The organism is Paludisphaera sp. (genome assembly GCF_037189885.1).
GTDB lineage: Bacteria > Planctomycetota > Planctomycetia > Isosphaerales > Isosphaeraceae > Paludisphaera.
Window position 1 is genome coordinate 1 of the sequence record NZ_JBBCIR010000040.1, and the last position, 57,671, is coordinate 57,671.

At 70.7% G+C, this 57,671-nt stretch carries 48 protein-coding genes and 1 tRNA gene (1 of these 49 running past the window's edge); 25 read left to right on the forward strand and 24 right to left on the reverse strand.

Annotation, left to right across the window (positions count from 1 at the left end):
• Positions 1-401 precede the first annotated feature (401 nt).
• From WG209_RS13295 to WG209_RS13330, 8 genes are all read right to left on the reverse strand, one after another.
• Entirely contained in the window at positions 402-1,877 is a 1,476-nt protein-coding gene (locus WG209_RS13295; RefSeq protein WP_337175537.1) for a DUF1501 domain-containing protein, read from the reverse strand.
• 73 nt (positions 1,878-1,950) lie between these two features.
• Entirely contained in the window at positions 1,951-2,619 is a 669-nt protein-coding gene (locus WG209_RS13300) for a Uma2 family endonuclease (RefSeq protein ID WP_337175538.1), read from the reverse strand.
• A gap of 42 nt (positions 2,620-2,661) precedes the next feature.
• The gene (locus WG209_RS13305; protein ID WP_337175539.1) at positions 2,662-4,899 is read right to left on the reverse strand and encodes a DUF1553 domain-containing protein; all 2,238 of its coding nucleotides are present in this window, start codon (positions 4,897-4,899) and stop codon (positions 2,662-2,664) included.
• Between the two features lie 125 nt (positions 4,900-5,024).
• Positions 5,025-5,486: a universal stress protein gene (locus WG209_RS13310; protein ID WP_337175540.1), complete on the reverse strand. Its 462-nt coding sequence runs from the start codon at positions 5,484-5,486 to the stop codon at positions 5,025-5,027.
• Positions 5,487-5,532: 46 nt separating this feature from the next.
• Positions 5,533-6,402, reverse strand: a complete 870-nt coding sequence (gene ilvE / locus WG209_RS13315) for a branched-chain-amino-acid transaminase (RefSeq protein WP_337175541.1) — start codon at positions 6,400-6,402, stop codon at positions 5,533-5,535.
• A 65-nt stretch (positions 6,403-6,467) separates the two neighbouring features.
• A complete protein-coding gene (locus WG209_RS13320) occupies positions 6,468-7,178 on the reverse strand; it encodes an ABC transporter ATP-binding protein (RefSeq protein WP_337175542.1) in 711 nt (236 codons plus the stop codon).
• A gap of 61 nt (positions 7,179-7,239) precedes the next feature.
• Positions 7,240-8,664, reverse strand: a complete 1,425-nt coding sequence (locus tag WG209_RS13325) for an FtsX-like permease family protein (RefSeq protein ID WP_337175543.1) — start codon at positions 8,662-8,664, stop codon at positions 7,240-7,242.
• 451 nt (positions 8,665-9,115) lie between these two features.
• Positions 9,116-10,027 carry an NAD(P)-dependent oxidoreductase gene (locus tag WG209_RS13330; RefSeq protein WP_337175544.1) on the reverse strand — a complete coding sequence of 304 codons (912 nt, stop codon included), beginning with the start codon at positions 10,025-10,027 and terminating at the stop codon, positions 9,116-9,118.
• Positions 10,028-10,215: 188 nt separating this feature from the next.
• On the opposite strand from WG209_RS13330, the gene WG209_RS13335 reads away from it, so the two are divergent.
• The 4 genes from WG209_RS13335 to WG209_RS13350 all read left to right on the forward strand — a co-directional run bounded on the left by WG209_RS13335 (position 10,216) and on the right by WG209_RS13350 (position 14,395).
• Positions 10,216-11,754 (forward strand): glycine hydroxymethyltransferase, encoded by a 1,539-nt coding sequence (locus tag WG209_RS13335; protein ID WP_337175545.1) that lies wholly within the window; start codon positions 10,216-10,218, stop codon positions 11,752-11,754.
• Between the two features lie 4 nt (positions 11,755-11,758).
• Positions 11,759-12,121, forward strand: coding sequence for a rhodanese-like domain-containing protein (locus WG209_RS13340; RefSeq protein ID WP_337175546.1), 363 nt, complete (start codon positions 11,759-11,761; stop codon positions 12,119-12,121).
• 59 nt (positions 12,122-12,180) lie between these two features.
• Positions 12,181-13,197 (forward strand): glycoside hydrolase family 43 protein, encoded by a 1,017-nt coding sequence (locus tag WG209_RS13345; RefSeq protein ID WP_337175547.1) that lies wholly within the window; start codon positions 12,181-12,183, stop codon positions 13,195-13,197.
• A 385-nt stretch (positions 13,198-13,582) separates the two neighbouring features.
• On the forward strand, positions 13,583-14,395 hold the full coding sequence (locus WG209_RS13350; protein WP_337175548.1) for a hypothetical protein: 813 nt from the start codon (positions 13,583-13,585) through the stop codon (positions 14,393-14,395).
• Here WG209_RS13350 and WG209_RS13355 read toward each other — a convergent pair.
• A complete protein-coding gene (locus WG209_RS13355; protein WP_337175549.1) occupies positions 14,296-14,697 on the reverse strand; it encodes a DNA polymerase ligase N-terminal domain-containing protein in 402 nt (133 codons plus the stop codon). The genes WG209_RS13350 and WG209_RS13355 overlap by 100 nt on opposite strands.
• 154 nt (positions 14,698-14,851) lie before the next feature.
• Between WG209_RS13355 and glnA the strand changes: the two genes are divergently transcribed.
• A complete protein-coding gene (glnA, locus tag WG209_RS13360) occupies positions 14,852-16,264 on the forward strand; it encodes a type I glutamate--ammonia ligase (protein ID WP_337175550.1) in 1,413 nt (470 codons plus the stop codon).
• Here the strand turns inward: glnA and WG209_RS13365 are convergent.
• From WG209_RS13365 to WG209_RS13380, 4 genes are read right to left on the reverse strand one after another with little or no spacing between them, the layout of a single operon-like run.
• On the reverse strand, positions 16,252-16,758 hold the full coding sequence (locus tag WG209_RS13365) for a hypothetical protein (RefSeq protein ID WP_337175551.1): 507 nt from the start codon (positions 16,756-16,758) through the stop codon (positions 16,252-16,254). The genes glnA and WG209_RS13365 overlap by 13 nt on opposite strands.
• Entirely contained in the window at positions 16,758-17,018 is a 261-nt protein-coding gene (locus WG209_RS13370) for a UPF0175 family protein (protein ID WP_337175552.1), read from the reverse strand. The genes WG209_RS13365 and WG209_RS13370 overlap by 1 nt, the downstream gene beginning before the upstream one ends.
• Positions 17,019-17,056: 38 nt before the next feature.
• Entirely contained in the window at positions 17,057-17,662 is a 606-nt protein-coding gene (gene lspA / locus WG209_RS13375) for a signal peptidase II (RefSeq protein WP_337175553.1), read from the reverse strand.
• Complete coding sequence (locus WG209_RS13380; protein ID WP_337175554.1) at positions 17,659-18,039, reverse strand: TraR/DksA family transcriptional regulator; 381 nt, start codon at positions 18,037-18,039, stop codon at positions 17,659-17,661. Before WG209_RS13380 ends, lspA begins: the two co-directional genes overlap by 4 nt.
• 292 nt (positions 18,040-18,331) lie before the next feature.
• On the opposite strand from WG209_RS13380, the gene WG209_RS13385 reads away from it, so the two are divergent.
• The 6 genes from WG209_RS13385 to WG209_RS13410 all read left to right on the forward strand — a co-directional run bounded on the left by WG209_RS13385 (position 18,332) and on the right by WG209_RS13410 (position 24,555).
• Positions 18,332-19,354, forward strand: a complete 1,023-nt coding sequence (locus WG209_RS13385) for an NAD-dependent epimerase/dehydratase family protein (protein ID WP_337175555.1) — start codon at positions 18,332-18,334, stop codon at positions 19,352-19,354.
• 60 nt (positions 19,355-19,414) lie between these two features.
• The gene (locus tag WG209_RS13390; RefSeq protein WP_337175556.1) at positions 19,415-19,945 is read left to right on the forward strand and encodes a type 1 glutamine amidotransferase domain-containing protein; all 531 of its coding nucleotides are present in this window, start codon (positions 19,415-19,417) and stop codon (positions 19,943-19,945) included.
• Positions 19,946-20,090: 145 nt separating this feature from the next.
• Positions 20,091-21,362: a precorrin-6y C5,15-methyltransferase (decarboxylating) subunit CbiE gene (cbiE, locus tag WG209_RS13395; RefSeq protein WP_337175557.1), complete on the forward strand. Its 1,272-nt coding sequence runs from the start codon at positions 20,091-20,093 to the stop codon at positions 21,360-21,362.
• A 63-nt stretch (positions 21,363-21,425) separates the two neighbouring features.
• Positions 21,426-22,172, forward strand: coding sequence for a PIG-L family deacetylase (locus WG209_RS13400; RefSeq protein ID WP_337175558.1), 747 nt, complete (start codon positions 21,426-21,428; stop codon positions 22,170-22,172).
• A 58-nt stretch (positions 22,173-22,230) separates the two neighbouring features.
• Positions 22,231-23,166: a protein phosphatase 2C domain-containing protein gene (locus WG209_RS13405; protein WP_337175559.1), complete on the forward strand. Its 936-nt coding sequence runs from the start codon at positions 22,231-22,233 to the stop codon at positions 23,164-23,166.
• A 54-nt stretch (positions 23,167-23,220) separates the two neighbouring features.
• Positions 23,221-24,555: a serine/threonine-protein kinase gene (locus WG209_RS13410; RefSeq protein ID WP_337175560.1), complete on the forward strand. Its 1,335-nt coding sequence runs from the start codon at positions 23,221-23,223 to the stop codon at positions 24,553-24,555.
• Positions 24,556-24,591: 36 nt separating this feature from the next.
• On the opposite strand, the gene WG209_RS13415 is transcribed toward WG209_RS13410, so the two are convergent.
• The 5 genes from WG209_RS13415 to WG209_RS13435 form a co-directional block, all read right to left on the reverse strand.
• Positions 24,592-25,716 (reverse strand): Gfo/Idh/MocA family oxidoreductase, encoded by a 1,125-nt coding sequence (locus WG209_RS13415; RefSeq protein WP_337175561.1) that lies wholly within the window; start codon positions 25,714-25,716, stop codon positions 24,592-24,594.
• A gap of 361 nt (positions 25,717-26,077) precedes the next feature.
• On the reverse strand, positions 26,078-27,091 hold the full coding sequence (locus WG209_RS13420) for a hypothetical protein (protein WP_337175562.1): 1,014 nt from the start codon (positions 27,089-27,091) through the stop codon (positions 26,078-26,080).
• Between the two features lie 4 nt (positions 27,092-27,095).
• Positions 27,096-28,679 carry an amino acid adenylation domain-containing protein gene (locus WG209_RS13425; protein ID WP_337175563.1) on the reverse strand — a complete coding sequence of 528 codons (1,584 nt, stop codon included), beginning with the start codon at positions 28,677-28,679 and terminating at the stop codon, positions 27,096-27,098.
• A gap of 64 nt (positions 28,680-28,743) precedes the next feature.
• On the reverse strand, positions 28,744-29,976 hold the full coding sequence (locus WG209_RS13430) for a hypothetical protein (RefSeq protein WP_337175564.1): 1,233 nt from the start codon (positions 29,974-29,976) through the stop codon (positions 28,744-28,746).
• Between the two features lie 21 nt (positions 29,977-29,997).
• Entirely contained in the window at positions 29,998-31,416 is a 1,419-nt protein-coding gene (locus WG209_RS13435; protein ID WP_337175565.1) for a hypothetical protein, read from the reverse strand.
• Between the two features lie 704 nt (positions 31,417-32,120).
• On the opposite strand from WG209_RS13435, the gene WG209_RS13440 reads away from it, so the two are divergent.
• A complete protein-coding gene (locus WG209_RS13440) occupies positions 32,121-32,639 on the forward strand; it encodes a hypothetical protein (RefSeq protein ID WP_337175566.1) in 519 nt (172 codons plus the stop codon).
• Here the strand turns inward: WG209_RS13440 and WG209_RS13445 are convergent.
• Positions 32,623-33,081 (reverse strand): PEP-CTERM sorting domain-containing protein, encoded by a 459-nt coding sequence (locus WG209_RS13445; RefSeq protein WP_337175567.1) that lies wholly within the window; start codon positions 33,079-33,081, stop codon positions 32,623-32,625. The genes WG209_RS13440 and WG209_RS13445 overlap by 17 nt on opposite strands.
• A gap of 554 nt (positions 33,082-33,635) precedes the next feature.
• On the opposite strand from WG209_RS13445, the gene WG209_RS13450 reads away from it, so the two are divergent.
• From WG209_RS13450 to WG209_RS13495, 10 genes are all read left to right on the forward strand, one after another.
• Positions 33,636-35,651: a glycosyltransferase family 39 protein gene (locus tag WG209_RS13450; protein WP_337175568.1), complete on the forward strand. Its 2,016-nt coding sequence runs from the start codon at positions 33,636-33,638 to the stop codon at positions 35,649-35,651.
• Between the two features lie 474 nt (positions 35,652-36,125).
• Entirely contained in the window at positions 36,126-36,719 is a 594-nt protein-coding gene (locus tag WG209_RS13455) for a hypothetical protein (protein ID WP_337175569.1), read from the forward strand.
• A gap of 398 nt (positions 36,720-37,117) precedes the next feature.
• On the forward strand, positions 37,118-38,263 hold the full coding sequence (locus WG209_RS13460) for a DUF1559 domain-containing protein (RefSeq protein WP_337175570.1): 1,146 nt from the start codon (positions 37,118-37,120) through the stop codon (positions 38,261-38,263).
• Positions 38,264-38,374: 111 nt separating this feature from the next.
• Positions 38,375-38,554 (forward strand): hypothetical protein, encoded by a 180-nt coding sequence (locus tag WG209_RS13465; protein WP_337175571.1) that lies wholly within the window; start codon positions 38,375-38,377, stop codon positions 38,552-38,554.
• 34 nt (positions 38,555-38,588) lie between these two features.
• Complete coding sequence (locus WG209_RS13470; protein ID WP_337175572.1) at positions 38,589-39,788, forward strand: hypothetical protein; 1,200 nt, start codon at positions 38,589-38,591, stop codon at positions 39,786-39,788.
• Positions 39,789-40,465: 677 nt separating this feature from the next.
• Entirely contained in the window at positions 40,466-41,626 is a 1,161-nt protein-coding gene (gene xseA, locus WG209_RS13475) for an exodeoxyribonuclease VII large subunit (protein ID WP_337175573.1), read from the forward strand.
• A gap of 447 nt (positions 41,627-42,073) precedes the next feature.
• The gene (locus tag WG209_RS13480; protein WP_337175574.1) at positions 42,074-45,343 is read left to right on the forward strand and encodes an Ig-like domain-containing protein; all 3,270 of its coding nucleotides are present in this window, start codon (positions 42,074-42,076) and stop codon (positions 45,341-45,343) included.
• A gap of 165 nt (positions 45,344-45,508) precedes the next feature.
• On the forward strand, positions 45,509-49,006 hold the full coding sequence (locus WG209_RS13485; RefSeq protein ID WP_337175575.1) for an Ig-like domain-containing protein: 3,498 nt from the start codon (positions 45,509-45,511) through the stop codon (positions 49,004-49,006).
• A gap of 96 nt (positions 49,007-49,102) precedes the next feature.
• Entirely contained in the window at positions 49,103-49,531 is a 429-nt protein-coding gene (gene xseB, locus WG209_RS13490; protein ID WP_337175576.1) for an exodeoxyribonuclease VII small subunit, read from the forward strand.
• A gap of 446 nt (positions 49,532-49,977) precedes the next feature.
• Entirely contained in the window at positions 49,978-51,048 is a 1,071-nt protein-coding gene (locus tag WG209_RS13495; protein WP_337175577.1) for a hypothetical protein, read from the forward strand.
• A 411-nt stretch (positions 51,049-51,459) separates the two neighbouring features.
• Here the strand turns inward: WG209_RS13495 and WG209_RS13500 are convergent, their stop codons facing one another.
• The 3 genes from WG209_RS13500 to WG209_RS13510 form a co-directional block, all read right to left on the reverse strand.
• A complete protein-coding gene (locus tag WG209_RS13500; RefSeq protein ID WP_337175578.1) occupies positions 51,460-52,329 on the reverse strand; it encodes a TIM barrel protein in 870 nt (289 codons plus the stop codon).
• Positions 52,330-52,819: 490 nt separating this feature from the next.
• Positions 52,820-53,212: a hypothetical protein gene (locus tag WG209_RS13505; RefSeq protein ID WP_337175579.1), complete on the reverse strand. Its 393-nt coding sequence runs from the start codon at positions 53,210-53,212 to the stop codon at positions 52,820-52,822.
• Positions 53,213-53,829: 617 nt separating this feature from the next.
• Positions 53,830-53,903: transfer RNA gene (locus tag WG209_RS13510), tRNA-Arg, on the reverse strand.
• Positions 53,904-54,055: 152 nt separating this feature from the next.
• Here WG209_RS13510 and WG209_RS13515 point away from each other — a divergent pair.
• Entirely contained in the window at positions 54,056-54,856 is an 801-nt protein-coding gene (locus WG209_RS13515; RefSeq protein WP_337175580.1) for an MBL fold metallo-hydrolase, read from the forward strand.
• Between the two features lie 35 nt (positions 54,857-54,891).
• Here WG209_RS13515 and WG209_RS13520 read toward each other — a convergent pair whose 3' ends face one another.
• On the reverse strand, positions 54,892-56,034 hold the full coding sequence (locus WG209_RS13520; protein WP_337175581.1) for a hypothetical protein: 1,143 nt from the start codon (positions 56,032-56,034) through the stop codon (positions 54,892-54,894).
• Between the two features lie 230 nt (positions 56,035-56,264).
• Here WG209_RS13520 and WG209_RS13525 point away from each other — a divergent pair, with 230 nt between their 5' ends.
• Together WG209_RS13525 and WG209_RS13530 are read left to right on the forward strand one after the other, a co-directional pair.
• On the forward strand, positions 56,265-57,218 hold the full coding sequence (locus WG209_RS13525) for a hypothetical protein (protein ID WP_337175582.1): 954 nt from the start codon (positions 56,265-56,267) through the stop codon (positions 57,216-57,218).
• 8 nt (positions 57,219-57,226) lie between these two features.
• The gene (locus WG209_RS13530; protein ID WP_337175583.1) at positions 57,227-57,646 is read left to right on the forward strand and encodes a hypothetical protein; all 420 of its coding nucleotides are present in this window, start codon (positions 57,227-57,229) and stop codon (positions 57,644-57,646) included.
• A gap of 6 nt (positions 57,647-57,652) precedes the next feature.
• Here the strand turns inward: WG209_RS13530 and WG209_RS13535 are convergent, their stop codons facing one another.
• Positions 57,653-57,671, reverse strand: the end of a protein-coding gene (locus tag WG209_RS13535; RefSeq protein WP_337175584.1) for a hypothetical protein. Its footprint extends 221 nt past the window's final position; only the last 19 of its 240 coding nucleotides appear in the window; its start codon lies beyond the right edge, outside the window; the stop codon is at positions 57,653-57,655.

The following is a 57,671-nucleotide window of genomic DNA, read 5'->3' on the forward strand; positions in this document are numbered from 1 at the left end:
CCCGCGAGCTTGAAACGCGGGTCCCGTCTTCCGGTGGGCTGGCCAGCCGACGCTCTTCCCGCGACGGCCGCGCGAACGCGCCCCCCCTTCTCCCCTCGTGGTGCTCCGTCGAAAACGTGACGGCACGGGCACCGACTCTCATCCCTTCTCCCCTCGTGGGAGAAGGTGCCCCGGAGGGGCGGATGAGGGGGCGCGCCACCCAATGCCGTCGGCTCGTAATCCCTCGCGGGCCGGGGGATGGCCACGCCGGTCGCCCCCTCATCCGGCCTTCGGCCACCTTCTCCCACGAGGGGAGAAGGGGGATAAACGGCCCCTCGGAGTTGTTTTCGACGGAGCACCACGAGGGGAGAAGGGATGTCCGCCGGCGGCATATCCATGCCTGTTTACGGCGGTTCGCGGGCTCACGCGAGCAGCTTTGTGATGACCCGGCCGCCGACGTCGGTGAGGCGTTCGTCGCGGCCGCCGTGCAGGTGCGTCAGTTTCAGGTGGTCGATCCCCATGAGGTGGAGGATCGTCGCGTGGAGGTCGTTGACGTGGGCGCGGTCGGCGATCTGGTTCATGCCGACCTCGTCGGTCTCGCCGACGATCGTCCCCCCCTTCACGCCGCCGCCGGCCATCCACATGGTGAAGCCGGTGGCGTTGTGGTCGCGGCCACGGCCCCCCCCCTGCCTCACCGGCGTCCGGCCGAACTCGCCCCCCCAGATCACGAGGGTCTCGTCCAGCAGCCCGCGACGCTTCAGGTCGGTCAGCAGGGCGGAGACGGGCCGGTCGGTCAGGCCGCACATCTTCTCGTGGTTGGCGTTGATGTCGTCGTGGGCGTCCCACTGCATGGCGACGGGGCCGCCGCCGGAGTATAGCTGCACGAACCGGACCCCGCGCTCCACCAATCGGCGCGCCAGCAGGCAGCGAGAGCCGAACTCGGCGGTGCGGTCGTCGTCCAGGCCGTAGAGCGAGCGGGTCTCGGCGGTCTCGGTGGAGAGGTCCACCGCGTCGGGCGCGGCGGTCTGCATGCGGAAGGCCAGCTCATACGAGGCGATCCGGGCGGACAGCTCCGTGTCGGCCGGGTCGAGGTCGCGCTCGTTCATGTCCCGCAGCAGGTCGAGCACCCGGCGCTGGCGCCCGGGGTCGAAGCCGGAGGCCGGCGCGAGGTTCACGATCGGCGCGGGGCCGGATCGGAGGAGCGTCCCCTGGTGGTGCGCCGGGAGGAAGCCCGAGCCCCAGCAGGGCGCGCCCCCCTCGGGCGTCCCCTCGGGCTGGGTCATGACGACGTAGGCCGGCAGGTCGTCGCTCTCGGAGCCCAGGCCGTAGGTCAGCCAGCTCCCCAGGCTGGGGAAGCCCATGAGCACGCGCCCGGTCATCATCTGGTAAAGCGCCGGGGCGTGGACGACGCTGTCCGCGACGCACGAGCGGATCAGGGCGATGTCGTCGGCGTGCCGGTGCATGTGCGGCACCAGGTCGGACATGTCCATGCCCGACTCGCCGTAGCGGCCCCACTTGCGATGCGAGGCCAGGCAGAGGGGGTCGCTCTCCAGGAATTGCCCGTTGGCCTTGCCGAAGCTCGGGGGCAGCGGCTGGCCGTCGAGCCTGGCCAGGAGCGGCTTGGGGTCGAACAGGTCCATCTGGCTGGGCCCGCCCGTCATGAACAGGAAGATGCAGCGCTTGGCCTTCGCCGGGAAGTGCCCCGGCCTGGCCGCCAGCGGGTTCGCCGCCGCGACCTCGCCGGCCCTCGCCCCCGCGCCGGCCCCCTTCTCCAGCAGCGACGCCAGCGCCAGCAGGCCGAACCCGTTGCCCGTCCGCCTCAGCCAATCGCGGCGGTTCAGCGGGTTGAGCGGCGGCGTCGCGCAAGGACCGGGGCATTCGTTCGCGTGATGGGGCATGGTTCCGACCTCGGAAGGCTTGCGGGGTTTCTCGTCGATTCTCCCGGCGACTCGACCGGCACCGGGGCCGTGACTACCGGGGCCGCTTCCTCGGGCCGCCGTCCAGCTTCCCGAACAGCCGATCGATCGCGACCTGGAAGCCGGGCAGGATGTCGCCCGCTTCGAGGACGTCGCCCGAAGCGAGGGCGCGAGGCGCGGCGTCGGGCCGGTGGACGGCCACGGTCCGCGATCGCGGGTCGACCTCCCAGACGACGAGGACGCCGGCCTTGAAGTAATCGTCCCGCTTGCGGGCCATCTCGCGGGGAGTATTCCCGTCGCTCAGGACCTCCACGACCAGCTCAGGCGCGGCCTGGGGGACCGGGATGAGCCGCGGCAGCGTATCATCCGGGAGTCGCCCCCAGGAGATGAACGCCACGTCGGGCGCGCGGAGCGAGCCGGGGACCAGCCTCAGATAGCCGTCGGCGCCGCTCACCGATCCAAGCCCGTGTTCCTCGGCGAACTCGTCGAGCAGGCGCGCGAGGAAAATGGCCAGGACCGACTGCGCATACCCCATGCTCTTTTCCACCAGGACGCCGTCGACCAGCTCGCAGAGGATCTTCTCCTGCTCGATCAGGCGGATCGCGTCCTCCTCCGTGGCCTGCCCCGGGGCCGGATTCATCAGGATCCGAGACGGCGGCACGCCACCCAAATCGTCCAGCACTTCCTGAAGCCTGCGGGAGTCCGCCCGGATATCCACGGACATGCGAATCCCCTCGGGAGCATGATCTTCGATCGACGGGCCACTTCAAGGAATATACAGGAACTCGTTGCAGTTCAGCAGGGCGAGGGCGAAGTCGTCCCAGGCGGCGGGCTCGTCGAGGGCGGCGGATTGCTCGGCGATGAAGGTGGCGGCGCGGGCGGCCTCGTCGGGGGCTGGGTCGCGGCAGAGGACCAGGCGGTAGGCGCGCCGGATCCGGCCCTCGACGTCGGGGGCCTCGCGGGCCAGGCGCTCGGCCAGGGCGTGGGCGCGGCCCAGGGCCAGGTCGCTGTTCAGGAGGTTCAGCGCCTGGAGGGCGTGGGTGCTGGTCTCGCGGCGGGGACAGGCGGTCTGGTTGTCGGGGACGTCGAACGATTCGAGCAGCGGGTAGCGGATGTTCCGCTTCTTGAACAGGTAGATCGAGCGGCGGCGGTGCTCGGCCGGGTCGGGGTCGACGGGCCAGAGGTCGACCTCCTCGAACTCGGTGAAGATGAGGTCCTTCACCTCCTTCTCCAGCGGGGCGAGGACGCCGGGGCCCCCCATCCTCGGGTTCAGCTCGCCGGAGGCCAACAGAAGGCCGTCGCGCAGGGCCTCGGCGTCGACGCGGCGGCGGTTCATGCGGCCGAGGAGGTCGTTCGGCTCGTCCAGCTCGGTCAGCGCGGCGATCGGCCGGCTCGCCTGGCGGTAGGCGGCCGAGGTCAGGATCAGGCGGTGGATCGGCTTGAGCCGCCAGCCCTCCTCGATCAGCCGCGCGGCGAGCCAGTCGAGCAGCTCGGGGTGGCTGGGGGGCTCGCCGCGGACGCCGAAGTCACTGGGCGTGGCGACCAGCCCGCGGCCGAAGTGACGCTGCCAGATCCGGTTGACGATCACCCGCGCGACGAGCGGGTTCCCGTCGTCGACCAGCCATTTCGCCAGCGCCGCGCGGCGGCCGGTGGTGGACTCGCCGGGCGCGATGGAGTCGGGGCCGAAGGCGCCCTCGCCCTGGGAGGCGAGGAGCACGCCGGGGGGCCGGGGCTCGACGCGGGGGCCCTTCATCGTCGGGTCGCCGCGGCGGAGGACGAACGTGTCGGGGGCCGTCGCGGAGGCGTCTGTCAGGGCGAAGGCGCGGGCGGGGGGCCGGGGGAGCGAGAGGTTGATCTCGTGGATCTGGAGCTTCAGCGCCTCGCGGCGGGCCTGGACCTCGGGCTCCGCGGCGACCGCCTCGGCGACGTCTTCCCAGGTGACGCGGATGGAGCTGGCCAGCCCGGCCACGATCCGCTTCTGCTCCGGGGTGCGGTCGGCCTCGGGGATCGCCAGCAGGGCCCGCTCGTCCGCCTTGAGCATCGCCTGCCGCCGCTCGGCGATGGCCGCGCGGTAGGGGGCCTCCAGCTCGGCCATCCGCTGGCGGAGCGGCGCGACCCTGGCTTCCACGTCCTTCTTCGCCGCCTCGAACGCCTCGACCTCCGAGGGCTCGGCGATGGAGGGCTCGGCCAGCTCGCCGGCGGCGAAGAAGGCCTGGAGCCGGAAGTAGTCGGTGGCGGGGATGGCGTCGAACTTGTGGTCGTGGCAGCGGGCGCAGGCGACCGTCAGGCCGAGGAACACCGAGCCGACGGTGCCGGTGATCTCGCTCAGCTCGTTCTGGCGCTTGACCTCCGGGTCGATGTTGCCGGAGACGACCTCGCGGGGCCCGGCGCGGCAGAAGCCGGTGGCGATCAGGGCGTCGCGGTCGCCGGGGGCGATCTCGTCGCCGGCCACCTGGAGGGCGACGAAGCGGTCGTACGGCATGTCGGCGTTGAGCGCGGCGACCAGCCAGTCGCGATACCGCCAGGCGTCGGGGCGGTCGGCGTCCAGCTCGAAGCCGTTGGTGTCGGCGTAGTGGGCCAGGTCCAGCCAGTGCTGCGCCTGGCGCTCGCCGAAGTGGGGGCTCTCCATCAGCCGGTCGACCAGCCGCTCGAAGGCGTCGGGGCGGTCGTCGTCCAGGAAGGCGGCGGCCTCCTCCGGCGTCGGCGGCAGGCCGGTCAGGTCGAAATGCGCCCGGCGCAGGAGCGCGACGCGGTCGGCCTCGGGAGAGTGGGGCAGCTCGACCGTCTCCAGGTCGGCGAGGATGTAGCGGTCGATCGGGTTGCGGACCCAGTCGGCGTCGTCGACCTCGGGGGGCTCGCCGGGGTCCAGGGGCAGGTAAGCCCAGTGGTCGCGCTGGTCGGCGGAGAACTTCTCGATTTTCGCCAGGGGGGCGGGCTCGTCGCCGGCGGCGAGGGCCACGACGGCGACGAGCGAGGCGAGGATCCACGGGGCGCGCCGGGGCATGTCGAACCGTCCTCCGAATCGGCCGAGGCGCGAGGAATCGCCGGCCATCTCGGCATTGTGACGCAACGCGGCGGGGCCGGCAAGGAACAATTGTTGAACCGCGGGCCGGACGAGGGGGGCGGGGGTCAGGCGGTCGCCGCGGGGGCGGATCGGATCGTGAGGACCGGGCACGGGGCCTCGCGGACGATGCGCTCGGCGACGGAGCCCAGGAGGATGTGGCTCAGCCCGGTGCGGCCGTGGGTGGCGATCACCAGCAGGTCGATCGCGGAGCCGGCGGCGTAGTCGACGATGGCCTCGGCGGGCGCGCCCCAGCAGACGGCGGTGATCAGGCCGGCGGGTGTGCCCCACTCGGGCCTGAGCACGGTCTTCAGGGCCTCCTTCGCGCGCTCCTCGTCCTGGGCGTAGAACTGGGGGGGCATGACGGGCATGAGGAGCGGGTCGGGGCCGGTGGGGATGATCTCCGAGAGGACGTGGATGACGTGCAGCTCCGCGCCGAAGCGCTCCGCCAGCCCGCAGGCGTGGCGGAGGGCCTCGTGGGAATGGGCGCTGAAGTCCGTCGGGGCGAGGATGCGGCGGAAGGTGATCATGACGGCTCTCCCGACGGGCGCGGAGGCTGGACCGGGGGCGATGGGCTCAGGAGGCGGGGCCTTCGTGGACCAGCCTCCGGAAGCGCTCGCGGAGGTCGCGGAAGATCGGGCCGGGCTGGCCGGACCCCAGGGGCCGGTCGTCGCACTCGACGACGGGGATCAGCTCGGCGGCGGTGCCGGTGAGGAAGCACTCGTCGGCCGTGTAGACGTCGTAGCGGTCCATGGTCCGCTCGATCACCGTGTATCCGGCGTCGCGGGCCAGCTCGATGACCGCGCCGCGGGTGATCCCCTCCAGGATGCCGGAGTCGACCGACGGCGTGTGGATGGCCCCCTTGCGGACCACGAAGATGTTGTCGCCGGTGCATTCGGCGACCTCTCCCTTGTGGTTGAGCATCAGGGCTTCCAGGCAGCCGGCCTTGGTCCCCTCCATCTTGGCGAGGATGTTGTTCAGGTAGTTGAGCGACTTGACCCGGGGGTTGACGGTGTTCGGGTGGCTGCGGATCGTCGCGGCGGTGATGATCTTCAGGCCGTGCTCGTACAGCTCCTCGGGGTAGAGGCTGATGGCGTCGGTGATGATGATCACCTGGGGGTCGGACGTCTTCCGGGGGTCGAGCCCCAGGCTCCCGGCGCCGCGGGTGACGACGACGCGGATGTAGGCGTCGGTCAGCTTGTTGGCGGCCAGGGTGTCGACGATCGCGCGGGCCATGTCCTCGCGACTCATCGGGATTTGCAGATGGATCGCGACGGCCGAGTCGAACAGGCGGTCGACGTGCTCCTCCAGGCGGAAGACGCGCCCGGAGTAGGAACGGATCCCCTCGAAGACGCCGTCGCCGTAGAGCAGGCCGTGGTCGTAGACGCTGACCTTGGCGTCGGCTTTGTCGTATAGCTTGCCGGCGATGTAGACCTTGGGGCTCATTCGGCCCTCCGCACCCGCGCCGAGTCGGGGCCGCGACGTCACGCACCCGATTTTATCGTAGGGACTCAGACCAGCGCGGGAACCCACTCTTCGATGCGCCCCTCGGCGAGCCTGACGACGCGGTCGGCCTGGTGGGCGATCTGTTGATCATGCGTGACCAGCATCATAGTCAGGCCGCGCTCGCGGTTCAAGTCGCGGAGCAGGTCCAGGATCCCCTGGCCGGTGGCGGCGTCGAGGTTGCCGGTCGGCTCGTCGGCCAGGAGGACCTCCGGGCGGCCGATCAGGGCGCGGGCGATGGCGGCGCGCTGGATCTCGCCGCCGGACATCTCCGACGGCTGGTGCTCCTTGCGGTGCCCCAGGCCGACGCGCTCCAGCAGCTCCTCGGCGTCGCGGCGGATCGCCGCGCGCTTCCGCATGTAGGAGAAGACCCCCTCGCGGATCAGGTGGGGCATCATCACGTTCTCGACCGCCGAGAGCTCCGGCAGCAGGTGGTAGAACTGGAAGATGAAGCCGAAGGTCCGGTTGCGGAGCCGGTCGCGCTCGCGGTCGGGGCGGTCGTCGATCCGGCGGCCGTCCAGGACGACCTCGCCGGCGTCGGGCTTGTCGAGCAGGCCGAGCAGGTGGAGCATGGTGCTCTTGCCGGACCCGCTGGCGCCGACCACGGCCACCAGCTCCCCGCGCGCCGCGGCGACGTCGACGCCGTCGAGGACGGGGACCTCGATCTTGCCCTTGCGGTAGCTCTTGCGAAGGCCGGAGGCCGCGATATGACTGGTCATCGTCCGGGTCTTCCGTGCAGGGGGACGGGGCGGGAAGGGGAAGCGACGGGCCGATCCGGCCTCACTCGAACCGCAGGGCCTGGACCGGGTGCATCCTCGCCGCGCGCCGGGCCGGCCAGACGCTCGCGCCGACGGCGATCAGGAGCGCCCCGGCGACGATCGCGATCACCGTGTGGGTCTCGACCAGGGTGGGGATCCGGTCGAAGTAGTAGATGGAGTCGTCGAAGACCTTGCGCTTGAGGACGACGCTGAGGCCCTTCTCGATCTCGTTGATGTAGCGGACGAACAGCAGGCCGCCGACCATCCCCACGCCGCTCCCCACGGCCCCCAGCAGCAGGCCGTAGCCCAGGAAGATGTTCCGCACGCCGGCCGTCGACGCCCCGAGCGCCTTCATGATGCCGATGTCCCGGGTCTTCTCCACCACGATCATCGAGAAGATCGCCAGGATGCCGAACCCGGCCACGGCGATGATGAAGAACAGCAGGATGTTCAGGATGCTCTGCTCGATCGCCACCGCCGCCAGCAGCGGCCCCTGCTTCTGCTCCCAGGTCGAGACCATGAAGAACATCGGCGAGAGCTGCTCCATCGCGAGCTGGATCTTGTCGGCCACGGCGTCCAGGTCGGCCCCCTCGCGGAGCTTGATCTGCACCTGGTTGACCGAGCCCTTGCCGTCGGACGGGCGGATCAGGTTCCGCGCCCGCTGCAATTGCTCCAGCGGGACGTAGACGTGGGTGGAGTCGTACTCGCTCATCCCGCTCTTGAAGTAGCCGACCACCGTGTAGTCGTCGGCCCCGGTCTGCGGGATCTTGGCCTGCATGGGGAACGCCAGGGCGATCTTCTGGCCGATGTCGGCGATGTAGACGTCCTCCCTGCCGTGGCCCAGGTGGACGGTCGACAGGGCGTAGCCCAGGATCGCGCCGTGGATCGGCACCTGCTCCTCCCGCTTCTTCTCCAGCCACTCGCGGGTCGACTCCAGGAACGGGTCCGGGGGCTCGTCCTCAAGCGCCTTCAGCTCCCGGCCGGCGGGGGAGCGGGCCTTGACCTCCTCGCTGACCTCGAACGAGGGGGGGATGGGGTTCCCCTCCTGGTCGAAGAGGTGCTCGGCGAAGTCGCCGACCTTGGCGCGGTCCTCGGGGTGGACGCCGATGATCTGCACGAGGCGGGTCTCGGCCGGGCGGCCGCCGCGGCTGATGCGGAGCATGCCGGGCGTCTCCATCGTCGGCGCCATCGCCACGATGTCGTCGCCCCCCACCTCCTTCACCCGCGCCATGACCTCCTCGTAGTTCCAGAACCCCTCGAACGAGCGGGATTCCACGATCACGTCGGCGAGCACGCCGTGCAGGCGGTCGCGCATCTTCTCGGCGAACCCGGCCATCACCGAGTTCACCACGATCATCGTGGCCACCCCCAGCGTCACGCTGACGATGCTCGCCAGCGCGATATACCGGGTGCGGAGATACCGCCAGCAGAGCAGGTACTTGTACACGAGGCCACCCCTTCCCTGGATCCAGCCCACGAGCCATGCGAGGGTCTTCAGTACCCCAACCCGCCCGCGCCGGGAAGGCCAGCTGGCGCGAGTCGTCGCGTTTTGGTCGGCCCGGGAACACGAGCAGCCCCGCCGAGGGGGCTCGGGCGGGGCTGCCGGGGGGCTCGATGATGAGCGGGAGGGCGGGGATCGGAGCCGCGGCGGGCCGCCTGGCGCGGGCCGGGTCCGGGGCGGTCGGGATCCCGCGACCGATTACTTCTTGCGGTGGCGGATCTTGCTGCGCATGCGGCGCTTCTTGCGACCGACCTTCCGGCGACCCTTGCCTCGACGACGACTGGCCATGCGTGCTCCTTGGTTTCCGTTGAGACCGACACGGACGCGGAGGCTCCCTCGCGGGGCGCGACCTCACGCTAGTATAACCCCTATTGTATACCGCGACGACGCCCGGCGCTCAAGCCTTCCAGTCGACCCGCGACAGGTCGGCCAGCGCCAGGATGAGGGCCTGGGTCCCCTCGCGGGCCTTGCCCTGCGCGGCGAGGGCCCGGTAGAGCTGCTCGGCCAGGGCCAGCCCCGGCATCGCCAGGCCCATCCGCCGCGACTCCGCCAGGGCGATCCCCATGTCCTTCAGGAAGTGCTCGACGAAGAAGCCCGGGCCGTAATCGCCCGCGATCATCCGCGGGGCGAGGTTGCTCAGGCTCCACGACCCGGCCGCGCCGGTGGCGACGCTCTCCAGGACCGTCGTCGGGTCCAGCCCGGCCTTGTGGGCGTACAGCAGGGCCTCGCAGACGCCGACCATGTTGGCGGCGATGAGCGTCTGGTTCACCATCTTCGCGTGCTGCCCCGCCCCCGGCCCCCCCTGGCGGACGATCGCCTTGCCCATGACCTCGAACAGCGGGCGGAGCGAATCCACGGCCGCCTCGTCGCCGCCGATCATGATCGACAGCCGCCCCTCGCGCGCCCCGACGTCGCCGCCGGAGACCGGGGCGTCAAGCGCGACGACCCCCTTCGCCGCCGCCGCCTCGGCGATCTCGACGGCCAGCGACGGCTCGCTGGTGGTCATGTCGACCACCGTCGCGCCGGGCCGGGCGGCCGAGAGGACGCCGCGATCGCCCAGGATCACCTCGCGGACGTCGGCGGGGTGGCCGACGATCGTGAAGACCACGTCCGAGCCCGCGGCGACCTCGGCCGGCGACCCGGCGAGCGTCGCCCCCCTCGCGACCAGCCCCTCGGCCTTCGCCGGGGTGCGGTTGAAGACCGTCGCCGAGTAGCCGGCGTCGATCAGCCGGCCGCACATGGACGAGCCCATGACGCCCGTCCCGACCCAGCCGATCCGCGTCCTCCCCGGTCCGATCGTCGCGGCCATGCCGTCGCCCCCTCGCCTCGCGGCCTTGAGCCCCCGTGGAGCCGGCCGATACAATCAGCCTTTCAATCGGGCGCCCCGACGACCCGCGACGGTCGACGCTCCCCGACGGGCCGATTATAGCCGGGCGTCCGCCGCGAGACAGGCCCCGGCGGCTCGGCCCATCCTCCTCGACGACGGCAAGGGACGAAATGCAACCTTCACTGATCCAGAGCTACCTGTCCGGCAAGTCGGCCGGCGAAGTCTCCCCCGCGTTCCTGGCCTACCTCGCGAGCCTGGAGACCGTCGCCGGGGTCGCCCCGGAGGTCGCCCGCGCCATCGTCGCCGAGCTGGCCGACCAGCGGTCGAACGTCAAGCTGATCGCCAGCGAGAACTACTCGTCGCTGGCGACCCAGCTCGCGATGGGGAACCTGCTGACCGACAAGTACGCCGAGGGCGTCCCCCACCGCCGCTTCTACGCCGGCTGCGACAACGTCGACAGCGTCGAGGACCTGGCCGACGCCCGCGCCCGCGAGCTGTTCGGCGCCGAGCACGCCTACTCCCAGCCCCACAGCGGCGCCGACGCCAACATGGTCGCCTTCTGGGCCATCCTCCGCGCCCGCGTGGAACTGTCCAGCATGGCCGAGGTGCTCGGCCTGGAGGACGCCTCCAAGCTCGCCCCGGACGACTGGACCAAGATGCCCGTCGAGCAGTGGAACAAGGTCCGCCACGCGCTCGGGAATCAGCGCCTGCTGGGGCTGGACCTGGCCTCCGGCGGCCACCTGACGCACGGCTACCGGCTGAACGTCTCCGGCCGGATGTTCGAGCCGCACACCTACGCCGTCGACCGCGAGACCTCGCTACTGGACTACGACGCCATCGAGCGCCAGGCCGTCGAGATCAAGCCGCTGATCCTGCTGGCCGGCTTCAGCGCCTACCCGCGGAACATCAACTACCGCCGGATGCGCGAGATCGCCGACAAGGTGGGCGCGGTGCTGATGGTGGACATGGCCCACTTCGCCGGCCTGGTCGCCGGCAAAGCCCTGACCGGCGACGAGGATCCGGTCTCCTTCGCCGACGTGGTGACGACCACCACCCACAAGACCCTGCGCGGGCCCCGCGGCGGCCTGGTCATGTGCAAGAAGGAGTTCGCCGAGCACGTCGACCGCGGCTGCCCGCTGGTTTTGGGGGGCCCCCTGCCCCACGTTATGGGCGCCAAGGCCGTCGCCTTCACCGAGGCGCTCAAGCCCGAGTACCGCGCCTACGCCGCGCGCATCGTCGAGAACTCCCGCGCCCTGGCCGAGGCGTTCGTGAAGGTCGGGCTCAAGGTGATCTCGGGCGGGACGGACAACCACATCGTGCTGGTCGACGTGGCCTCCACGCTGGGCATCACCGGGCGGCAGGCGGAGAACGCGGTGCGTCGGTGCGGGATCACGCTCAACCGCAACACGATCCCGTTCGACCCCAACGGCCCGTGGTACACCAGCGGCCTGCGGTTCGGCACCCCCGCCGTCACCACCCTGGGCATGGGCCCGGACGAGATGCGCGAGATCGCCGAGGTCGTGAAGCTGGTCCTCACCAACGTCGTCCCCGGCGAGTCCAAGACCGGCGGCAAGGACAAGGCCAAGTACACGCTCGACGCCAGGGCCGAGCAGGAGGCCAGCGACCGCGTGGCGAAGCTGCTCGGCTCGTTCCCGGTCTACCCGGAGCTGGACCTGCCGCTCCTCCAGTCCCACTTCGGGGCGAAGTGAGCCGATGAGCAACGACCCGATCGTCGAGCTGGACCCGAAGGCCCTTCGGGACCGGCTCGACGCCGGCGAGCCGATCACGCTGCTGGACGTGCGCGAGCCCGACGAGCGCTCGTTCGCCGCGATCCCCGCGCCGGCCGACGCCGACCGCGACCTGTTCATCCCCATGCGCGAGGTCCCCGGCCGCCTGGACCCGATCCGCGCGGCCCTCGCGCGCGGCCCGGTCGTCGTCTACTGCCACCACGGCGTCCGCTCGATGCACGTCGCCCGCTGGCTGGCCGCGAACGGGCTCCCCGGCGTCCTCAACCTCCGCGGGGGCGTCGACGCCTGGTCCCTCGAAGTCGATCCGGGCGTCCCGCGGTATTTCTGATCGACCCGCCATGGGATGATGGCGACGCCGGCCCCATCGGCGTCCTCGGGAGAATCGCCATGAAGCGCCTCGCGCCGCTGCTCGCCCTCCTCCTGGTCGCCGCCTCGGCCCGCGCGGAGGGGCCGTCGACGTTCCGCAACCCGTTGAAGCGGAGCGGGGCCGACCCGTGGCTGTTCTTCCACGACGGCTGGTACTACCTCTCGGCGACGAACGCCCGCGACGTGCGGGTCCGCAAGGCGCGCCGGCTGGCGGACCTGAAGACGGCCGAGGATCAGGTCGTCTGGCGGGAGGACGAGCCGAGCCGCAGCCGCGACCTGTGGGCGCCCGAGTTCCACCGGCTCGACGCCGGCTCCGGCCCGCGCTGGTACATCTACTTCACCGCCGGCGACGGCCGCGAGCCGGCGCACCGGATGTACGTCGCGGAATCGGCCGGCGACGACCCGATGGGGCCGTATACCTTCAAGGCCAGGCTCCTGACCGACCCCAGGGACGAGTTCTACGCGATCGACGGCACCGTCCTGCCGATGCCGGACGGCTCGCTCTACTTCGTCTGGTGCGGGCGGCCGAGCCCGTCGGGCCAGGGCCTCTACATCAGCCGGATGACGAACCCCTGGACGCTGGAGGGGCCGCGGCTCTACCTGGACGTCGACGGCCTGGGCTGCGACGTCGTCCGCGAGGGCCCCGTCGCCCTGCGCCGCGGGAATGAGGGGCCAGTCTTCCTGGTCTACTCCACCTGCGGGGCCGACACCCCCGACTACAAGCTCGGCATGCTCTCGATCGCCCCCGACGCCGACCCGATGAAGCCCGAATCGTGGCGCCAGCACCCCGAGCCAATCTTCCGTCGCGACGACGAGGCGGGGGTTTACGGCCCCGGGCATTGCTCGTTCTTCAAGTCGCCCGACGGCCGGGAGGACTGGATCGCCTACCACGCCAAGCACGGCGCGGCCATCGGCTACGCCGACCGTTCCGCCCGCGCCCAGAAGATCGACTGGGCCGACGACGGGACGCCGGACCTCGGCGCGCCGATCGGCCTGGACGTCGACATCCCGGCACCCTCGGGCGAGCCGGCGGACTGAGCATGCCTCCAAGGCCGCGTGGGCGTTCCACCTTCGGAAATGTGTCGGCCGTGGCGGCGTAACCTCCCGGAAGGCTCCGCCACGTCGAAAAAAAGATGCTCCACGCGACGGCCGGGGCCGATATTTCCCCGGTCAAGTCATTGTCGGAACAGTCCTTGCGTCCGATGGCCCCGGTCGCGCCCCGATGGGCGTGGGCCGGGAGACGGGACCCATGGGCGCGAGCCCGGATTGACCGGCGGCCCGCCGGCTCGTATCCTTCGCGCCAGTCCGGTCCAGCCTCCTCGTCCTCGATCCTCAACCTTGCCACCGGCGTCCCGGTCCCCCTGGATCGCGGGCGGGTCGATCCTCAACGCTCCGGCGCTCCTCCCGTTCCGAGGGGACGTTGATGAGAAGAAAGCTTTCGAAGAGGTGGAAGGTCGCCGCGGTGCTCGGGGGCCTGGCGCTGCTGGCGCCGGTCGCCGCGTGGCTCGCGCTGACCTACGAGCCGGGCTACTATCGCGCGATGGTGCCCCTGGCGCTCTCGCCCGAGCAGATCGACAAGAGGTCGCGGCGGTTCGTCGCCCAGAGCCTCCAGCTCCACAACGACATCTGCAACGAGCCGACGTGGGAGGCCGTCTTCTCCGACGAGGAGGTGAACGCCTGGCTCGCCGACGACCTGGTCACCCACTTCGCCGACCAGCTCCCGCCGGAGGTCAGCGAGCCCCGCATCCTGTTCGAGTCCGGGCGCGTCGTCCTGGCGTTCCGGCTCGACCGGGGGCTGCTCTCGCCGGTCGTCACGGTGGTCGCGAGGCCCCGGATCCCGGCCGACAACACCGTCGAGCTGACCCTGGAGAAGATCCGCGCGGGGATCCTCCCCGTCCCGGCCGACCAGGTGCTGGACCGGCTCATCGAGCGCGGGCAGGCCTACGGCGTGGACGCCGACTGGCGGAAAGTCGACGGCTACCCCGTGATGCGGCTCCGCTACACCCCCAGCCTCAGCCGCGAGGACGTCCGCCTCGACGACGTCGACGTCCGCTCCGGCCAGATCCGCCTGGCCGGGCGCTCCGACCGCGCCCGCGGCGCGTTCCTACGGCCGACTCTCCCCTCGCGCCGGATCCTTCAGTCCACGTTCCCCAGGGAGACCTTCCAGACCGCCCCCGCCGGGACCGTCTCGTCGCGGAGGGGCATCCTGATCAGGAGGACCTCCCCGACGAGCTGACGTCCTCGGAGCCGGACGCGAATCCGTCCCTCGTCCTCCCCCTCGGACCACTCGATCACCCCGTACTCCCCACCGTCCACCCGCCGCACCGACCCCCGGTCGCCGGAAATCGGCCCCTCGTAGTCGAGGTAGACGAGCCGATGGTCGGGGAGTGGCCGCCCCAGCCTCTCGACCCCGAGGGCGGGGACGCCGTCGAGCGCCCACGTCCGGAGCACGCCGCCGCGTTCCAGGAGGAGGTCCCAGTGGACCCCATCCCAGGAGTGCTCCAGCAGGGCGAAGCGCGGGGCGGGTTCGCCGGGCACGGCCGGGCCTCCTCGACCGGGCCGGGAGATCGTTGTAGGCTGGAAGATCGGCCCGCGCCGACCCCAGCCGATCCCGCCTCGCCCTCGTCCCGATGGTAAGCTGTGGGGTGACGAAGCGACAGGGTCCAGAGCCAACCCCCCGGAGCCGCCCGCGGTGAGCCCCAAAGAAGTCCTGGCCCAGATCCGTCAGCGCGAGGTCACCACGGTCGACCTCCGGTTCATGGATTTCCCGGGCGTCTGGCAGCATTTCTCCATCCCGGCCGACGCCCTCACCGAGGAGACCTTCGAGGAAGGCATCGGCTTCGACGGCTCGTCCGTCGTCGGCTGGCGGGCGATCAACGAGGCCGACCTGCTGGTCGTCCCCCAGCCCGAGACCGCGCTCGTGGATCCGTTCATGGCCGAGCCCACGCTCACCATGATCTGCAACATCCACGACCCGATCACCCACCAGGACTACACCCGCGACCCCCGCAACATCGCCGGCAAGGCCGTCTCCCACATGCGGAGCACCGGCATCGCCGACGTCTGCCTGATCGCCCCGGAGCTGGAATTCTTCGTCTTCGACGACGTCCGGTTCGACCAGCGCCCCAACGAGGCGTTCCACCACGTCGACTCCGTCGAGGGGGCGTGGAACCGCGGCCGGGCCGAGTCCCCCAACCTGGGCTACAAGCCCGGCTCCGGCCTGGGATACTTCCCCTGCCCCCCCACGGACAGCCTGGTCGACCTGCGGTCCCAGATGGCCCGGCGGATGGGCGAGTGCGGCATCGGCGTCACCTCGCACTTCCACGAGGTCGCCACCGGCGGCCAGTGCGAGATCGACCTGGAGGCGCGCGACCTGATGGAGGCCGCCGACCAGGTCATGGTGGCCCGCTACATCATCCGCAACGTCGCCCATCGCGGCGGCAAGACCGCCACCTTCATGCCCAAGCCCCTCTTCGGCGACAACGGCTCCGGGCTGCACACGCACCTGTCCCTCTGGAAGGACGGCGAGCCCCTGCTGGGGGGCCACCACTACGCCGGCCTGGGCGACCTGGGCCTCTACGCGGTCGGCGGCCTTCTCAAGCACGCCGCGGCCCTCTGCGCGTTTGGCAACCCGACGACCAACAGCTACAAGCGGCTCATCGAGGGCTTCGAGGCCCCGACCAAGCTGGCGTACAGCCGCCGCAACCGCGCGGCGATCGTCCGCGTGCCGGTCTCGGGCGCCAGCCCCCGGAGCCGTCGCATCGAGTACCGCTGCCCCGACGCCGCGGCGAACCCCTACCTGCTGTTCTCGGCGATGCTCATGGCCGTGCTCGACGGCGTGCAGAACAAGATCCTCCCCGGCGACCCGCTGGACAAGGACGTCTACGACCTCCAGCCCGAGGAGCTGGCCAAGGTCCCCGCCGTCCCGCGCTCGCTCCACGACTCGCTCAACGCCCTCCGCGCCGACCGCGAATTCCTCCTCCGCGGCGACGTCTTCACCCCCGACGTCATCGACACCTGGATCTGGTACAAGCAGACCTACGAGGTCGAGGCCCTCCGCGTCCGCCCTCATCCCTACGAGTTCACACTCTACTACGACGTGTGAGGGGGAGGGTCGGCGCGGCGTCGAGCCACATTCTCAAGGATTGCCCGGTACTGGGCCTCGGTGGCCCTGAAGTTCGTCCCGCGGAGTCGATCAATGGCGTCCTCGATGGCGAGCAGGCCCCGGACGGCCGCTTCCTCGAGCAGGTTCGGAGTTCCCGCAATCGACATCCCCCGGTCCCTGGCGGCCCGCCGCGCGGATCGATCGTCCAGGAGCACCCAATCGGGGCCCGTCTCCATGGCGAGGGAGAGCGCCTCGGCCTCGCCACGATGGAGGTTCGGGGGCAGCCCCGGATCGATCCGCGTCGGGGCCTCGACAACGACCCATGGAGGGAGCGATCGCACCCAGGCCCGGACGACGTCCGGGGCGCGGTGATGGCTCATCTCCGAGACGATGGCCGGCGTGATGTACACGGTCGTGAACAGGGAGGGGAGGACGCCTTCGGCCTCGATCAGGATCAGATAATTCAGCGGCGTCGTGTCCGAGACCGCGATCATCACGTCCGGGCGCGGCCGAGCAGGCCGCGTTCCTCGCGGATTTCCTCGGCGCTCACGTCGAGACCCACGCCGTACCGCTTCAGGAGTCCGTCGGTCTCATAGCGGCCGAGGGCGAGCGCCTCGGCCAGTTGGCGATGGGTGATCTCACCCTCGCGGAAGAGATCGATCAGCAGGGCCTCCCGGGCCCTCTCACCGAGTTCTCCGGGGGGCCGACCAAGCTGGCGCTCGATGTCCTGGGGGATGTCGAAGGTGATCGTCATCCGGATGACCTCCGTCGAAAGGCCCTGTCGTCCATGGCTCAAGACGAGGCCCGCGCCGACTCCGCGTCGCGGGCGTGGGGGGCGGGCGCGGCGTCGTCAAGGTCGGCGGCTTCGCCGGCTTCGGGGCCGGGCTCGGGCGTGGGGACGGGGTCGGGGCGGAGGGCGAAGAGGACCAGGGTGCAGGCGCCGCAGACGAGCATGACGTCGGCGACGTTGAAGATGGCCCAGTTGAAGCCCACGGAGTCGACGTGGAAGTGGACGAAGTCGCGGACGTGGCCGAAGACGAGGCGGTCATGGCAGTTGCCGATCGCGCCGGCCATGATGAGGCCGAGGGCCACGGTCAGCGGGAGGCTCGCCGCCGCGCCGCCGACGAACAGCCAGCCGACGATCGCCGCGCCGGCGACCACCGAGAGGCCGGCGAAGATCAGGCTGCTGTGCGGCACGCTCCGGCCGAAGCCCCAGAGGGCGCCCTTGTTGTAGCTGGTGCGCAGCTCCAGCACCTCGCCGACGACCGACCGCGGCGGGGACCCCGGCTCGCCGACCGCCTGGAAGACGATCGACTTGGTGGCCAGGTCCAGCCCCGCGCCGCCGAGGGCGAGGGCCAGGAACAGGAGGATGCGGCTCGCGAAGACGCGGGGCGTCATGCGGGGTTCTCCAGCTTCCGCGCGCATTCGATGCAGTGCGGCGTGTAGGGGAGGGCCTGGAGCCTGGCCTTGGCGATCGGCCCGCCGCACTCCTGGCAGGCGCCGTAGCCGCCGGCGTCGACGCGGTCGAGGGCCGCGTCGATCATCCTGAGCGTCTCCTGCTCGTTCTGGATCAGCCCCAGGGTGAACTCCTGGTCGAAGTTCTCGGTGCCGACGTCCGCCATGTGGAGCGGGACGTTGGAGAGGTTGGACTGGTCGTCGCCGCGGCCGAGCGCCTCGTCGGTCATGCGGTCGACGTTGCCACGGAGGCGGTCCGACAGGCCCTCCAGCAGGCGGCGATACGAGGCGACTTCTTCCGGCTTGATGCTGGCGGACATTGCGACCCGTCCCTTCCCCCGTTAAGTTGACGACCCCGCGAGGCGGCCCCGGCGGCCGATCGCGGCCCGCCCGCCGGCCCCATCCCCCACACTACACCGACCGTCGGGCCCAAGGCCACCCCTATCCCCTCCCCCGCCGCCGGGCGATTTGACCCCCGCCGCCGATCGGGTAGGATCGATCGGGGATGGCTTCCGACCATCCCCCCGCCCCAGATTGGAACGACGAGCCGTCCCGGGAAGATGACCGCGCCCGGCGCAGACGCAGCGGACCTCGCGGTCGAGGCCCCCCGCCATGAGCACCAGCCCCAAGACCATCTTCGTCACCGGCGCGACCGGCCTCGTCGGCGGCCACGCGGTCGAGGAGGCCCTCGCCCGCGGCCACCGCGTCAAGGCGCTGGTCCGCGCCTCCAGCGACACCCGCAAGCTCGACGAGTGGGGCGTCGAGAAGGTCCTCGGCGACCTGGAGGACGCCGACGCCCTGGCCCGCGGGGCCGAGGGGACCGACTGGATCTTCAACTGCGCCGCCAAGGTGGGCGACTGGGGGACGCTGGCGGAGTTCCGCCGCCTCAACGTCGAGGCCCTGCGGCTCCTGCTCGACGCGGCCGTCGCCGCCAAGGTGGGGCGGTTCGTCCACGTCAGCTCGCTGGGCGTCTACGAGGGGCGCGACCACTTCGGCACCGACGAGACCACCCCGCCGGCCGCCGACTCGCTCGACGCCTACACCCGCTCCAAGACCGAGGCCGAGGCCCTCGCCCTCAAGTATTGCAAGGAGAAGGGCCTCCCCGTCGCGGTCGTCCGCCCCGGGTTCATCTACGGCGAGCGCGACCGCACCGTTCTTCCCAAGCTGCTGACGAACCTCAGGCGCGGCACGTTCGCCTACTTCGGCTCGGGCGAGCAGGCGCTGAACTGCATCTACGTCAAGAACCTCGTGCACGGCATCTTCCTCGCCGCCGAGAGCCCCGACGCCGTGGGGGAGACCTTCAACCTGACCGACGGCGAGCCCGTCAGCAAGCGCCGATTCGTGGGGAGCGTCGCCGAGCTGGCCGGGCTCCCGGCGCCGAAGCGGAAGATCCCGCTGAAGTTGGCGAAGTTCCTGGCCACCGTCGTCGAGGGGGGGGCCCGGCTCCGCGGCCGGAAGGACGCCCCCATCATCAACAAGGCCCGCTACAAGTTCCTGGGCCTCCACCTGGACTACTCCATCGAGAAGGCCCGCCGCGTGCTGGGCTACGCCCCGCCTTACGGCTTCGACGAGGGCATCGCCCGGTCGATGGCCGAGCACGCCCCGGCCGAGGCCCACGCCGCGGCCCGCGGCTGACCGGCGGCCCTACCCGCTTACGACACGACCCGACACGACTCGAACGAGGGAGCGAACCCGATGAGCAGTCTCGGCGGCAAGACCGCGGCCGTCCTGGTCGAGAAGCTGTACGAGGACCTGGAGCTTTGGTACCCGGTGTACCGCCTCCGCGAGGCCGGCTTCGACGTGAAGATCGTCGGCCCGAAGGCGGGCGAGTCCTACGCCTCCAAGCACGGCTACCCGGCCAAGTCGGACGTGGCCGCGGCGGACGTGAAGGCCGACGACTTCGACGTCGTCATCATCCCCGGCGGCTACTCGCCCGACCACATGCGCCGGACCCCGGCGATGATCCAGCTCGTGGCCGACGCCGCGAAGCTCGGCAAGGTCGTCGGCGCGATCTGCCACGGCCCCTGGATGCTCTGCTCCGCGCGCTGCATCCAGGGCCGCAACGTCACCGGCTTCTTCGCGATCAAGGACGACGTCGAGAACGCCGGCGGCGTCTGGCAGGACGGCGCGTGCGTCCGCGACGGCAACATCGTCACCAGCCGCACCCCGGACGACCTCCCCGCCTTCATGCAGGGGATCCTCGCCACCCTGGCCCAGCAGGCCTGACCCGACGCGGGGGGCGGTCGGCCGGCGCGCGGCCTTCCGCCCCCGGTCCCTGGTCGACGCGGCCCCGGCCGCTTACAATGCACGTCCCTGACCGCCCGGCGCCGTCGCCGGCCTTGACCGACCCCCTTCGCGAGCCGAGACGTCCATGACCGCCGAGCCGCGATCCAAGATGGTGATCCTGGGCGTGGGCGACGACGGGACGGCCGGGCTGACCGAGGCCGCCCGCCGCGTCCTGGCCGAGGCCGACCACGTCCTGGGCGCCCCCTCGGCGCTGGGGCTGGTCGGCGAGATCGCCGCGCGCAAGGAGGTCCTGGAGCCCGAGATGCCCGCGGCGCTGGAGCAGGTCCGCGCGGCGATGTCGTCGCGGCGGCCGGTCCTGGTCTGCGGCGGCGACCCGCTGTTCTACGGCGTCGCCCGCTACGTCTGCGACCGCCTGGGCAAGGACGGCTTCGAGGTCGTCCCCCACGTCAGCAGCATGCAACTGGCGTTCGCCCGCGTGAAGGAGAGCTGGGAGGACGCGTACCTCGCCAGCCTGTCCGACCGCCCCCTGGCGACGGTGGTCGACCGGATCCGCACGGCCGAGAAGGCCGGCCTGTTCCCCGACGAGCGGCACACCCCCGCGGAAGTGGCCCGGGCGCTGCTGGGCCAGGGCATCGACTATTTCCGGGCGTACGTCTGCGAGAACCTCGGGTCGCCCGACGAGCGCGTGACCCAGGCCGAGCTGCCCGAGCTGGCGGCGATGGAGTTCTCGCCGCTGAACGTGCTGATCCTGGTCCGCGAGCCGGGCCGGCCAGACCGCGCCGCGGGGGGCGAGGGGGGGCGTCGCCTGTTCGGCAACCCCGACGACGCCTTCGCCCAGGGGGAGCCCGTCTCCGGGCCGGTGACGCAGGCCGAGGTCCGGGCGATGGCCCTGGCGCAGCTCGACATCCGGCCGACCTCGGTCGTGTGGGACGTCGGCGCCGGCAGCGGGTCGCTGGCGATCGAGGCGGCGCGGCTCGCCACGCTGGGGGCGGTCTACGCGATCGAGCCCGAGGCGGCCGTGCTGGCCCTGCTGCGGCGGAACGCCGAGGAATTCGGGGCGACGAACGTCCGCGCCGTGGACGGCCGCGCGCCGGAGGCGTTCGCCGACCTGCCCGACCCGGACGCCGTGTTCATCGGCGGCCTGACGCGCCAGTTCGACCCGCTCATCGAGGCGGCCTTCGCCCGGCTGCGGCCGGGGGGGACGCTGGCGGTGAACGTGGCGACGGTGGAGGCGCTCTCGTCGACCTACCTGGCGATGAAGCGGCTGGGGGCCCCGGCGCGGGCCTGGAACGTCATGATCGCCCGCGGCGTCGAGCAGATGGAATCGCTCCGCTTCGACGCCATCCCCCCCTCGTTCCTCCTGGCCGCCACGAAGCCGGCCCCGTCGCGGGGCTGAGCCGGGCGCGAGGGCGGGCGGACGAGCGAGCGGGGTCCAGACCAACCGGAGGACGAGCCGAGGATGCCAGCGACCGACGACGTGGAACTCGACCTGATCGCCGTGGGCGCCCATCCCGACGACGTCGAGATCGCCTGCGGCGGCACCCTCGCCCGGCTCGCCCGCAAGGGCTACGCCGTCGGGATCGTCGACCTGACCGACGGCGAGCCGACCCCGAGATCCCCCGGCCCCGACGTCCGCCTGGAGGAAGCCCGCCGCGCCGCGGAGATCCTCGGCGTGACCCGCCGGTTCAACCTGAACCTCCCCAACCGCCGCCTGTTCGACGACTTCGAATCGCGCGTCGCGCTGGCGAAGATCTTCCGGCGGCATCGGCCCAAGGTGGTCGTCGGCTTCGGCGGCCGGACCGTCATGGCCTCGCCCGACCACTACCAGGCGATGCTCATCACCGACGCCGCCGTCTTCTACAGCCGCCTCACCAAGTGGGACGAGCACTTCGACGGCCTCCCCCCTCACACGATCGCGAATCAATTGAGTTTCCCGCTGGCCCTGCATGGATTAGACTTGCCGGAGTCGTCCGGCTTCGTCATCGCCGACGTGGGCCCCACCCTGGACGTGAAGCTGGAAGCCATCCGCTGTTACGAGACACAATTCCCGGCGCGCAAGGTAGGGATCTTCGACGCCGTGGAGACCATGAACCGCTATCACGGGCTGACGGCGGGGTTCGAGGCGGGCGAGATCTTCCTGACGTATCGGTCCATCGGCGTCGACGACCTCATGCGCTGGGCGAGCCCGGCGCACGCGCGCACATGACCCCCCGGCCCCCACGGGCCGTCCCGCGTCGATCATCGAGGAAGAGAAGGCGACTCTCGTGGCCCTGTTATTCAGCCTCAAGCGATGGTGGCGGCGCAAGTTCGGCGGCGGGACCGGCCGCGACCCGGAGGCCACCGACGAGTTCGCCACCCTCTCCTCGCTGACCCTCGACCCGGGCCGCCTGCGGCTCAGGGTGGGCGTCGTCTCGGTGCGCGGCAATTACCGCGAGCACAACGAGGACAACTATTTCGTCCCCGGCCGCCGCCCCGTCCGATACGACGGCTCGGGGGACAGCGGCGAGACCTCGGCCGTCACGCTCGACCCGCCGAACCTGTTCATCGTGGCCGACGGCATGGGGGGCCAGCACGGCGGGGAGCAGGCCAGCCTGATGGCCGTGGAGCTGATCCCGCGCGAGGTCGCCAAGCGGCTCGCCCCCGGCGACGCCGAGCCCCGCCACGTCCAGGAGGCCATCCGCGAGGCCGTGGCCCAGGTGAACCAGGAGATCCTCGGCAGCTCCGGCGCCATGACCGAGTTCGCCAACATGGGGACGACCGTGGTCCTGGCCCAGTTCCTCCCGGACAAGGTCTACGTCGCCGGCCTGGGGGACTCCCGCGCCTACCGCCTCCGCGACGGCGTGATGGAGTGCCTCACCAAGGACCACTCCCTCGCCCGCGCCCTGCTCGACGCCGGCACCATCACGGCCGAGGAGCTGGACAACCACAAGTTCCGCAACGTCCTGTATCTCTACCTGGGGAGCAAGGACGCCCGGACCGGGCCGGAGGACTTCCGCGTGATGGACGTCCGCCGCGGCGACCGCTTCCTCATGGCCAGCGACGGCCTCACCGGCGTCATCGCCGACGACGAGATGGCCCGCGTCCTGGGGACCGTCGACGACCCCCAGGAGGCCGCGGCCCTGCTGAAGAACCTGGCGCTGGCGAACGACTCCAAGGACAACATCACCTGCCTGATCGTCCACGTCGTCGCCCACGAGTGAGCCGCTCGCGGCGGGCGGCGCGCCTCGGATCCACATGGCGGTGAAGGTCGGGCGATGATCGGGCTGGATGAGTTCCTGGAATGCGTGGGCCGCTCGGGCCTGGTCCCCCCGGCCGAGCTGGCGTCCCTGCGCGCCTCCGCCGGCCGCGACGACGCCACCGCGCTGGCGCGCCGGATGGTCCAGCGCAAGCTCCTGACGCAGTACCAGGCCGGCAAGCTCCTCGCCGGAGCGACCCGCGGCTTCTTCCTGGGGGGCTACCGCGTCCTCCGCCAGCTCGGCGAGGGGGGCATGGGCAAGGTCTACCTCGCCGCCCACGAGGAGGACGGCCGCCAGGTGGCCATCAAGGTCCTCCCCCCCCGGCGCGCCCAGGAGCAGGCCAACAGCCTCGCCCGGTTCAAGCGCGAGATGGAGCTGTCCTCGCGCTGCAACCACCCCAACGTCGCCCGCACCCTGACGTTCGGCCGCGACGGCGACGTCCACTTCATGGTGCTGGAGTACATCCCCGGCCTGAGCCTCTTCGAACTCGTCAAGGACGAGAGTTACGGGCCATTGCGGGTGGCGACGGCCGCGAAGCTGTTCCTGCGGATCGTCGACGGCCTGGAGGCGGCGCACGCCGCCGGGCTGGTCCACCGCGACATCAAGCCCTCCAACGTCATGATCACCCCGGAGGGGGACGCCAAGATCCTCGACCTCGGCCTGGCCAAGGCGCTCGGCGAGGAGGGGGGCCTGACGCGGGCCAACACCCTCCTGGGGACGCTCGACTACGCCAGCCCGGAGCAGCTCAGCGACGCCACCCGCGCCGACGCCCGCAGCGACCTCTACAGCCTGGGCTGCACCCTCTACTTCGCGCTCGCCGGCGCGCCGCCGTTCGAGGGGGGCGACGCCATCAACAAGATCTACAAGCAGCGGATGGACGACCCCGAGCCGATCGAGAAGGTGGCGAAGGGGGTCCCCGCCGCCTTCGGAGCGATCGTCCGCAAGCTCATGGCCAAGGAGCCGGCCGACCGCTACCAGTCCTGCGCCGAGCTTCGCGTCGACCTGGCGCGCTGGACCGACCCGCTCTATGTCCGGTCGCTCCTCGGCCCCGGCGGCGAGCCGGCCCACGCCTTCCACCCGCCGCCGCCGATCCTGGAGGAGGACGACCTGCGCCTGCTCGCCGCCGACTCCAGCCCGAGCGTCATCTCGATCCGCGACCTCGGCGAGGCCGAGCCCGCGCCGGCGCCGCGACGCCGCCAGCCCCCGCCCCCCGTCGCCGCCCGCTACCGCCCCCCCCACGGCGCGTCGCGGCCCGGGTTCTTCGACGACAGCCGATGGCTCCTGCACTTCTCGCTGCTGGCCCTGGCCATCGGCCTGGTCGCCATCCTCGCCATCGCGCTACTCGCCCCTTGACCGACGGCGAGGCGCGACGCGAGAGCCGTCGGCGCGTCAATCGTCGTTGCGGCTCGGTTGAGCCGCGTCGACCAGCTCCACCTTGGGGGCCGGAGGGAGGCCCATCGCCTGGGAGGGCTCGATCCGACGCTTGCGGGCGTGGGGTTCCAGCTTTTGGGCGGTCCCGGTCTCCAGGGCGCGACGGATCGCCTCGACGATCCGGACGTCGCACCAGCCTTCCTCGCCGTCGGGCTCCGGGTCCTTGTCCTCGATGATGCAGCGCGAGAAGTAATCGGCCTCGGTGCCGAACTGGTCGGTCTCGGGGTGCGTCCGGTGCTGGGTCTCGCCGCCGGCCTTGACGTCGTACTCCAGGCCGACGCCGTACCCGAACGCCGGCCGGAACGCGATGCTCCCCTTGGTGCCGACCAGCTCGTATTGCTCGTACTCGTCCATGGCGTAGGAGACGACGAACGAGGCCAGGGCGTCGTCCGGGAACCGCAGCGTGACGCTGACGGTGTCGTCCAGGTCGAACCCCCACTCGGCGTATCGCGAGGCGACGGCGTGCACCTCGATCGGCTCGGCCCCGAAGTACTGCCGGCAGGCGTTGATCGGGTAGACCCCCAGGTCGTACACCGGGCCGGCGTCGAAGCCGTGCTTCGCCCGGTGGTTCTCCGGGTCGAGGGCCTGCGAGAACGTGGAGGTGAACAGGCGAGGCGCGCCGATGGTCCCGTCGCGGACCTGCTCGATCGCGGCGACGGTGGCCGGCTCGAAGTGGAGCCGATAGGCGATCATCAGCTTCGCGCCGCTCTCCTCGGCGGCGGCCATCATCTCCTTGCACTCGCCCTCGGTGGTCGCCATGGGCTTCTCCAGCAGGACGTGGATGCCCGCCTTGAGCGCCGGGACGACGTAGGGCGTGTGCAGGTGGTTGGGCGTGGCGACGTACAGCGCGTCGACCACGTCGTCGGCGATGAGCTTGTCGAGGTCGTCGTAGTGGTAGACCGCCAGGTCGCCGTAGGTTTCTCGCATCGCCTCGGCCTTGTCGGTGTCGCCGGTGACGATGGCCGTGATCGTCGAGTTCTTGGTGTTGCGGACGCCGGGCATGAACGAGCCCTGGGAGATCGCCCCCACGCCGACGATGCCGTAGCGGACCTTGCCGTTGGTGACGCGCCTGGCCTTGCCCATGACTGGACCTTCCCTCCGGTTTTCCCGCCAGCCACGGATCCCGAGGAAGGTCGCGCCAAACGGTCTTCCCCCCTGGTGGGGGAAGACAGACTCCGAAGGAGTCAGATGAGGGGGGGCTTGCCCGGGGAGCATCGGAGTTCGGGAGACGGCCCAGGCCGTCGGCCTCGGGAGGCCCCTCCCAACTCCAATGCTCGAGTCGCTCGCCCCCCCCTCATCCGGCCCTTCGGGCCACCTTCCCCCACCAGGGGGGAAGGCCGTCATGATGGTCCCCCCGAATCCATGCCGGCCGGCGTGCCTTCGACGCCGACGACCATCGGGCCGCCGATCCGCCGGGGGGATGGACGCAAACGGCGTACCCGGTTCAGGCGGTGACCGGATCCTTGGCGAGGCGGGCCCGCGAGCAGGGGGCGTGCGGATGGGCTTCGGCGCGGTGGGCGGGGGCGTGGGCCACGGCGGCGTCGGGGGCGTCGGTGTAGCAGGGCCAGGTCAGGTAGGCGACGGCCTCGGCGGGGTCGCGGGCGACCTGGGCCTCGACCTCGGCGAGGTAGGCGGCGAGGAGCTGCTCAGGGCGCGCGGGGCTCGCGGCGTCCAGCGGCTTGAACTCGATCGCGAACCGGCCGGCGTCCAGGTGCCGGCAGAAGACGAGGAAGACCGGCGCGCGCGTCAGGCAGGCCAGCTCGGCCCAGACGGCGAGGAACGGGTGCTCGCGCCCCAGCAGGCGGCAGGTCCGGGTGTTCGGGCCGTCCCAGACGATGTCGCCGTTGAGGTAGAGGGCGTGGCCGTCGCGGAGCGCGGCGCGGGCCTGCATCATCCGGCCGACGGCCGCGGCGGGGGCCATGTCGCGCCTCAGGAAGAACTCGGCCTGTGGGTACGGGGCGACGGCCGCGTCGAAGCGGCGGTCCAGCTCGCGCGAGACGTGCTTGGGGCGCTGGACCAGCGCGCGGATCGCCGGCTCGCGGCGGAACAGCCAGTGCATCCCGGCGACGTGCGCCCCCATGTGGCTGCCGACCAGGATCGCCCCCCTGCCCTTGGCCATGGCCTCCCGGACCGCCTCGAAGCCGACGGCGTCGAAGCGGGCGAGGGCCTCGGCGTCGGTCGCGCCGTCGAGCGGGTAGTCGCGCGCGGTGAACCGCGCGGCGCTCTCGGCGAGGTCGCGCCAGGCGGCCTTGCCGCCGTCGCGCCGCAGCAGCGCGTCGACCCGGTCCATCGCCCCCTTCAGCCGGGCGCGGCGGCCGGGCCGGAGGTACGTGGAGATCCAGCCCGCCCTCCGCACGATCGCGTCGGCCCGCTCCGGCGACATCGCGCCGAGCCCCGGCAGCAGCATCTCGTAGAAGTAGAACTTCCAGGTGAACATGCGGCGGGCGATGTGCTTCACGGCGTCATTCCCCCCCGACGGCCAGGGCCTTGAGCTTCTGATAATCGACCTTGTCGGTCGAGGTCGCCGGCAGCCGGTCCAGGAACGTGATCCGATCCGGGATCATGTAGTTCGGCAGGTGGATGGAGCAGTGCCGCTTCATGGCGATGAGCGACTTCTTCCCCTCCGGCTTCATGGCGACGAACGCGGCGATCGAGACGCCGGACTCGTCGCTGCTGGAGACCACCGCGGCCCGGTCCACCTCGTGATGGCGATAGATGGCCGATTCGATCTCCCCCAGCTCGATCCGGTATCCCCGCTTCTTGACCATGCGGTCGCGACGGCCGTGGAAAAGATAGCACCCGGAACCGTCGTCGACGACGAGATCGCCGGTGCGATACCACCTCTCGCCGCGATCATCGGCGAAGAAGGCCGCCTCGGTGAGATCGTCGCGGCCGAAGTAACCCCGCATGACGCCCGGGCCGGCGATGACCAGCTCCCCCTGCGTCCCGGCCGGCAGGGTCCGCCCCTCCTCGTCCACCACCCGGCCGACCAGCGGCGGGCAGGCGTGGCCGATCGGGAACGGGCCGTCCTGGGCGTCGTCGATCGTCGCGGGGATCTTCAGCGCGGTGCAGACGTTGGTCTCGGTCGGCCCGTAGAGGTTCCACAGGTGGGAGTCGGGCCAGAGGCTCCGCAGCTTCCTCAGCGGGGCGATCGGGAAGACCTCGCCGGCGAACAAAACCAGCCGGGGGGCGACGAAGCCGGGGCGGTCGAGCCGGCCGTGCTCGGTCATCATCGCCAGGATCGAGGGGGCGGAGTACCAGACGGAGATCCGCCGCTCCTGGATGAAATCGCCCAGCGCCGCGGGCTCCTTGGCGAGCGTCTCGTCGATCAGGACGAGCGTGCCCGCGTTCAGGGCGCAGACGAAGAGGTCGAATATCGACAGGTCGAAGTGGAAGGGGGCGTGCGAGGAGTAGCGGTCGCCTTCCTCCCAGGGGCCGAGGGCGTCGCGGCACCAGTCCAGGAAGGTGAAGGCGTTGGCGTGCGAGAGCATCACCCCCTTCGGCTTCCCGGTCGACCCGGAGGTGAACAGGATGTAGGCCAGGTCGTCGTGGTGTCGCGGCGGGGGCGTGGCGCTGGGGGCGTCGTCGGCCATGACGGCGTCCCACGACGCCTCGCCGGGCGCGGGCTCGCCGGCCGGGTCGCCGTCGCCGACGACGATCAGCCGGGGGGCGTCGGCGCGGTCGGCCCAGGCCTCGCGGAGCGCGGGGGCCAGTTTCGACGAGACGACGACCGCCTTCGCGCCGCTGTCGGTGAAGATCCCCTCGGCGCGGCCGGCGGGGCCGGTGGGGTCGACGGGGACGTAGACGGCGCCGGCCCGGAGGGCCCCGTGGATGGCGGCGACGGCCTCGATGCTCTTGGGGAGCCAGAGGCCGACGCGGTCGCCCCGGCCGACCCCCCATCGGGCCAGGCGGGAGGCGACGCGGTCGGCGGCGCGAAGCAGCTCGGCGTGGGTCAGGGAGCCGCCGCGGCCGTCCTCGACGGCGGCGCGCCCGGGGTGGGCGGCGGCGGCCTCCTCCAGCAGTCGGCTCAGGTGGCGTCCGTCCATGGCGGCTGGTCCGTCCGTGTCTCGGGTCGCGGCTTCGGTCAAGTTGCGGGGCGTCCGGTCGGGGTCAGGGCAGGTCCTCGGGCAGGGCCGATTCCTCCGCCGCCTTCCGGCCGGGGAACAGGAGTTCGTACCGGCCCTGGTCGGTGACCAGGTGGTGCGTCAGGGCCTTGAAGAGCCGTTCGTGCCCCTCGGCGTTGGGGTGGTCGTCGTAGGCGGCGATCTCCAGCCGGGCGGGGTTGATGCCGTCGAAGGTGTCGGTCAGGTCGTAGATCGGCAGGTCGTGCCGCGCGGCCATCGCCTGGAGCCGGCCGACGGAATCGGCCCGCGCCTTGGGGTCGGAGTCCTTGCCGACGCGGGGGATGATGATCATCATCAGCGGGAGGTCCATCGACCGGCAGTCCCCGGCCAATTCGGCGAGGGTCTCGTCGTACAGGTCCCACTGCAAGGGGTCGAGCTTCCGCTTGATGGCCTCCTTCGCCGGCAGGTTGCCGCGGGCGTCGACCTTGCGGTCGGCGTCGGTGATCCCGGCGCGGGCGACGGCCTCCCGGACGAACTCGTAGGGGAGGTCGGCCTGGATGCGGAAGACGTCGCACATGTGGATCTCGGCCAGCCGGGTGTCCAGCATCGTCGACGAGAAGACCACCAGGTCGGGCTGGAACTCCTTCGCCTTGCGCCGGAACGACTCCAGACGCTGGAGCGGGCTGTAGGCCGCCACGGCGAAGTTCAGCACCTCGAACTTGCGCGTCGAGGCGAAGCCCTGGCGCTCGGCGTGGACGTTCAGCCATTCCTGGAGCCGGTGGGCGTAGTCGTCCTGATACCGGACGCCCCAGCCCATGTCCATCGACGCGCCCAGTAGCGCGATCCGGAAGACGCCCGGCGGCTTCTCGACGGAGACCTCGGGGCCGTGCATGCCGTGCGTATTGGTCACGAACGGCTGGCCGAAGAGGACGCTGTCGATCTCCGGGATCAGCTCGAAGTGGAGGAAGTCGCCGGCGAGGTGGCGGACGACGCCGGCGTCGTTGAACCGGGCCCAGCCGTTGGGCTTGCCCATCAGCTTGAGCGTCAGCTCGCCGCGCCCGGAGGGGCCCTCGGCGCCGCCGACGAGGCCCTCGTAGTAGCCGGTCGCGTGGTGGTCGCCGTCGGCCCTCTCCGCGGCGTTCGACCGGGCCGCCGTGATGATCCGGTCGGCCCGGGTCCAGCCCGCGGGGGCGGGGATGAGCGCCAGGGCGAGCAGGCCCGCCGCCTGGAGCATCGCGACCCTGGCGTCGCGCAGCGATGTGGTCTGGATGAGCGCCATGCCGTTTCGGATCCTCCTATGTCACGACGCGCGGAGGCCGCGGGCCAGCAGGTCGAGCCAATCGCCGACGGTCGGGCTGTTCCAGAGCGACCACAGCAGGACGATGGTGACGAACGTGGCGGCCGTCTTGGCCGACCGGATCGCCAGCGCCTTGTAGTCCACGCCCGGCGGCGGCTCGTCGGCCCTGGGCCTGAGCCTGGGCCTCGCCGGCTTCTTGCGGGCGTCGAGCTGGACGTTGACCATCACCAGGCCGCCGAGCACAGTCCAGAAGATGGCGTCGGGGACGGTGAAGCCCCAGTCGCCCCGCAGCCAGAACGACTGGTAGCCGTGCAGCAGCCACGTCACGACGAAGACCGCCGCCGTCGCCGCCGCCAGCGCCGCCGGCTGGGGCCACTTCTTCAGTCGGAAGACCACCGGGTTGAACACCAGGCGGACCATGAAGTCCTTCCAGTAGATGTTGATCCGGCGCCAATAATCGGTGAATCCGGTCGCCAGCAGGTAGCGGTGGTGCGTGTCGGGGAGCTGGTAGCCGAACAGGTGGAGCATCCCGCAGGCGATGTGGAACTGCCCGGAGACCTGCAGGTACACCAGGTAGTTGAACACCAGGAACCCCATCAGGCTCCACGGCCCGGCCACGTCGGCCGACGAGATCAGCAGCTCCTGGTCGATGATCCGATACAGGATGAGCTGGACCACCCCCCGGAACGTCATGTCCAGTCCCCGGCGCTGGACGTCGTGGACGTCGCCGGCGAGGAACCCGCGCTGCCACGTCCGGTAGTCGACCACCGGGAAGAGCATGAAGCAGAAGTTCGGCAGCAGGAAGAAGTAGCCGACCGTGTCGATGACCGGCTCGGGCTTCCTGGCGTGCTTAAGCTCATACATGTAGATGAGCAGGCGGAACATGAACATCGAGCCGAGGACCGGCCAGACGACGGTCGACGCCTGCTCGAATAGGGCCACGGGGCGGCCGAACGAGAGGAACGTCGCGATGGCGACGAGCGCCGCGACGCGGAGGTTCCAGGAGATCGGCAGGCGGGTGACGCCGATCATCAGGGCGGAGAGCCCCACGATCACCGCCCCGGCGTCCGCGCCGAAGACCAGGAACAGCCCGGCGACCGAGGCGGCCAGGAAGACGGCCTTCTTCCACCGGTACGGCGCGAGGTAGTGGATCGGCAGCGCGACTCCCGCCACCTGGAGCAGCACCTGGAAGGCGCGGCCCTCGGTCGCGTAGACGCGGCAGACCGCCAGGATCAGGCCGAAGAACAGCAGGTTGCGCAGGAACGGGACGACGGCCCGCTTGCAGTTCTTCGGCTCGTCGGCGTACAGCCGGGCGATCATCCCCGGTCCCGGGCCGTCGTCGACGGGCGCGGGGGCCGGGGGGAGGTATCGCTGGTGCGGCGTCGTCCGCGACGTGGCCGGGTTCCCGACGTTTGGCCCCATGGACGGTCCCTTCCTCGAACCTTCCGGGCCGTCGACGCCCGCGCGATCGGCGGGGGGGCCTCCGGCCTCATCGTCCTTGAATCGATCCCGCGCCGCGCGTCACCGCCGCGGGGGAGTCACGATCCGTCGTCGGCGTCGGGATGGGGGGCCGCGGCTCGTCGGCCCGAATCAGGATCGCGGGGCCGACCCGTCCTTGGGTCGGTATCCCCGCGATCGTCACCATCCCTGGTACGCTCAGGAGATCAACGTCGGGTTTTCCCGCCGCGATCTTCCCTTGTTTTCCGCCTAGGTTCCCTTTCGGCCCTCGGGCCGGGCTGACACGAGGGGCGATTTAACCCGCGTCCGCCCATGCTGTCAACCCGACTGCCGGCCCGGCCGCGACTTTCGGTCTCGGCGGCCCAAGGCCGCCTCGACACGGTCCGTCGACCCGTCTTCTAGGCGACGTCCGGCCCCGCGCCGGCCCGTCTCTCTTGCGCGAACGTCCGATTCGTCGCCGCCGTCGCGACGCCCGTCTCGGCGACTTGAGTCGGACCCCGTCGCCGGCCGATGCGAAGAGGGCGATCCTTGGCCGCGCCTCCCTCGCCTCGCGAGGCCATCGACCGAGCGTCCCTCCTCCCCCCGCGGGAGTAGGGAGGGAGTTCGTCCTGGACCGTCGCCCATGCGAACCGCGCCGAATGGCGCGGCCACCCCACGAGAGCCACGCCATGTCCATGCCCCGTCGATCGTTCCTCCTCCTCCTCGCCGCCGCGACCCTCCCCGCCTCGGCCCGCGCCCAGGTCGCGACGGCGCCGCTCGGCGTGGCGAGCCTGCGCGACATGGACGAGGCGCAACTCCAGGCGATCTATCGCCAGGGCGTGGTGGCGGGCCTGCCCCCGGGCCGGATGCGCGGCACGGCCCTCCCCGCCCCCGGGAAGCGCCGCAACGCCGCGATGTCGTCCTTCGGCCGGCTGGTGTGGCAGGGGAAGGTGGTGGATGAGTCCGGCACCGTCGCCGTCAATCGCTTCTTCGGCGTCCCGGCCATCAAAGGCCGACTCTACCAGGGCGAGAGCTGGCTGGACGGCGGCCCCGCGCTCATCCTCGACTACGCCGGCACCTCGCGCCTCTACGCCGACAACCGCGACGAGATCCGCCTCATCGCCCCCGGCCTCTACCTCGGCCTGATGCACAGCCGCTCCACCAACCCGCCGAAGCTCACCACCTACTTCGTCATCGAGACGGAGTGACGAGCCGGCGGCCCCCCCGCCGCGCCCGCCAGCCGGCCGCGGCGGCCATCAGCCCGAACACCGCCCACGTGCCCGGCTCCGGCACGGCGTTCGGCGTCAGGAGGAACATCGAGGATTCGCCCTCGGGGTTCTTCCCCCAGCCGAGTATCTGGCCGTTGTCGTTGATGCTCAGGGCGGCCACGGACGACCATCCGGAGCCGGGGGGGAACAGATCGATCAACTTGTGGACAGTGGTCTCGCCCACCGCGGCGTAGAAGTAATCGCGATCCCATTTCACGCCGCTCGGACCTTCCTCGACGACCCGGGCCAGCCTGCCGACCATCTCGCCGGAGGCGTTGAGGTCGGTGCCGCGAATGGATGTCCAGTAATCGTCCTGGAGCCGCATGGCGCGCCAGTGGTCCTCGGTGTAGGGGAAGTTGGGGTTTCCGACAAAGGTCTGCATGATCTCCCGCACCGGGTAGGCCCCGGCCCCCCCCCGTGACGATCATGAACCGCCCGTCCGGCGTCCCGTCCATGACCTCGGCCCACTTGATGGCGCGCCCGGGAAGGCGGGGCTCCCATCCTCCCCCCCCGAGATCGAATGTTGGGACATCGCCCACGATGGTGCGGATCGGCTGGTCGATGACGTTGCCGTCGTTGCCGAGCCCTTCCCCGGGGTGGACGGCCGGGTCCAATTCGATGACGGTGTAGGCGCGCAGCGGCGCGGCGTGGGCGGCGGTCGCGAGGGCGAGCAGCCCCAGCGTCGCGAGACATTGGCACGCGAGACGTCGGACGGCGCGCGACATGGCAAGAATCCTTCCCAGGGTGCCTCTCCGGACTCGCGGCTGAATCCGTCAAGCCCTATCGTCCTCGACTGTAGCGATAAGGGCGAATCGGTCAACACGATTGACGGATGCAATCAACCGCCACGGATCGACTCCCGTTGCCCGCCTTGACGCTTTCCGATAGCTTCCCGCGCGATCCCCGACGGCTGGGGGGCGTGCGAGGGGGCGCGACATGGCGAGGGCGCTTCGAAGGTGGGGGCTGGAGGCGGTGGCGGCGGGGCTGGCGGGGGTGATCTTCCTCGCCTGCCTGGGTTCGCTGGAGCTTTGGGGGAAGCGCGAGCAGCGGCTCGCGGCCGAGGCGCTCGACACGGTCGAGAACGGCCGATGGCTGGTGGCGACGATCCAGGGGCGGCCCCGCCTGGAGAAGCCCCCCCTGCCCCGATGGACCATCGCCGCGCTGACGACGGCCGCCGGGCGCTGCGATGAATTCCTCGTCAGGCTCCCGGGCGCGATCGCGGCGCTGGGGACGGTCGCCCTCACCTATATGATCGGGCTCCGATTGGGGGGCAGGCGGCTGGGGCTGGTCGCCGCGATCATCCTATCGACCACGCCGCTGTTCATCGCCGAGGCGCGCCAGGCCGGGCAGGACGCGCCCCTCGCCTTCTTCACCACGCTGGCGGTTTACGCCGCGCTCCGGGCGACGGACGGCGGGCGAAGGGACCGCGGGACGGCCCCGACATTCATCCCTTCTCCCCTCGGGCGAGAAGATGGCCGGCGGCGCATCCCGGGCGCGGTCCATCTGATTGTGGCGCGGGCGTCCCGCCCGCACGGTGCCGGCTCGCGCGTGCAGGCGGGACGCCCGCACCACAAAAGACGAGCCGCCGGCCACCGGTTGCGCGCCCCCTCATCCGGCCCTTCGGGCCACCTTCTCCCACGAGGGGAGAAGGGATGTCCCTCCTCGCCCGTCACGAACGGCACCGACGGCGCGCGACGATGGGAGAAGGCATCGGTGGCGCCTCTCGCCGCGGCGCTCGTCTTCCACGCGGCCCTCGGGCTCGGGTTCCTCTGCAAGGGGCCGGTGATCCTGACGATCGTCGCCGCGGCGCTCTTGCCTTGGGGGGTCGCCTCGGCGAAGGCCCGATCGATCGCCCGCCTGGCGCTCCATCCGGTCGGCCTGCCGATCGGCCTGGCGTTGGCGCTCGGCTGGCCGGCGGCCGTCTGGCTGGGCGAGCCGAACGCGGCGGGGGTCTGGACGGCGGAGATCGGCCAGAAGACCGGGGCGCTGGCGATCGCCCATCGCGAGCGCGTCGGCTTCCTGCTCCAGTGGCCGGCGATGGTCCTCCCCTGGGTCGTCGCGGGCGCGGCGGGGCTGGCCCTCCCGTTCCGGCGCGGCGGCGACCGTCGCGCGTGGGTCGGCTGGTCTTGGTCGGTCGGGACGGCGGCGTTCCTGGGCTGCTGGGCCGTGGCGAAGCCCAACTACTATGTACCCTGCCTCCCCGGCTTCGCGCTCCTGGCCGGGGCCGCGTGGATCGGGCTCGAACGTCGCGCCGCGACGGGAGAGCGGCGGGCGCGCCTCCTGCTGGATCTCCAGTGGGGACTCTGGTCGATCCTCGGCGCCGGCGCGCTGGCGATGGCCGGCCGGGCGCTGGGTATCTCCAGCCCCGGGTGGTGCGCCGCGATGGCCGCGGCGGCGGCCGTCGCGGGGGCCGTCGGCGCGATCGCGTCGCGGCGAGGCCGGGGCGCGACGGCGATGCTCCCCGCGGTGGCGGCGACGGCCTTCGTCGTGGTCGTCGGCTATGGGGTCGTCGCCCCGGGGGCCAACCCGGCGCGCGGCCATTCCGGGATCGCCCGCGCCATCGACCGCGCCGTCCCCCCCGAGGTCCGGACGCTCCACTTCTTCCACGAGCTGGACGAGGGGCTCTGGTTCTACCTGAGGGACCGCCGCCTGGTCGCGGTCCCCGGCAGCCAGCCCCGGTACAACGACGCCTACGACAACATCGCCGCCGGCGCCCCGCCGCGCCGGCTGGCCCTCCGCGCCGGGGCGATCCTCGCCGACTGGCTCCACGAGGCTCCCCCCAGCGGCTCCTACCTCCTGTTGCGGGACAAGGTGAACGACGCCCTGTCCGGCGAGCTGGCGGACGCCGCCGTCCCCCTCCTCCGCGAGCGCGACGCTCGGAGGAACGGCCTCGTCCTGCTCCACCTCCCCGCCTCCCCACGCGCCGCCGCGGCCGATCGAGAACGCCGCTGAGATTCGCGCCGGCAAGCGGGACCGATCGGCGAGAGCTTGCCGACGAAGGAGCCCCCGCCGAAGCCGCCGTCCGTGACGATCGCGGAAGCCCTGGCGGCCTGACCTTGACGATTCTCCGGGATCGACCCGCGCCCGACCTTGCGCCGTCGGCACATCTTCGCGGACCCCGACGATCGGCAAACCCATCGACGTAAGGCGTTGGCACAAAAGGCGAAGCGGGTTCAAGGCCCCAGGCCGGGATGACGATACTTCAGGTGACTCGCCCAGGGGAACAATGAACCGAAGGCGAGAAGCGGACGGGAGCACCGAATTCAGGTGACGTCGAATCGCGGGGGGGCTGGAAGGCCCCGGGTCCCGGGAAGACCTAGACCGCGGAGCGACGTCATGGATGACCGAAACGAGACGAGGTCGAGCGACACGGTCGACCGGGATCGCGGTCCTCGTTGGAAAGTTACTCTAGGAGAGCTTTCTCCCATGTTGAAGCCCTTGACGCTGACCCTCAGCCTCGCCCTGGCCCTCGGGTTCTGCACCGCGGCGATGGCTCATGGCAATGACGCCGGCTGCACCACCTGCGGCCTGGCCTCGCCCCAGGCGTCGCCCCAGGCCTCGCCCCAGGGCTACCTCCCGACGGTCGCCGACTGCAACGAGTGCGTGCCGGCCAAGAAGTGCAAGCTGTTCGGCCACCTGGGCGGCAAGCTCGACAAGGCCCACTGCAAGCTGAAGGGCCTGCTGCACCCGCCCGTCACCTACGAGTGGGTCCTGAAGAAGAAGCGCCTCTGGGGCCACAAGAACGATTGCGGCGGCTGCGACTCCGGCTGCGGCCCGGTCGAGACCGTCTACCCGACCTCGCAGGTCGTCCCCTCGGGGCAGATCGCCCCGGCCCCGCAGGCCTTCCCCGCCCCGCAGGCCTTCCCGGCCCCGCAGGCGGCCCCGCAGGCCTACGGCACCGGCCAGCACGCCTACTCCGGCCGCCCGGCCTCGACCGTCGCCCTCGGCGCCGAAGAGGCTCCCCCGGCCCCCCAGATCAAGACCGGCGGCCTGCTGCTGCCGACCCCCGAAGGCGAGTGACGCGAGTCGCTGACCTGACCGGGTGAATCGAAACCCGATTCAACGCAAGGGCCCGACGACGCAACCCGCGTCGCCGGGCCCTCGGCGTTTCGAACGCCTCCCGCCGGCGCGTTTCCAGGCTCCGATCGGCCCCGTCGAGGGTGCCGAACCGCGAGCAAGCCCCGAGGCTTGCGCCCCTCCTGAAAACACATGCTTGCAACCAAATTAGCACTCAATACCGCGCCATGACATGCCGATCCGACTGCATCACGCAGGACACGGTTCCCCAAGGTTTTCTTTTCGGCGGACATGGACATACGTCCGAGAAGCTGACTACAATCCCCCCGCCTGATCCGATACGTCATTCGAGTTCGGGCGAGACGTCGGCTTCATCTCCAACTCTCCAGGAGGTCGAACGCATGTCCCATCACCCATCGAGGGAACGGCGCGCCTTCACGCTGATCGAGCTGCTGGTGGTCATCGCCATCATCGCCGTCCTGATCGCGCTGCTGCTGCCCGCCGTCCAGGCGGCGCGCGAGGCCGCCCGGCGCGCCCAGTGCGTCAACAACCTGAAGCAGCTCGGCCTGGCCGCGCACAACTACCTGTCCCAGCAGAACGTCTTCCCGCCGCTGGTGCAGAACCGGTCCAACATGACCGCCGCGGCCTGGCCGGCGGGGTTGGACCACTGGCCGCTGGACTGGACGGCCTCGCTCCTCTCGCAGATCGAGCAGGCGCCGCTTTATAACTCCCTGAACTGGGCGTTCGGCGGCGGCAACGGCCAGGCGACGTTCCCGGTCAACACGACGGTCCTCCGGACCATCGTCGGCAGCATGCAGTGCCCGTCGGAGAGCTCCCGGGTGCCGACCAACGCCTGGGGCTGGAAGAGCTACGTCGCCAACATGGGCGGGCCGGCGTGCATCGACGTCTTCAACGGCGCCCTGGTCCCCCTGCGGCACGACCCCGGCCAGTACCCCGGCGTCTCCACGATCGACGGCATGCCGAGCAACAACTGCAACCCGAGCGGCCCCGAGGGCTTCACCGACGGCACGTCGAACACGGCGATGTTCAGCGAGACCCTGCTGGGCACGGGGCCGGTCGCGAACACCATCACGATCGCCACGACGAGGCGCAAGTCGGTCTACCTGTTCGCCAGCGGGCTGAACATCGGCTTCAACCTCGGGGGGGCCACCGGCCAGGCGCAGGCGCTCCAGTTCGTGAACACCTGCAAGGCCCTCCCCGGCACCACCGCGGGCTACGGCAACCTGGCCCCGGCCAACGGCAACTTCTGGGTCACCGGCCACGCCGGCTCGACCGCCATGTACGACTCGTACAACCACTGGCTGGGCCCGAACGCCGCCGGCTGCTACAACGCGGCCGACGGCAACACCGGCGGCTGGGGCAACCCGCTCGACGGCATGCCCCCCAGCAGCAACCACTCCGGCGGCGTCAACGTCTGCATGGCCGACGGGAGCGTCAAGTTCGTCAAGGACTCCATCGCCATTCCGACATGGTGGGCCCTCGGCAGCCGCAACGGCGGCGAGGTCGTCAGCAGCGACGCCTACTGATCCCGGCCGACGGCCCGATGTCGGATCGGGGGCCCGGCGCGTCGCGCCGAGGCCCTCGGCCCGTCTTTCCACGCCCGTCCCGACCCACTCCCCCTCCGGAGGTACCTCCCGATGCGCAAGTTCCTGATCCCCGCGGTGCTCGCGGGCCTGGTGGCGGCCTCCCTCCCCGGCTGCGGCGGCGAAAGCGACGAGATCCCGGTGTCGGAAGACGCCCCCAAGCAGGCCGACTTCGACGCCATGAGGGCCATGATGGATTCCAAGGCCAAGGTCAAGACGAAGAAGGCCGACTGAGGCCCGCGACGGCGCGAGGGGGCGGGAGGACGCGATGGGGCGGATCCGAGGGCGGACGATCGCCGGGGTGGCGGCCCTGGTCGCGACGGCCGCGATCGGCGTCGCCTGGCTCTGGCTGGCCTCCCGCCCGCCCGACCCCGCCGCGCTGCTGGCCCGGGCCCAGGCCGACTTCCAGGCCGGTCGCCACGAGGACGCCCGCCGGGCGCTCGACCTCCTGGCGACGGTCCGCCCCCCCCGCCCGATGGACCGCATGGCCAGGGCCCAGGTCGCCCAGGCCCAGGGCCGCGACGACGACGCCGTCGCCGAGGCCGGCGCGATCCTGGACGACCCCGCGCTGGGCCCCCTCGCCCACCTGCTCGCCGGCCGCGTCGAGATCGCCCGCCATCGCCTCCGCCCCGCCGAGGCCCACTTCCTCAAGGCCGCCGAGGGCCTGCCGGGCGAGCCCCAGCCGCATGAGGAACTGGCTTATATCTACAACCTCCAGCACCGCTGGGCCGATTTCGACCGCGTCATGCTGGCCCTCTCCGACCGTCGCGCCCTGACGTTCGAACGCCTGGCCCACTGGGGCAAGTCCCGCCACGCCGCCTGGAACCCGCGCGAGGACTGCGAGGTCCTCGCCGCGTGCGTCGCCGCCGACCCCGACGACCGCGCGTCGCGGTTGGTCCTGGCCGAGGGCCTCTACCGCATGAACGACGTCCGGGGGGCCGAGGAGGCCCTGGCCCCCCTCCCGGCCGACGACATCGACGCCGTGGCGCTCCGCGCGTCGTTCGCCGTCGAGCGGGGCGACGACGAGGAGGCCGAGCGGCTGCTCCGCGACGTCCCCCCCGACGCCGCCGCGCCGGCCGAGGTCCGCGCCCGCCTGGCGCTCAAGCGCGGCGACGTCGAGGCCGCCGTCGCCGGCTTCCGCCTGGCGCTGACGGCCCGGCCCGAGGATCGCGGCCTGTTGCACGGCCTGGGGACCGCGCTTCGCCTCGCCGGCGACCCCGACGCCGCCGCCGAGTGCTTCCGCGCCGCCGAGCTTCACGACGCCCTCTTCCCGCTGATCGCCCGCGCCGCGACCACCGAGGGCACCCGCGACCCGACCCTCCCCCCGCGCCTCTCCGCCGCCTGCGCCGCCGCCGGCCGGCTCCCCGAGGCCCTCGCCTGGGCGCGCCTCGCCCTGGCGGACGACCCCCTCGACCGCGAGGCCCAGGCCACCGCGCACCGCCTGGAGCGCGAACTCGGCCCGCGGTAGCCGACACGTCGCGTCCCGACAAAAATTCCGGATTCCTGAAATCCCGCCGACGCCGGCGCTGACCCTACAGGCGTTCGATGGCGGTGTTCCTTGGCAATCCGGAAGCAGAGACCAGCGACGGGCGATCGCCCATGACGATCGCGCGACTCGGTCCGAACTCGTCCCCCATCACCCCGGTCTGCCGACCCGACACGTTCAGGATGGCATCCGAGCCCACCGCTCGCCGTCGCCGAGCGTCCCTACACCCCTCGTGGGAGAAGGTGGCCGAAGGCCGGATGTGGGGGAATCCGCAAGCCACCGGTCGCGCGCCCCCTCATCCGCCCCTCCGGGGCACCTTCTCCCACGAGGGGAGAAGGGGGGAACGCGCCCGTGGAGCCGTCGACGAGAAAGCGTCGCGTCGTCAGCCCGGTGGGAGAGGGGACGCGCGTTTCACGCTCGACGAATCCGGGATCGATCGAAAACCACTTCGAAAACGACGAACGAAGCCAAGTTGATTTCGCCGCAATGGTTTTCCAGTCGGCAACTTGCGTCCAAACCACGGAAAGCCGCGGCGCGCGAACGAAGCCAACTCGCGCGGCCGCCCGCGGTTGTCGCGCCGGGCGTTTCCTGCGAGGATGGTCCGGCGGCCCTCGCCCCGCCAGGGCCCGTCAACGCAGGCCCCGGACGACGGACCGATCATGTCGAACTTCTCCTGGCTCCAGGCCTCGAACGACCCCTATGGCGCGGTCTTCGAGACCGTCGGCGGGCTGACCGAGCGGATCAAGGACGCGCTGGAGTCCGACTTCGGCGCCGTGGCCATCCGCGGCGAGGTCTCCAACCTGGCGCGGCCGCGCTCCGGGCACCTGTATTTCAGCCTCAAGGACGACGAGGCGTCCGTCCGCGTCGTCATGTGGCGGAGCGACGCCCAGCGCCTGCCGTTCGACCTGGCCGACGGCCTGGCCGTCCGGCTGCTCGGCCGGCTGACGGTCTACAAGCCGCGCGGGGAGTATCAGGTCGTCGCCCAGGCCGTCGAGCCCGAAGGGATGGGCGCCCACGAGCTGGCCATGCGGCAGCTCCTGGCCCGGCTCTCGGCCGAGGGCCTCTTCGACCCCGCCCGCAAGCGCCCCCTGCCCCGCTTCCCGCGCCGGATCGCCGTGGTCACCAGCCCCACCGGCGCCGCCGTGCGCGACCTGCTGCAGGTCACCGGCAGACGCTGGACCGGCACCGACATCCTCATCGTCCCCACGCGCGTCCAGGGGATCGGCGTGGGCCGCGAGATCGCCGCGGCCGTCGCGCTGGCCGGCTCGGCGCCGGGGGTGGAGGTCGTCATCGTCGCCCGAGGCGGCGGCAGCGCCGAGGACCTGGGGCCGTTCAACGACGAGGTGGTGGCGCGCGCGATCGCCGCCTGCCCCGTCCCGGTCGTCGCCGCCGTGGGGCACGAGATCGACGTGACGATCGCCGACCTGGTGGCCGACCGCCGCGCCCTGACCCCCAGCGAGGCCGGGGAGCTCGTCGTCCCCGACGCGGCCGAGATCGCGATGCACCTGGACCGGCTCGGCCAGGCGCTCCGCCACGCCGGCTCGGCCCGCCTCCGCGACGCCCGCGCCCGGCTGGACGCCCTGTCGCGCGACCTGGCCTCGGCCGCCATGCACGACATGGAACGCCGCCGACACCGGCTCGACCGCCTCAAGATCTCGCTCGACGCCCTCAACCCCGAGGCCGTCCTCGCCCGCGGCTACAGCCTGACCCTCGCCGAGGACGCCCGGACCATCGTCCGCGACCCTTCCCAGGCCCCCGCCGGCACCCTCCTCCACACCCTCCTCGCCGCCGGTCGACTCCGCTCCCGCGTCGAGGATTGACCCCCTTCGCGCTCAAGCGCGCGGCCTCCCCCTCCGAAGACGCCATCGGCCTCTTCCGCGCGGATATCTCCGGCGCGTGACCGACGTTATATGGTCGCACCCCGCCGGGGTTCTGGATAATCCGCGAACCCTACGCGCTCGGGGTACTTTAAGACGACAAACCCCTTGACGCAGCCCAGCGAAGGGATACATGTTAGGCTATCAAGGGCGAATTCCCTTCATTTTCGCCCGCGCGACCCGGGCCGAATGAAACAAAGGCCGGGCCGGGGGGATCGCCGAGCGGATCGATCCCGTCGCCGTCATCCAGCCTCTCTTCATCGACGCAAAGGGCATGCATCAATGAGCACCGCGACGACGCGACAAGGTGGATCTTCTCGGGGTGGGCGTTGGGGAGGCGGGCCGGCCCGTCGGAGTCGTCGAAAGGGCGAGACGGCGCGGCGGCTGGAGATGCTGGAGGACCGCCGGTTGCTGGCGGCGTCGATCTCGGCCGACGTCGCGGGCCTGCTGCGTTACGACGGCGAGGCGGGCGGGGCCGAGACCCTCGTCGTCGAGCAGCTCGGCGCCGTGTATCGGTTCGATTCCACCGCCGACATCGCCATCGGGTCGCTCCCCGCGGGGGTGACGGCCGAGTACCCGAATCCGGCCGACCAGACGGTGGTGGACGTCGTGGGCATCACGGGCATGGACCTGCTGGTGAACTCGGCGGGGAGCAAGTACGCGGCGCCCGGCCTGGACGTGGCGGTGAACGTCTATGATGCCGTGCCGGAGGCGAGCTACACCCTGGACTACGGCGTGGCGGCGAGCGCCTCCGTCACCATTTCCGCGGGCGCCAACTCGCCCCTCACCGGCGACGTCCAGTCGCTGAGGATCGCGACGACGGGCGACGTCTACGCCTATCACCTCGCGAACAAGTCCGCCATCGTCTTCAGCAACGCCCCCTCGCTGTCCGGGTACCAACTAACCGTCGCCTACGCCTCGGGGACGCCCGTCGCCGGGCTGAACAGCCTCACGGCCAATCAGGGAGCCGGGCCCGACACGGCCCAACTCACCCGACTCGTCCCCGGCGCGACGTTCTTCCTGAACCAGTTGTCGGGGCACGACACGGCCCGCCTGACGCTCGCCGGCACGGAGGGGGCGACCTCGACGTGGCTCGACGGGGGGCTCGGGATCGACTCGCTGTCCATCGACGCCGGCGGGCTCGACCTCTCGGCGTCGGACTTCTCCGTGAACCCGGACGGCTCGGTCTTCATCCAGGGGGCCGCCCTGCCCGGCGGGCTGATCTCCTACAATGATTACCAGAGCATCACCGTCGACAACGTCGGCGACAACCGGGCGACGGACCTAGAAGTCGAGCCGATCAATGCCGTGCAAGGCGTGCCGCTCGTCAACGAGCCGGTCGGCACGTTCCGGACCAACTCGACGACGGCGAGGGCGGGGGACTTCGTCGCGACGATCCACTGGGGCGACGGCTCGTCGTCGGCGGGGACGGTCGTCCAGGACGCCTCGTTCCCGTCGCTCTTCCACGTCCTGGGGTCGCATACCTACGCCAACCCGAGCCCCGGGCTGCCGGTGACCCTGAACGTGCGGTCGCTCTCGACCACGACGACGACGATGGTCGGCTCGGCCCCGGTCACCTTCATCACTTCGAACGCCCTGGTGAACGGGGTGGGCGACCTGGCGACGGTCACGGCGACGACCCTCCCCGCGCTCGCGCCCACGGTCTACGGCGTGCCGATCCACGGCGTCGAGGGCCGGCCGCTGAACGGCGTGCTGGTCGGGGCCTTCACCTCGTCGGCGACGGCCAGGGCGGCCGACTTCGCCGCGACGATCGCCTGGGGCGACGGCGCGACCTCGGCCGGGACCATCGTCCAGGACGCCTCCAACCCGTCGATCTACCACGTTTACGGGTCGCACGCCTACTACGCCCCCGGCCAGGGCCTGGCGACGACGATCACCGTGAGGGGGCTGGCCGCCACGTCCCAGGAGTCGGTCAACGGCGCCATCGTGACCTTCTTCCGCCCGGCCGGCGCGCCCGTCTCCCAGGCCTCCCAGGCGTTCATCGACGACGCGCCGATCGACGTCTCCGTGAGCGCCTTCAACGGCCACGAGAACATCCCCATCGCCACCGGCGGCGTCATCGTCGCGACGTTCACCGACCTTGGGGGGATCGACCCGACCCTGGCAAACCCGGCGGCGACCTACACCGCCACCATCTACTGGGGCGACGGCTCCTCGGGCGTCGGCGCGGTCGCGATCGAGCGCCTCGGGACGTCGGCTCGCTTCGTGGTGAAGGCGGCGCCGCACACCTACGCCACGCCCGGCTCGTACCCCGTCACCGTGGTGGTGGCCCAGGCCGGCGACCCGAACCTCGGCATCGGCTCGAACACCGCGACGATCGCCGACGCCCCGCTGAACCGGACGCCCACGCAGCCGGCGATCGCCTCGGCGACCGAGGGAGTCCGGATCGTCGACGCGGTGATCGCCACGTTCGTGGACGCCAACCCGCTGGCGACCACCGACCAGTACGAGGTGACGGTCGACTGGGGCGACGGCTCGGGCCTCCAGGCGGCGCGGGTGATCCAGCCCGGCGGCGTCGGCACGCCGTTCCAGGTCATCGCCTCGCACACCTACGCCAACTCGATCCCCGCCGGAGGCTCGCCGAGCGTTTACGGCCCCGGCCCGCTCCCCTTCGCGTCCCCCGGCGGCGATTACGTCCTCATCGTCTCCGTGCGCGACACCTTCGGCTCGGCCGTGAACCTGTACAACACGCTCACGGTTTTCGACCGGGCGCTATTCGTCAACGGCTCCCTGGATTCGGCCTCCGACACCGGCGCCTCCAACTCCGACGGCATTACCAACGACGTCACCCCGACGTTCACCGGCCGGACCAGCGAGGGGAACGCGACGGTCTTCGTCTACGCCTCGAAGGACGGCGGCGCGCCGATCCCCATCGGCTCGACGACCTCCGACGCCTCCGGCGCGTGGAGCTTCACGCCGTCCCGGGCGCTCGTCGACGGCGGCTATGTGTTCCAGGCCCAGGCGTACGACGCCGGCGGCCACTCCGTCAGCGACCTGGCGACCCTGAACGCCGGCCTGGTGGTGATCGACACCGTCGGCCCGAAGGTGACCGACGTGCTGTTCGACAACGTCCGCGGCCGGGTGGTCGTGACCTACGCCGACGCCGGCGGGGTGGCGGACGCCGGCGCGGGCCTGGCGATGGCGACGGTCCGCGACGCCAACAACTACCGCTTCCTCCGCCAGTCCCACCCGCTGAGGCGATGGGGGGTGAACGCGATCACGGTCGACCCGGGCACGGCGACCGGCGAGCAGGTCGCCACGCTGACGATCAACGACGGCCGGGGCATCCGCGGCGGTCGTTATTCCTTCCGGATCCTGTCGGTCGACCCGTCGAACCTGACCGGCGTGCGGGACGTGGCGGGCAACGCCCTGGACGGCGAGTACTACGGGTACTTCCCGTCGGGCAACAACGTCAACGGCGGCGACTTCGCGGCGTACCTCGACGCGATCCACCGCACGATCCTGCCGGCCCAGGGCCAGGTCGGCCGGGCGACGCCCGTCTCGCCCCCGGGCCGCCCGGCGACCGGCCGGTTCATCGCTCGCGGCGGCGCCCCGCTCCCCTCGGGCGCGTCCGCCGTCCGCATGGCGATGGCCCGCCAGCCCTTCACCGCCGCCCGCGCGGCGCGGCTCGCCCGCTGATCCCCGGTCCCCCCGCGCCTCCATGAACAGGCGCGGGGAGCCTCACCGCTTCCCAGGACGCCCCAGACCGTCTAGCATCGCATGGAGGACCGCATGCGCCCGGGATCGAATCCCCGGCGAGGGCGGCCTCGCGTCGTCGTCGGCCAGCACGCCCGGGAGCGTCCCATGCACCAGGATTTCCTCTCTTCGTTCCGCGGTCGGTCCCACGCCCTTGGGCCCCGGCGGGCCTCGCGACGGAGGCTCGCGCTGGAGTCCCTGGAAGACCGACGCCTCCTCGCCGCCTCGCTGGGCGTCTCGTCCGGGACGCTGCTCTTCCAGGCGACCGGCTCGGCGATGAACCTGTCAATCTCGGTCGACCCCGCGACCGAGATCTACACCCTGACCGACCCGACCCAGGCAATCACGCTGGGACCCGGGACCGGCGCGTGGACCCTCTCGCCCGACGGCCACGCGGCGACCGGCCCGGCCTCGTCGTTCTCGACGATCGTCGTCCAGGGGGACGCCGGGGCGTTCAACGACGTCATCGGCCTCTCCTCCACGACCGCCCCGGTCAGCATCTCCACCGGCGCGGGGGACGACGCGTTCTTCTTCTCCCCCGGCTCGATCCTGGCCCCCGTCACCCTGAGCAACGCGACCAGCGGCGGCTCAGACGGCGACTCGGTCTACTACGAGCTGAACGGCGTCGGCGGCGAGATCCGCGCGGGCGAGCTGGGCCGCGAGACCTTCCAGGGCTCCCAGCCCGGCGCGGGTCTCATCAGCGTCACGTCGGTCAAGCCGGACTTCGCCTCGACGTTCCCCGAGCCGGCCATCGGCGGCGCGACGATCTCGGTCGCGCTGAACACGCTGTACGCGACCCCCACGCCCCTCGCCACGAGGCTCTCGGTCGTCGGCGGCGAGGTCGTGGCGGCCATCACGGGGGGGCCGACGCGGAGGTTCGCCGCGGGGCTGATCGAGACGCTCACCGTCGGCGGGACGACGGCCGGCAACGCGCTGACGATCGACTACGCGAACGGCGTCCCCTACGGCGGCGGCGTGGCGTTCGCCCCCCCCGCGCCGACCGGCGGGGCGTCGAACACGCTGGCCCTCGGCGGGGGCTCCTTCACGGACCAGGCTCACACGGCCACGGCTCCCGGGTCCGGCTCCATCGCGTTCCCGAACCGGACGGTCGGCTCCGCCACGCTGACGAACGTCGTCACGTTCGAGAACCTGAGCCCGGGCGGGATCGTCGACACGGTCCCGGTCACATGGTACACCTTCACCGCGCCGGCGGGGCCGCAGTCGATCCAGGTCCTCGCCGGGCCCATCGTCGCCGGGTCCCAGACCACGCGGATCCTCGGCGCGATGGACGCCTTCGCCCCGGTCGACTTCGCGCTCAAGAAGTTTGTGACGATCAACACCGGCGACGACGCCGACGCGATGACGATCGACCTGGCCACCCCCGCCGCCGAGATGATGAAGTTCAAGGCGGCGACGGCCGGCGGCAACGACACGGTCGCCCTGCTGAACTCGATCCCGACGGGCTCGACCCACATCGACACCGGCGCGGGCGAGGCCAACCTGATCGAACTGGGCGACGCCCAGAGCCTCGCCGGCCTGCTGGGTCAGGTGCGCGTCGGGTCGAGAGAGGGGGAGGGGCAGGCGACCCTGAGGCTGGACGACTCGGCGAACGTTGCGGGCGTCGCGTACGTGATCGGCGGCTTCGACATCAGATTCGGCCCCGGCGGGCAGGGAGTGCAAGCGGACCTCGGGACCCGCGCCGTGGAGATCCGCGCCGGCTCGGGGGACGACACGTTCTCCTTCCCGAGCGTGGGCGTGGAGACCCCCGTCTCGTCCATCACGATCGACGGGGGCCCGGGGACCGACGCGCTGACCCTGAAGGCGAACTGGTCGGTGGAGGAGACCGCCTACACCACCGGGGGCGAGCTCCGCGTCGGCACGCCCATCAATTACACGAACATCGAACAGGTGACGCTGGACCTGCGCTCCGGCGGGCAGCCGTCCGCGACCGGCGTCGCGGCGCGGGCGGTCGAGGATCGGCCGTTCGTGCAGCAAACGGTGGCGCGGTTCCACGACTCGGCGCCCCTCCCGGAGGTCTCCTACGTCGCGTCGATCGACTGGGGCGACGGCTCGGGGTCCACCGCTGGCCAGGTCGTGCCCAGGGGCGACGGGGACTTCGACGTGCTGGGGAACCACGCCTACGCCGCGGCGGGGACGTACCCCGTCCGCGTGTCCCTCACGCGGGGCGGGGCGGGCTCCAGCAGGACCACGATCGTCGACGGCGTGCCGATCACCGTCCACGAGAGCAGGAACGTCACGACGACCGTCGAGACCTCGGCCGTCGTCCTGGCCGCGCCGCTGTCGGCCGCGGGCGTGGGGGCCTCGGGCCGGGCGGGGTCGCCCCTCTCGCCGATCCCGGTCGCCACGTTCACAGACGCGGGGACCAACCGGCCCCCCTCGTCGTACTTCGCCATGATCGACTGGGGCGACGGCTCGGCGGCGACCCCGGCCACGGCGATCACCGCCGCCGGGTCGCCCGGGGGGATGGTCTACACCGTCTTCGGCGACCACGCCTACGCCCGCCCCGGGACGTATCCGGTCCGGGTCTTCATCACCAAGCCCCCCCCCTCCGCCGTCCCCGGCCAGGGCGTCCCCGATCCCGGCCCCGGCGCGCAGGCCGTGGCGGCGTCCACGGCCAGCATCCTGCCGCCCGCCCTGGCCGCGGTCGCCGGGCGGCTCGACCCGTCGAGCGACTCCGGGGCCTCCAACGGCGACGGCGTCACCAACGTCGTCCAGCCCACCTTCTCCGGCATGGTCGACTCCCCCGGCGCGGCCGTGGCGGTGGTCGCCGCCTCGCCGTCGGGGGCGCAAACCCTCCTGGGCGTCGTCCAGGCCGACGACGCCGGCGCGTGGCGGATGACCTCCAACACCGCACTGCCCGACGGCTGGTACTCGATCACCATCCTCGCCGCCGACCGCTACAACCCGGCGATCTACGTCGAGAACGCCCTGACGCAGCCCCTGCTGATCGACACCTACGGCCCCAAGGTCGTCGCGACGGCGTTCCAGCCCCAGGCGGGCTCCGTGCTGGTCACGGTCCAGGACTACGGCGGGGCGGGCGGCGGCTCGGGCCTGAACCTGGGGACCCTGGCCGACCCGTCCAACTTCGCCTTCAGCTTCGTCTCGACCACGACGAGGGGCTACAGGCCGCCGGCCCGCTGGCTGATCGGTCCCAACGCGATCTCCCCAGGGACGCCGACCGGCCCGCAAGCCGTCACGGTCCTCGTCAACGGCGGGGCACCGATCCGCGGCGGCGTCTACCAGCTCGTGATGCGATCGGGCGCCGCGGCGCTCCCCAGCGGCGTGCAAGACCTGGCCGGCAACGGGCTGGACGGCGAGTTCCACGCCGCCTTCCCCACGGGCAACAACGTCGTCGGCGGCGACTACGTCGTGAGGCTGGACTCGATCCACAATCGGGTCTTCCCCCCCGGGACGACCGTGGGCCCCGGCCAGCCCCGCCCCACGCCGACTCCCCGACCGACCCCGACGCCCCGCCCTCGGCCCACGCCGACTCCGCGGCCTCGCCCGACCCCGCCCGTCCGGCCGACGCCTCCCGTCCGGCCCCAGCCGCCGCGCCCGACCCCGCCGCGGTTCGTCGGCCGCTGAGGCGGGCCCCCGGCTTGGCCGGTCGCCGAGAAGTCGCTAAGGTGAGGGGGTGGACGGTCCCGCCCCCTCGCCCCTTTCCCTCTCGAAGCCGAGCCCATGCCCGACGAGCCCGAAATCCGCTTCGAATCCGCCCTGGCCGAGTTGGAGACCCTGGTCGACGCCCTCCAGCGCGGCGAGCCCGAGCTGGACTCCGCGCTGGCGAAGTACCGCAAGGGGGTCGAGCTGCTCGGCCGCTGCTACGGCCTGCTCGAACGCGCCGAGCGCTCCGTGGCCGTCCTGACCGGCCTGGACGAGAGCGGCGAGCCCGTCACGTCCCCCTTCGACCCCACCGCCACGATCGACCTGGCCCGCTCCGCCGCCGCCGTGGCCGTCGCCACCTCCGAGCCCGAGCCCGAGGTCGAGCCCGAGACCGACCCCGAGCCCCCCGCCCCCAAGCCCCGCCGCAAGCGCGCGGCCAGGGCCGAGGAACCGCCCGCCCCCGCCCCTCCGGCGGCGGAGTACGACCGCTTCGACCCGCCGTTCTGAATCCCGGCAACTTCTCTCAAATCGCCGTCTCTCGTCATTGGCTGAAGATTGTTAATTTTTTTGGCCCGCTTTCTTCCGGCACGACCATGGGATACAATAGTACTGTGACGCTTCATGCGGTCCCTTGCATGCTCAAAAGCAACCAACCTTGAAAGCATGACAAGGATTTCCAATTCCGGATGTTTCTGGAGCAAGCGAGGTCACCATGGCGAAGAGCACGTCCAAGCAACTACGATCTATCGTCAGCAATCCTGCAACGAGCCACCGGGTAGTTCAGGCCTGGCTGATAACCAAGAAACAAGAAGTCATCAACTCGCATGCCAAGCCGCAAGCGTCCTCCAAGGAGAGTCTAACCGCATCTCAAGGCAGTAAGAAACCTTAACCGCGAATCCAATCCGAGCTAATATTCACCTGAGCTGCACAGCAACTAGGGGCAAAACATTGCCTTGCCCTTTAAGCCAAGAACCTTTGTCTTTCCAGTCATGAATCTTATTTTCCAAGCAGTAGCACTTCTTGCCTTCATCCTACCAGGACTACTGTTCCGTTCTGCTTACAAGCAGGGTCTATGGAACTACCCTCTCGGTCGATTAGGTTCGTTCACAGAACAAGTTCCGCGGAGCTTAGCCCACGCAGCGTGGATTAACTTTGTGTGGGCATGGGCAGTAGGTCGAATACATCATGCCTGGCCGTCCACCATCCAAGACATCAATTACAAGGCAGTTATATATTGGCTAACCAACAAGTTTGGCTCGAACGACATGTATTTCGATACTGCCGTCAAATCTCTGACAGACCACCCTTCGCAAGTTTTTTTGTATTTTTTCTTTATGTACGCGTTTTCTATAGCGTGCGGATGGGCAATGTATGGAGCCGTAAGATATCTCAAACTTGATCGATACGTCCCGGCCCTTCGCTTTGACAACGACTGGCACTACCAATTACATGGCGAAATCCTTGATTTTCCCGATTATATTAAACGCGGCGGGACAGCTGATATTAAACACAAGGATCGGGGCTGGACAATTGTTGTTGCCGTTGTAGACCTAAAGGACCAAAGCTGCCTTTACTCTGGCATACTGATCGACTTCTTCTTCGACCAACATGGCAATATTGACCGACTATTACTAGTAGGGGCGATGAGACGCAGTTTCGACAAGGATGCGGCTGGCGATGACATTTGCTCGGAAAGCATAGATCCGGCGAGATGGTACAAAATTAAAGGCCATTATTTTGTACTGAGAATGTCAGAAATAAAGACTCTTAATTTCGATTACATAGCTGCCAAGGATAAGGAGGTCGAGGACATTGCGGCAGACATGAACCGCGATCTAGATTTGGAACTAGCAGAACTAGAAGAAGAGGAAGCAAGACGCCGCGAAAAGCACGTAGAAGATTTGCTTCGCGAAATGAGAGACCAGATCGAGGATGCGTTGCCCTTAGTAGATGGTCCAACTGTCGAAGACCGTGCACCATCCGAATCTCCAGACCCAGGTGCTGAAGAATCGTCGTCCTCATAGGGATCTCAACGGCCCGAAGGCCCCCATTTCCCGACGTCGGCTCGGTCTTGCAATGCTTCCGGCTTCGAGTCGCAGGCGACCTGCATGGCGAGGTGCCCGGGGATTTCGCCATCATCCCCGGGCACGCCAACTCTAAATAGAGTCGGCATAAGAACGAGTAAGCGGGCGATATGCCTCGCATCCCGGCGAAAGCCCGCTTCGGTTAGGCTGGGGCCGCCCCGTTTACACGGGCCGAGGTGTCGAACGGGTGCGCAACGACTGCGCCACGGAAGATGCCCCGGCGAAGTGTCGCGTCCCCGTGTCGCGCATAGCCCTCAACCGCTCCTATGGGCCGCCAACTCACACAAGGCGAAGGTGGCGGCCCTATATGCGCGTGTTGCAAGATCAATACAATTTGTCAGACATACCCGCTCAGGCGAGGGCGTCGCGGCAGTACTGGGCGCAGCGGGCGACCTCGGCGACGGCGGTGGAGCCGGCGGGGATCTTGTATTCGACCTCGATGTCGGCGGGGAAGGTCCACTTCTCCCGCTTCATCAGCCGGAGTACCTCCTTGATGGGGGTCTGACCCTGGCCCCAGGGGAGGTTGCCGCCGTCGACGGTGCGGTCCTTCAGGTGGAGGTTCACGATGCGGTCGTGGTACTTCTCCAGCACCGGGATCGGCGACTTCCCCTTGGTGCCGGCGAAGTAGTGGCCGATGTCGAAGCTGTAGCCGATGAACGGGCTCGCGTCCAGGATGGGGTCGCGGCCGTCGAGGATCGGGTAGTTGTTCGCGTGGTTGTGGAAGCCGATCCAGACCTCGTGCTTCTCCGCGAACGGGGCGAGCCGACGGGCCATCTCCTCCGAGCGCTCCAGCGTGATGCCGGCGCAGCCGAGCGCCCGGGCGACCTCGAAGGCCATGTCGATCCCCGCGTCGGTCTTGCCAAACGGGATCTTGTGGACGTGGATGTTCACGCCCGCGTCGTTGTAGAGCTTCCGCATCGCGGCGCACTTCTCGAGGATCGCCGAGCGCTCGGCGTCGGTCAGCGGCGCGTCCGGGTCGCTCGGCAGGCCGGTGAACCCGCGGACCGGCCCCTCCTTGATCTCGACCTCCCCCAGCCCCGCATGCCGAAGCGCCTCCAGCGTCCCCTCGGCGTCGTCAACCTCGCCGCGGTAGCTGTACGTAATGCAGCCGACGCGCACCCCGCCAAAGCCATCCCCCGCCGCCGCGCGGGCCGCCCCCCCCCGCGACATCCCCGCGAGCGCGACCGACGCCGCCCCCAGGAAGGACCGACGGGTCAACAAGTCGAGCAGACCATCCCGAACGCCCATGGCATCACCCCGACCGGCCGAGCCCCACGGATCTCAAGTCGACGCGCCCCTCGGCGCGGCCCCATTGTCGCCGGGCGGGACGACCGGGGGAAGCGGCTCGTCATGCTAGCGGCCAAAGGATGATCCTTCGGCCATGGGCTTAGAAGATCGGCCCGGACCACGCCGGCCGGCGAGGAGCCGGATGCCGACGGGTCGAATGGAAGGGGAAGAGAAGCTGCCGAGTACACCCGATAGGATTGGAACCTATAACCCTTAGCTCTGAAGGAGCCCCAGGGGGTGGCGCCTCTCGCCCCTCCCCATGCCGGCAAGTCCTTGCCAGAACGGAGATTGTAGCAAACCTTGATCTCCCGTCGATCGCCTTGATTCCGGTGGTTGACGGCCGAAAATGGGGCGGTTGAGGGGCGAATCCGGTAGTCGACCGGCCACGACGCATGCTAGGCCGTCGATGAAAGGCTACGGGGCGTCACCCCCAAGGCAGGCCGAACGGCCAGAGTCGGCGGGCGAAGGCCCTCAGGCGACCTCTAGCCCTGGCCGCCTCGGCCTCGATCGCGAAGCCGCCCAGGGAATTGCGGACCTCTCGCTCCGAAGCCGGAGTCGGGTCCTCGCCCCGGATCCTGGCCAGGACGCCCCAGATGCGGTTCGCCTGGAGCCTGGCAGCCTGGAGCAGCTTCAGGTCGTCGAACCTCTGCGCGGTACCCCCGGCCTCGACGAAATGCCGCTTGTGCCGCTCATAGGCCGCGAGCGTCTCGCCCCACTCGTCGCCGCTCGTGGCGAAATCCCGTTCGCCGGGATCGCCCGAAAGCGTCGACTCCGCTTCCGGGGAGGGGTCGTCGGCCCGACTCGAATTCGCGTCCATGGTCTCGAAGTCCTTCCGATGGATCCGCCCGCGCGGGAGATCGCGGGCCGCCTGTCCGCATCGCACTCTTCATTGTATCAAAATTTTTTGATTTCACAATACAATACACCCGGCCCCGCCGGCGGTCCTCGACGCCCGGTGGAGCCGCCGCGCATGCGAAACGGCCGGGCCGCCCCATTCGCGAGGCGGACCCGGCCGTCGTGCGTTTCGGAACTTCCCCCGCGTCGCGGGGTCGGGGCGATCAGCCCCCGAAGAGGTTCGCGGGCAGGCCCAGGTCGCGTGGAAGTCGGCCCGAAGGTAGACGTCGAAGTTAGAGGTGATGGGGCACGTCGCCGGGACCGAGCCTGCTACCATCGGGCGCGAGAGGGACGGCCCGGTGGTTGGCACCCCGGCGTCCAGGATCAGGACAAGCATGCCGCCGACCTTCTCCTTCAGCCCGCCATCTCGCGACCGCCCAGGGTGACGACCTGACCGGTCCCCTTGGAGCCGAATAGAAAGCGGGCCGAAGAGACAGGGGAGGCATGCGGCGATCCAAATTCGGTACGCTACCGACTTGGGCCGCGGCACCCGCCGGGGCGGGTAAACTCTGACTTGAGTTTTCGGCGGGACTTACGGAGTACACCCGATAGGATTTGAACCTATAACCTTTAGCTCCGGAGGCTAACGCTCTATCCAATTGAGCTACGGGTGCGTCGATGGGTCCTATTCCACCGTGCGGGGCCTCGTTTGTCAAGACGCCGCCGGTCGAGGATGGGTTCGGGTCGATTTGACGGGGGGGCGGGGGATAGACTGGGGGCTCGGGCGGGGGTCGGGAGCCGAGACATTTCTGGGGGCGGGACACGGTTGATCGAGAGCCTGGAACCATCGGGGCGGCGGCTGATCTTCCTGGGGACCGGGACGTCGTCGGGCGTCCCGCTGCTGGGGTGCGACTGCTCGGTCTGCGTGTCGGACGACCCGCGCAACAATCGCACGCGCCCGAGCGTCCTCATGGCGTTCCCGGCCGGCAACCTCCTGATCGACACCACCCCGGAGATGCGCGTCCAGCTCCTGCGCGAGCGGGTCTCGCGGATCCACGCCATCGCCTTCACGCACCATCACGCCGACCACCTCATGGGGCTGGACGACGCCCGCATGTTCCCCAAGTGGCTCGGCGGGCCGGTCCCGGTCTTCTGCGAGGAGGACACCCAGGACTACATCAGGCGCGTCTTCTCCTACGCCTTCCGCGAGGAGTCCCGCGACTGGCCGGCGGGGTTCGTCCCCAAGATCGAGTTCCGCCCGGTCGAGCCCTACAAGCCCTTCGAAACCCTGGGGCAGACGATCCTCCCCGTGCGGCTCCACCACGGCCGCTTCACCGTGCTGGGCTACCGCGTCGGCGACCTCGCCTATTGCACCGACGTCAACCGCATCCCCGAGGAGACCTTCGACGCCCTCCGGGGCCTGGACGTCCTCATCCTGGACGCCCTCCGCTTCGACCCCCACCCCACCCACTTCCACCTGGACGAGGCCCTGCGGGTCGTCGAGCGGCTGGCCCCGAAACGCGCCTACTTCACCCACTGCTCCCACGAGTTCGACTTCGAGCGCGTCGAGGCCATGCTCCCCCCCCACGTCCGACTGGCCCACGACGGCCTGGTCGTCCCGTTCTGAGGCGAGGCCCGGCCCCGACGCCCCCACCGCCCCGCTTACTTCAGCAGCCGCCAGCCCGAGGCGTCGACCTCCAGGCCGGTGTGCCCCTTGTAGCGCTCGTAAACCTTGTGCATCGACGGGATGTCGTCGAAGAAGCCGACGACGTGGGCCGCGCCGAACGACTCGCCGGCCTTGGTCGGCTTGCCGTGGATCTCCTCGATCATCACGATGATCCCGCCGGGTCGCTGGCTGGCCCACGCCTCATAAACGACCGACGGTTCCAGCGTCAGCCCGGCGAGCCAGGGGCCGTCCGCGCCGGTCTTCGGGTCGCGCAGGTGGTACGCCCGGATGAAGTGCTCCGGGGTCCGGTTCTGGTCGCGCCGATAACCGAACTTCAGGTCGGGCGGGAACGGCTCGAAGAACTCGGACGAGGGGATGCGCACGCCGTTGGGGCCGCCCAGGTAGCTCAGGTACATCTCGCTGAATGTGTCCCCGCGCTCGTGGCGGACGCAGCCGGGGGTGTCGTTGCGGAGGATCAGCTCGTCGACGTCGTTGACGCTGTCGATCCTGTCCATCAGGACGAAATACCGCTCCCCCCTGGGGAAGACGATCAGCTGGGTCCACGTCGATCCCGCCTTGCGGCCGGGAGCGGCGTACTCGAACTGGTAGGTCGTCTTCACGGCGACGTAGTCGTCGCCGCGGATGACCTCGGGCCGGACCGGCTTCATCCGGTGGCAGAGCTGCGGCCCCTCGACCATCCGCTTGCGATGGCTGCTGCCGTGGGCCATCAGGGCGTAGTCGCGCCGGGCCGGGTCGGTCTCGTTGGCGAACCAGGTGTAGCGATGGAGGCCGTGCCCCTCCTGCCCGAGGATCTCGTCGGGCCACTCCTCGTCGCTGCCGGGCTCCATCAGCCAGTCGATCACCATCAGGCCGTCGCCGACCTCGCGAAAGCCGGTGGCCTTGTCGAGGAACGTCCCCTTCTCGATCCCGGTCATCCACTGCTTCGGGCTGTTCTTGGGGATGACCGCCTCGAGCTGCTCGGTCTCGATCCTGATGGCGCGATCGTCCTCGACCACGTTCGCCCACGACCTCGCGGCCACGTCGTCCGCCCGCGCCCCGCCCGCCACCACGGCCACGCACGCCGCCAGCGCCAGGAAGGCCACCGACCCGCCCCGCGCGCGATCCTCGCGATTCCTCATGGAAGACGCCCCCTCGTTCCCGCGACGACGATGAACCGACAGACTCAGGCCGCGACGGCCTGAACAACATTTGTCATGCAACTTCATAGCCGCGCCGGGGGAGCGGAAGCAAGGGAGCGGCGGGCCCCGCGATCGCGCCGGCATGATCGGCCTCCGGCGACGAACTTCGATATGATGGGCATCGCGGCGCCGCGGCATCGCCGGTCGGGCGGGCGCGAGGGAGGACGACCATGGACTCGACGTTTCGGCCGCGAAAGTCCGACCTGTACACGGCGATCGGGCTCACGCCGCTTTTCCTGGCCTGGGGAGGCGCGACGCTCTGGCTCGCCGGGAACGATCCCGCGATCCCCTCTCCCGCCGGCTTCGCCGCCCTGTCGGCCGTCCCCTTCTTCATGGCGGCGTTGTGCGCGTGGACGATCCTGGACCACCGCCGCTCCTCGCTGTCATTCCGGGGGAGCCGCGTCGTCCGCCAGGGCGTCCTGAAGCGGACGGAGATGGACCTCGCCGACGCGACGGGGGCGCGCTGGATCCCCGGCCGGCTCGTGAAGATCCGCGACGCCTCCTCTCGCCTGTCGATCCGCCTCGACGAGTACGAGAAGGCCGACCGCGAGGCGATCGTCGCCGGCCTGCGCGCGGCGATCCCGCCGGACGTCCAGCGCGGCTGGGACCTCTTCGCCTACAAGACGCGGTTCGGCCTCCCCGAGAAGCGGACTCCCGACCCGGGGGAGGTGCTGCGGACGCGCCGCGATTCGCTGCGGGTCTACCTGATGGTGGCCGCGGCCTCGATCCCGGCGGTGGCCCTCGCGTCGTGGGCGACGGGCGAGCCGTCGACCCTCTTCGCGATCCCGGGCCTGCTGGCCCTCGCCCTGGGCTTCTCGCTCGCGACGCCGAAGGACGGCGAGGTCGTCCCGCGGATCTCCTGGCGGGCTTCGCCGGGGGTCGTCTTCATCCTCGCCTGGGGAGGCCTCGGGCTGGTGCTGATCTCCGGCTTCAGCGGCCTCTGGGACCGTCTGCCGGCCCCGGCCACCCTGGCGGTCGCGGTCGGCGTGGCCTACATCGCGGCCTTCGTCCTCGTGATGAACCGCTTCGAACGCCTGCGCATGGCCCGCGACGAGGAGGCCGCGAAGCGGGCGGCGAGGGAGCGGGACGAATCGGGATTCCCTTCGGGCGGCGTCCGGCTATGATGCGAGGCATGGCGAACACACCGGCCCCCACCCTGCTCGAACGGCTGTTGGATTCGATCGTCGACCAGCTCACGCCCGACGCGGCCGAGGTCTTCACGAACCTCTACGCGCCCGACGAGGTGAAGGCCCGGCTCGACGCGCTGGCCGAGAAGCTCCTGAACGACGGCCTGGAGCCGGCCGAGCGGGACGAGTACGACGGCCTGATGCAGATCGTGACCGCCGTCTCCATGATCCAGGACCGCATCGACGCCCGATACGGCGTCGAGACGCCCCCGGTCGCCGATTCCGGCACCTACATCGAGAGCGTCGACCTCGGCGCGCCGGTCATCCCCATGCCGTCGTCGTCGCGCCCCGTCGCCCAGTTCGACGGGCTCGAAGCCCTGCTCGAAGACCTCGACGAGAACATGCGGCCCCGGACGCGCGGCTGACGCGAGTCAGTCGGCCACTTCCTCG

Bases quoted from the DNA above. Each gene is read 5' to 3' on its own strand.
- ilvE (WP_337175541.1), bottom strand. From the start codon at position 6,402: ATGAGCCCCAAGGTCTACATCGCCGGCAAGCTATACGACAAAGCCGAC.
- WG209_RS13340 (WP_337175546.1), top strand. From the start codon at position 11,759: ATGAGCAACGACCCGATCGTCGAGCTGGACCCGAAGGCCCTTCGGGAC.
- WG209_RS13470 (WP_337175572.1), top strand. From the start codon at position 38,589: ATGGGGCGGATCCGAGGGCGGACGATCGCCGGGGTGGCGGCCCTGGTC.
- WG209_RS13370 (WP_337175552.1), bottom strand. From the start codon at position 17,018: ATGACGATCACCTTCGACATCCCCCAGGACATCGAGCGCCAGCTTGGT.
- WG209_RS13435 (WP_337175565.1), bottom strand. From the start codon at position 31,416: ATGGGGCCAAACGTCGGGAACCCGGCCACGTCGCGGACGACGCCGCAC.
- WG209_RS13320 (WP_337175542.1), bottom strand. From the start codon at position 7,178: ATGACCAGTCATATCGCGGCCTCCGGCCTTCGCAAGAGCTACCGCAAG.
- WG209_RS13465 (WP_337175571.1), top strand. From the start codon at position 38,375: ATGCGCAAGTTCCTGATCCCCGCGGTGCTCGCGGGCCTGGTGGCGGCC.
- lspA (WP_337175553.1), bottom strand. From the start codon at position 17,662: ATGACGCCCCGCGTCTTCGCGAGCCGCATCCTCCTGTTCCTGGCCCTC.
- WG209_RS13525 (WP_337175582.1), top strand. From the start codon at position 56,265: ATGGACTCGACGTTTCGGCCGCGAAAGTCCGACCTGTACACGGCGATC.
- cbiE (WP_337175557.1), top strand. From the start codon at position 20,091: ATGACCGCCGAGCCGCGATCCAAGATGGTGATCCTGGGCGTGGGCGAC.
- WG209_RS13380 (WP_337175554.1), bottom strand. From the start codon at position 18,039: ATGTCCGCCAGCATCAAGCCGGAAGAAGTCGCCTCGTATCGCCGCCTG.
- WG209_RS13310 (WP_337175540.1), bottom strand. From the start codon at position 5,486: ATGATCACCTTCCGCCGCATCCTCGCCCCGACGGACTTCAGCGCCCAT.
- WG209_RS13460 (WP_337175570.1), top strand. From the start codon at position 37,118: ATGTCCCATCACCCATCGAGGGAACGGCGCGCCTTCACGCTGATCGAG.
- WG209_RS13400 (WP_337175558.1), top strand. From the start codon at position 21,426: ATGCCAGCGACCGACGACGTGGAACTCGACCTGATCGCCGTGGGCGCC.
- WG209_RS13485 (WP_337175575.1), top strand. From the start codon at position 45,509: ATGCACCAGGATTTCCTCTCTTCGTTCCGCGGTCGGTCCCACGCCCTT.
- WG209_RS13520 (WP_337175581.1), bottom strand. From the start codon at position 56,034: ATGAGGAATCGCGAGGATCGCGCGCGGGGCGGGTCGGTGGCCTTCCTG.
- WG209_RS13505 (WP_337175579.1), bottom strand. From the start codon at position 53,212: ATGGACGCGAATTCGAGTCGGGCCGACGACCCCTCCCCGGAAGCGGAG.
- WG209_RS13385 (WP_337175555.1), top strand. From the start codon at position 18,332: ATGAGCACCAGCCCCAAGACCATCTTCGTCACCGGCGCGACCGGCCTC.
- WG209_RS13430 (WP_337175564.1), bottom strand. From the start codon at position 29,976: ATGGCGCTCATCCAGACCACATCGCTGCGCGACGCCAGGGTCGCGATG.
- WG209_RS13350 (WP_337175548.1), top strand. From the start codon at position 13,583: ATGAGAAGAAAGCTTTCGAAGAGGTGGAAGGTCGCCGCGGTGCTCGGG.
- WG209_RS13335 (WP_337175545.1), top strand. From the start codon at position 10,216: ATGCAACCTTCACTGATCCAGAGCTACCTGTCCGGCAAGTCGGCCGGC.
- WG209_RS13390 (WP_337175556.1), top strand. From the start codon at position 19,415: ATGAGCAGTCTCGGCGGCAAGACCGCGGCCGTCCTGGTCGAGAAGCTG.
- WG209_RS13345 (WP_337175547.1), top strand. From the start codon at position 12,181: ATGAAGCGCCTCGCGCCGCTGCTCGCCCTCCTCCTGGTCGCCGCCTCG.
- xseA (WP_337175573.1), top strand. From the start codon at position 40,466: ATGTCGAACTTCTCCTGGCTCCAGGCCTCGAACGACCCCTATGGCGCG.
- WG209_RS13450 (WP_337175568.1), top strand. From the start codon at position 33,636: ATGGCGAGGGCGCTTCGAAGGTGGGGGCTGGAGGCGGTGGCGGCGGGG.
- WG209_RS13445 (WP_337175567.1), bottom strand. From the start codon at position 33,081: ATGCAGACCTTTGTCGGAAACCCCAACTTCCCCTACACCGAGGACCAC.
- WG209_RS13415 (WP_337175561.1), bottom strand. From the start codon at position 25,716: ATGGGCAAGGCCAGGCGCGTCACCAACGGCAAGGTCCGCTACGGCATC.
- WG209_RS13410 (WP_337175560.1), top strand. From the start codon at position 23,221: ATGATCGGGCTGGATGAGTTCCTGGAATGCGTGGGCCGCTCGGGCCTG.
- WG209_RS13305 (WP_337175539.1), bottom strand. From the start codon at position 4,899: ATGCCCCGGCGCGCCCCGTGGATCCTCGCCTCGCTCGTCGCCGTCGTG.
- WG209_RS13295 (WP_337175537.1), bottom strand. From the start codon at position 1,877: ATGCCCCATCACGCGAACGAATGCCCCGGTCCTTGCGCGACGCCGCCG.
- WG209_RS13530 (WP_337175583.1), top strand. From the start codon at position 57,227: ATGGCGAACACACCGGCCCCCACCCTGCTCGAACGGCTGTTGGATTCG.
- WG209_RS13330 (WP_337175544.1), bottom strand. From the start codon at position 10,027: ATGGCCGCGACGATCGGACCGGGGAGGACGCGGATCGGCTGGGTCGGG.
- WG209_RS13300 (WP_337175538.1), bottom strand. From the start codon at position 2,619: ATGTCCGTGGATATCCGGGCGGACTCCCGCAGGCTTCAGGAAGTGCTG.
- WG209_RS13440 (WP_337175566.1), top strand. From the start codon at position 32,121: ATGTCCATGCCCCGTCGATCGTTCCTCCTCCTCCTCGCCGCCGCGACC.
- WG209_RS13365 (WP_337175551.1), bottom strand. From the start codon at position 16,758: ATGATCGCGGTCTCGGACACGACGCCGCTGAATTATCTGATCCTGATC.
- xseB (WP_337175576.1), top strand. From the start codon at position 49,103: ATGCCCGACGAGCCCGAAATCCGCTTCGAATCCGCCCTGGCCGAGTTG.
- WG209_RS13455 (WP_337175569.1), top strand. From the start codon at position 36,126: ATGTTGAAGCCCTTGACGCTGACCCTCAGCCTCGCCCTGGCCCTCGGG.
- WG209_RS13425 (WP_337175563.1), bottom strand. From the start codon at position 28,679: ATGGACGGACGCCACCTGAGCCGACTGCTGGAGGAGGCCGCCGCCGCC.
- WG209_RS13480 (WP_337175574.1), top strand. From the start codon at position 42,074: ATGCTGGAGGACCGCCGGTTGCTGGCGGCGTCGATCTCGGCCGACGTC.